This is a genomic window from Streptomyces sp. CC224B (assembly GCF_030010595.1).
Lineage (GTDB): Bacteria > Actinomycetota > Actinomycetes > Streptomycetales > Streptomycetaceae > Streptomyces > Streptomyces longispororuber.
The window spans coordinates 1-57,671 of record NZ_JASCXL010000037.1; the positions used below are offsets into that span (position 1 = coordinate 1).

Genomic DNA, 57,671 nt, shown 5'->3' on the forward strand with positions numbered 1-57,671 from the left:
CCGCGGCCCGCGCGTGGCCGGCGCGCGAGGCCGCGCCGCGCCGCGGGGGGGGGTCGGCGTTCGGCGTCCGCGGCACCAACGCCCACGTTATCATCGCGGAGGCCCCCGCCGCCTAACCCCCGGGCCCGGCGGCGGAGGGCCCCACCTCGGACGCCGCTTCCGATGTCACCTCGGACGCCGGCCCGGACGCAGGCCGGGCCGACGACGCCCCGGCCGCGCGGCCCGTCGCCGGCCCCACGGTCTGGCCGCTGTCCGGCCGCACGGCCGCGGCGCTGCGGGCCCAGGCCGCGCGGCTGCGCGAGCGGCTCCTCGACGACCCCTCCCTCGCCGCCGACGCCGCCGGGACCGCCGACCTCGGCTGGTCCCTGGCCACCGGCCGCTCCGCCTTCGAGCACCGCGCCGTGCTCATCGGCGAGGACCGCGACCGGCTGCTCACCGCCCTGCAATCCCTCGCCACCGACGGGCCCACCGGCCCCGGCACGGTCACCGGTACCGTCACCGAGGGCCGCTTGGGCGTCGTCTTCACCGGCCAGGGCAGCCAGCGCCCGGGGATGGGCCGCGAACTGTACGAGGCGTTCCCCGTGTTCGCGGACGCGCTGGACGAGGTGTGCGTCCACTTCGACGGCTTGATAGAACGTTCGCTCCAGAGCGTGATGTTCGGTAACGACGCCGAGCTGCTCGAACAGACCGGTTACACCCAGCCCGCGCTGTTCGCGATGGAAGTGGCGCTGTTCCGGCTCGCGGAGTCCTTCGGTGTCCGGCCCGAGATCGTCGGCGGGCACTCGATCGGCGAGCTGACCGCCGCCCACGTGGCCGGGCTGTGGTCCCTGGAGGACGCCGCCCGACTCGTCGCGGCCCGCGGCCGGTTGATGCAGGCGCTGCCCCGGGGCGGCGCCATGCTCGCCGTGCAGGCCGCCGAGGCCGACGTCGCCCCGCTCCTGGAGGACGTCGCCGAGTGGGCGGGCCTCGCCGCCGTGAACGGCCCCGCCCAGGTGGTGCTCTCCGGCGACCGCGGCGTCCTGGAGGACCTCGCCGTCCAGCTCCGCGCCGAGGGCCGCAAGACCCGTTGGCTCAAGGTCAGCCACGCCTTCCACTCGCCGCTGATGGCGCCGATGCTCGACGAGTTCCGGCAGGTCGCGCGGACACTGACGTACCAGGACCCGACGCTGCCCGTCGTCTCGAACGTCACCGGCCGCCTCGCCGCCGCGGCCGAGCTGAAGGACCCCGAGTACTGGGTGCGGCACGTGCGCGAGGCCGTCCGCTTCCACGACGGCCTGGGCGCCCTCACCGGCTTCGGCGCCACCACCCTCCTCGAACTGGGCCCGGACGCGATCCTCACCGCGATGGCCCACGACACCCTCACCGACGCCGAGGCCCAGGCCGGCCTCGTCCCGGCGCTGCGCCGCGACCGGCCCGAGGCCGACACCTTCCTCACCGCGCTCGCCCGGCTGCACGTGCGCGGCGCCACCGTCGACTGGACGCCGCGGTACGCGCCCCTGGCGGAGCGCCGCCGCGTCGACCTGCCCACGTACGCCTTCCAGCACCAGCGGTACTGGCTGGACACGGTCACCCAGGGCGCCCAGGACCGGGCCGCGGGCGGCACGGGCGGCGGCGACGGCGCCGAGGACCGCTTCTGGGAGGCTGTCGAGCACGAGGACCTCGCGGAGCTCACCGGTGCCCTCGACGTCCCCGCCGACGCCCCGCTGAGCTCGGTGCTCCCCGCCCTCACGGCCTGGCGGCGCCGCAGCCGCGCCGTGTCCACCCTCGACGGGTGGCGCTACCGCGTCACCTGGAACCCGCTCCCCCCGCAGCCCGCCAACGCCCCCGCCCCGGCGGGCACCTGGGCCCTGCTGCTCCCGAGCGACCACGCCGACCGCGCAGGCCTCGGCGACCCCGCAGGCCCCGCCGACCCCGCAGGCCCCGGCGACCAGCCGTGGAGCGCCGCCGCCGAACGCGCCCTGGCCGCCGGCGGCGCCCGCGTCACCGTGGTCCGCGTCCCGGCCGCCGCCAGCACCGACCGCGCGGCCCTCACGGAGCTGCTGCGGCAGCACGAGGCGGCGCGCTGGGACGGCGCCCTGTCGCTCCTGGCCCTGCCCGGACCCGAGGGGCCCGAACCCGGTCCCGCCGACGCGGCGCAGACCGCCTACGGGACGGAGACCGCCGACGCGGCGGCAACCCCCGCGCTGCGCACGGCCGTCCTGCTCCAGGCCCTCGGCGACGCGGGCAGCACCGCCACCGTCTGGGCCGCCACCCGGGGCGCGGTCTCCACCACGTCGTCGGAGGCCGCCGCCGACCCGGCCCAGGCGGCCGTCTGGGGCCTCGGCCGCGTCGCGGCCCTCGAGTACCCGCAGACCTGGGGCGGCCTCGTCGACCTCCCCGAGACCGCCGACGCCACCGCCGTCACCGGCCTCGCCCGGCTCCTCGGCTCCCCGGACGGCGAGGACCAGGCGGCCGTACGCGGCTCCGGCGTGTACGGGCGCCGCCTGGTGCGCGCCCCGCTGGGGCAGGAGCCGCGGACGGCGTGGACGCCGAGCGGCACCACGCTCGTCACCGGCGGCACCGGCGCGCTCGGCGGGCACGTGGCCCGCTGGCTGGCCCGCGAGGGCGCCGAGCACCTGGTGCTCACCAGCCGCCGCGGGCCCGACGCGCCCGGCGCCGCCGAACTCGTCGCCGAACTGGAGGAGCTGGGCGCCCGCGTCACCCTCGCGGCCTGCGACACCGCCGACCGGGAGGCGCTGGCCCGCCTCCTCGCCACCGTCCCCGGCGACGCGCCGCTCACCGGCGTCTTCCACACCGCGGGCGTGCTCGACGACGGCGTCATCGACGGCCTCACCGAGGACCGGATGGCGGCCGTCTTCCGCGCGAAGGTGACCGCGGCCCGCCACCTCGACGAGCTGACGTCCGGCCTCGACCTGTCGGCGTTCGTGCTGTTCGCCTCCTTCGCCGGTGTCGCCGGCGGCTCGGGCCAGGGCACGTACGCCGCCGCCAACGCGGCCCTGGACGCCCTCGCCGAGACCCGGCGCTCCTCGGGGCGCGTGGCGACGTCGATCGCCTGGGGCCCGTGGGGCGGCGGCGGCATGGCCGCCGAAGGCGCCGCGGCCGAGCGCCTGCGCCACGGCGTGATGCCGCCCATGGACCCGGACCTCGCGATCACCGCCCTGCACCAGGCCCTCGGCCACGACCAGACGCTCACCGCCGTCGTGGACATCGACTGGGCTCAGTACGCGCCCGGCTTCACCGCGACCCGGCCCAGCCGCCTCTTCACGGACATCCCCGAGGCCCGGGCGGCCCTCGCCGCGCCCACGGACCAGGGCGCCGCCACGGGCCCCGCCCCCGCGAACGCGTTCGCCGACCGCCTCGCCGCGCTCGCGCCCGAGGACCGCGAGGCGGCCCTCCTGGACCTGGTGCGCCGCCAGGCCGCCGACGTCCTCGGCTACCCGGGCGTGGACGACATCCAGGTGACCCGCGCCTTCCGCGAGCTGGGCTTCGACTCGCTCACCGCGGTCGAGCTGCGCAATCTGCTCGGCGCGGCCACCGGCCTCAAGCTGCCCACCACGCTGGTCTTCGACCACCCCACCCCGGCCGCGCTCACCACCCACCTGCGCACCGAACTGTTCGGCGCCACCACCGACGGCACCGACGACGGCACCGGGGCCGGGGCGCAGGCCGCCCTGCCCGCCCCCACGACCGGCGCCACCACCGACGAACCCCTCGCCGTCATCGGCATGAGCTGCCGCTTCCCCGGCGGCGTCACCGGCCCCGAGGACCTGTGGCGCCTGGTCGCCGAGGGCGTCGACGCGATCGACGGCTTCCCCGCCGACCGCGGCTGGGACACCGGCGCGCTCTACGACGCCGACGCCGGACAGACCGGCACGTCGTACGTCCGCGAAGGCGGGTTCCTGTACGACGCCGGGCAGTTCGACGCCAAGTTCTTCGGCGTGAACCCGCGCGAGGCCCTGGCCATGGACCCGCAGCAGCGGCTCCTCCTGGAGACCGCGTGGGAGGCCTTCGAACGCGCCGGGATCGACCCGGCGGGCCTGGGCGGCAGCCGGATCGGCGTGTTCGCGGGCACCAACGGCCAGGACTACACCGCCGGCATCGACCACGTCCCCGACGAGGTCGAGGGCTACCTCGGCATCGGCAACGCCGCCAGCGTCGCCTCCGGCCGCATCTCCTACACCTTCGGCCTCGAAGGCCCCGCCGTCACCGTCGACACGGCCTGCTCGTCGTCGCTGGTCGCGCTGCACCTGGCCGCGCAGGCGCTGCGGCAGGGCGAGTGCACCATGGCCCTGGCGGGCGGCGTCTCGGTGATGTCGACCCCGGCCACCTTCGTGGAGTTCAGCCGCCAGCGCGGCCTGGCCACCGACGGCCGCTGCAAGGCGTTCGCCGAGGCGGCCGACGGCACCGGCTGGGGCGAGGGCGTGGGCCTGCTGCTCGTCGAGCGGCTGTCGGACGCCCGCCGCAACGGCCACAAGGTCCTGGCCGTGATCCGGGGTTCGGCCGTCAACCAGGACGGCGCCAGCAACGGCCTCACCGCCCCCAACGGCCCCTCCCAGCAGCGCGTCATCCAGGCCGCCCTCGCCAACGCGGGCCTCACCCCGGCCGACGTCGACGCCGTCGAGGCCCACGGCACCGGGACGACCCTGGGCGACCCCATCGAGGCCCAGGCGCTGCTCGCCACGTACGGCAAGGAGCGCCCGGCCGAGCGGCCCCTGTGGCTCGGGTCCATCAAGTCCAACATCGGCCATACGCAGGCCGCCGCCGGTGTCGCCGGTGTCATCAAGATGGTCATGGCCATGCGCCACGGCGTCCTGCCCAAGACGCTGCACGTCGACGCCCCGACCTCGGAGGTGGACTGGTCGGCGGGCGCCGTCGAACTCCTCACCGACGGACGGGACTGGCCCGAGCACGGCGACGGCACCCCCCGCCGCGCGGGCGTCTCGGCCTTCGGCGTCAGCGGGACGAACGCCCACGTCATCGTGGAACAGGCCCCGGTCGACGAGCCCGTGCGCACCGGCCGGGCCGCCGCCGACGGCGGCGAGCCGCCCCTGGCCGTGGTGCCGCTGGCGCTGTCGGGCAAGTCCCCCGAGGCGCTGCGCGCCCAGGCCGAGCGCGTGCTGGCCCGGCTGCGCGCCGACGCCGCGCTCGCACCGGCCGACCTGGGCTGGTCGCTGGCCGTGACCCGGTCGCGGTTCGAGCACCGCGGCGTCGCCCTCGGCCGGGACCGGGGCGAACTCCTCACCGCCCTCCAGGCGCTGGCCGCCGGGGCGCCCGCCGCCCCGTACTCCGTGTCCGGCCGCGCGCACAGCGGCCCCGTCCGGCCCCTGTACGTCTTCCCGGGCCGGGGCACGCCGTGGACGACGGCGGTCCGCGAACTCCTCGACGGCTCCCCGGTGTTCGCCGCCCGGATGCGCGAGTGCGCCGACGCGCTCGGCGAGTTCGTGGACTGGGACCTCTTCGAGGTGCTGCACGACGACACCGCCGCGGCGGCACACGGCGAGGCCGACGAGCTGGACACCGCCACCGTCGCCGCCGCGGCGGCGACGGACGGCGACGGCGCCGGGCGGGCCGATGTGGCCCGGCCCGCCCTGTTCGCGGTGTCGGTCTCCCTGGCCGCCCTCTGGCAGGCCACCGGCGTGGCACCCGCGGCCGTCGCCGGGCACGGCGCCGGTGAGGTCGCCGCCGCGTGCGTGGCCGGCGCCCTCTCCCTGCGGGACGCGGCCCGGCTCGTGACCCTGGGGCGGGCCGCCGACACCGGTGCCGCGCTCGTCCCCGTGGTGCCGCGCCCGGACGGCGTACCGCTGTACTCCGCCCTCGCCGGGGCGTGGCTCGACGACGCCGCCCTCGCGGACGCCGGGCACTGGCAGCGCGCCCTGCGGCACGACGCCCCCTTCGAGGAGGCCGCCGGCGGGCTGTTGGCCGCGGGGCACCGGCTCGTCGTCGAGGTCGGCCCGCACGCGGTGCACCTCGACGCGCTGCGCGCCGCCGCCGAGGCCGACGGCGGCACCACGGCCGTGCTCGGCTCCCCGCCCCGCGGCGAGGGCGGCGCGCGCGAGCTGGCGGCCGCCGTCGCCGAGGCCCACGTCCACGGCGTGGAACTGGACTGGCGGGCGCTGTTCCCCGGCGCCGCCACCGTCGACCTGCCCACGTACGCCTTCCAGCACGAGCACTTCTGGCTCGTCGACGGCCGCGCGCCCGCCGGGGCCGCACAGCCCGCGGCGGACGAGACCGACGCCCGCTTCTGGGAGGCCGTCGAGCGCGAGGACCTGGAGGAGCTGGCCGCCGAGCTGGAGGTGACCGAGGAGTCCGCCACCGGTCTCGGCGCCGTCCTGCCCGTCCTGTCGTCGTGGCGGCGGCAGCGGCGCGAGCGGTCCACCCTCGAAGGCTGGCGCTACCACGTCACCTGGAAGCCGCTCACGGGCGGCCTCCCGGCCCCGGACCTCACCGGCCGCTGGCTGGTCGTCGTCCCTGAGGAGGCCGCCGCGCACCCGTGGACGTCCGGCGTCACGCAGGCGCTGACCTCCGCCGGAGCCGAAGCCATCGAACTACGCCTGGCGACAGGTGAGTTGACCGTGGGCGCCCTCGCCGGGCGGCTGCGCGAACTCACGGGGGACCCCGGCCTCGCCGGTGTCGTCTCCCTCCTCGCCCTCGACGAGACACCCCTCGCGGACCACCCGGCCGTCCCCGCCGGGCTCGCGGGCACCGTCGCCCTCGTCCGCGCCCTGGCGGACACCGGCACCACGGCACGCCTGTGGGCGGTGACCCAGGGCGCCGTCACCACCGGCCGCAGCGACCGCCCGGCGGGAGCCGCCCAGGCCCTCCTGTGGGGCCTCGGCCGCGTCGCCGCGCTGGAGCACCCCGACCTCTGGGGCGGCCTGATCGACCTGCCGGGGAGCGTCGACGCGCGGGCCCGCGCCCGGCTCGCCACCGCCCTGACCGGCATCCCCGCCGAGGCGGGCACCGGTGTCGAGGACCAGCTCGCCGTGCGCGGCCCGGGCCTCTTCGGCCGCCGCCTCGCCCACGCCCCGCGGCCCGCGCGGCCGACGGGGGAGTGGACGCCGCGCGGCACCGCGCTGATCACCGGCGGCACCGGCGCCCTCGGTGCCCACGTGGCCCGCTGGCTCGCCCGCGAGGGCACCGAGCACCTGGTGCTCACCGGCCGCCGCGGCCTCGACGCGCCCGGCGCCGCCGCGCTCAAGGCGGAGCTGGAGGAGGCGGGGGCCACGGTCACCGTCGCCGCCTGCGACGTGGCGGACCGGGACGCGCTCCGGCGCCTGCTCGACGAACTGGCCGCCGCGGGCCGCACCCCGCGCGCCGTCTTCCACGCCGCCGGGGTCAGCCCGGCTCTCGCCCTCGCCGACACCACCCCCGCGGACCTCGCCGAGGCGCTGGCCGCCAAGGCCGCGGGCGCCGCCCACCTCGACGAACTCCTCGGCGACACCGACCTGGACGCCTTCGTCCTGTTCTCCTCCATCGCCGCCGTCTGGGGCAGCGGCGGGCAGGCCGGGTACGCCGCCGCCAACACCTTCCTCGACGCGCTCGCCGCCGACCGCCGCGCCCGCGGCCTGATCGCGACCTCCGTCGCCTGGGGCGCCTGGGGCGGCAGCGGCATGGCGGCCACCGCCGAGGCCGAGGAGCACCTGCGCCGCCGCGGCGTACGGCTCCTCGACCCGGACCTGGCCGTCGGGGCGCTCGCCCAGGCCCTCGCCACGGGCGAGACGTGCGTGACCGTGGCCGACGTGGACTGGGAGCGGTTCGCGCCCGCGTTCACCGCCGCCCGGCCCAGCGCGCTCCTCGGCGGGCTGCCCGAGCTGCGCCCCGAGCCGCGCCGGACGGCCGCCGCCCCGGCGGGCGAGGGCGCGCCCGACTCCGCGTGGGCGGCCCGGCTCGCCAGCCACCCGGAGGCCGAGCGGCGGCGCCTCGTCCTCGACCTCGTGCGCACCGAGGCGGCCGCCGCGCTCGGCTACGCGGGCGCCGAGGCCGTCGAACCCGCCCGCGCCTTCCGCGAGCTGGGCTTCGACTCGCTCACCGCGGTCGAGCTGCGCAACCGGCTCACCGCCGCCACCGAGGTGCAGCTGCCCGCGACGGCCGTCTTCGACCACCCCTCGCCCGAGGCCCTCGCCCGCCACCTGCTGGCGGAGGTCACCGGCGCCCCGGCCGCGACGGCGGCCCCGGCCCCGGCGGCGGGGCCCGCCGACGTCGCCGACGATCCCGTCGCCATCGTCTCCATGAGCTGCCGCTTCCCCGGCGGCGCCGCCACCCCCGAAGCGCTGTGGCAGCTCCTGGCCGACGGCACCGACGCCGTCTCCGTCTTCCCCGCCGACCGCGGCTGGGACCTCGACGGCGCCGCCCGCTACCGGCCCGAGGGCGGCTTCGTGCACGACGCCACCCAGTTCGACGCCGGCCTCTTCGGCATCTCCCCGCGCGAGGCCCTGGCCATGGACCCGCAGCAGCGGCTCCTCCTGGAGACCTCCTGGGAGCTGTTCGAACGCATCGGCATCGCGCCCCGGTCCCTGCGGGGTACGTCGACCGGCGTGTTCGTCGGCTCCGGCTATCAGGGGTACGCGTCCGGGCTCGACAGCGTGCCCGACGGCGTCGAGGGGCACCTGATGACCGGCACGTCCGGCAGCGTCATCTCCGGCCGCCTCGCCTACTCCTTCGGCCTGGAGGGCCCGGCGGTCACCGTCGACACGGCGTGCTCCTCGTCGCTGGTCGCGCTGCACCTGGCGGCGCAGGCGCTGCGCCAGGGCGAGTGCGACCTGGCCCTCGCGGGCGGTGTCACCGTGATGGCGACCGCGGGCGCCTTCGACGAGTTCAGCCGCCAGGGCGGCCTCGCGGGCGACGGCCGCTGCAAGCCGTACGCGGACGCCGCCGACGGCACCGGCTGGGGCGAGGGCGCGGGCCTGCTGCTCCTGGAGCGCCTGTCCGACGCCCGCCGCAACGGCCACGAAGTCCTCGCCGTGGTCCGGGGATCTGCCGTCAACCAGGACGGCGCAAGCAACGGCCTCACCGCCCCCAACGGGCCGTCCCAGCAGCGCGTCATCACCCAGGCCCTCGCCAACGCCCGCCTCGCCCCCGAGCAGATCGACGCCGTCGAGGGCCACGGCACCGGCACCGCGCTCGGCGACCCCATCGAGGCCCAGGCGCTCCTCGCCACCTACGGCCAGGACCGGCCCGCCGACCGGCCGCTGCTGCTCGGCTCGGTCAAGTCCAACATCGGGCACACCCAGGCCGCCGCCGGTGTCGCCGGGGTCATCAAGATGGTCCTCGCCATGCGCCACGGCGTCCTGCCCAAGACCCTGCACATCGACCGGCCCAGCACCCACGTGGACTGGTCCGCCGGAGCTGTCGAACTCCTCACCGAGACCCGCGCCTGGCCCGACCGGGACGGCGCGCCGCGCCGCGCGGGCGTGTCGTCGTTCGGCGTCAGCGGCACCAACGCGCACGTCGTCGTGGAGCAGGCCCCCCGCCGCGGCAAGCCCGCCCCGGCCGAGGTGGCGCCCGGCCCCGAGGCCGCCCCGGCGGCCGCCGTGCCGTGGCAGGTCTCGGCCCGCGGCGCCGACGCCCTGCGCGCGCAGGCCGCGCGGCTGCGCGAGCGGCTCCTCGCCGACCCCGCCCTGGCTGCCGACGCCGCCGGACTCGCCGACGTGGGCTGGTCCCTGGCCACCGGCCGCTCGCTCCTGGAGCACCGGGCCGTGGTCCTCGGCCGCGACCGCGAGGCCTTCCTCGCCGGGCTCGACGCGGTCGCGTCCGGCGGGCCGGGCGCGGTGACCGGCACGGTCGTCGAGGGCCGCCTCGCCGCCGTGTTCACCGGCCAGGGCAGCCAGCGCCCCGGCATGGGCCGCGAACTGTACGAGGCGTTCCCCGTGTTCGCCGACGCGCTGGACGAGGTGTGCGCCCATGTCGACGGCTTGATAGAACGTTCGCTCCAGAGCGTGATGTTCGGTACCGACGCCGAGCTGCTCGAACAGACCGGTTACACCCAGCCCGCGCTGTTCGCCATGGAAGTGGCGCTGTTCCGGCTCGCGGAGTCCTTCGGCGTCCGGCCCGAGATCGTCGGCGGGCACTCCGTCGGTGAGCTGACCGCCGCGTACGTCGCCGGGCTGTGGTCCCTGGAGGACGCCGCACGGCTCGTCGTGGCCCGCGGCCACCTGATGCAGGCCCTGCCCGAGGGCGGCGCCATGCTCGCCGTGCAGGCCACGGAGGCCGACGTCCTGCCGCTCCTCACGGAGGCGGACGTCACGGACCGCGTCGGTCTCGCCGCCGTCAACGGCCCCACGCAGGTGGTGCTGTCCGGCGACCGGGCCGCCCTCGAAGGCCTGGAGGCGACGCTGCGTGGCCAGGAGCGCAAGACGCGGTGGCTGAAGGTGTCGCACGCCTTCCACTCACCGCTCATGGCCCCCGTCCTGGACGACTTCCGCACGGTCGCGGAGAGCCTGGCGTACCAGGAGCCGCTCCTGCCCGTCGTGTCGAACCTGACCGGACGGCTCGCGGCCCCCGGCGAACTCACCGACCCCGGCTACTGGGTACGGCACGTACGCGAGGCCGTCCGCTTCCACGACGGCCTGCGCACCCTCGCCGACCAGGGCGCCGCGACCGTCCTCGAACTGGGCCCCGACGCGGTCCTGACCGCGATGGCGCACGACACCCTCACCGAACCGGCCGCGCAGGCCGGGCTGATCGCCGCCGTCCGCAAGGGCCGCCCCGAGCCCGACACCTTCCTCACCGCCCTCGCCGCGGCCCAGGTGCGGGGCGCCGACGTCGACTGGACGCCGCTGTACGCGCCCGTCGCCTCCCGGCGCCGCGTCGACCTGCCGACGTACGCCTTCCAGCACGAGCACTACTGGCTGCAGGCCGCCGCGGACCAGGCGGGGACGGGCTCCGGCACGGCGGACGAGGTGGAGTCGCGGTTCTGGGAGACCGTGGAGAGCGAGGACCTGGCCGAGCTCGCCAAGACCCTGTCCGTGCCCGACGACGCGCCGCTCACCGAGGTGCTGCCCGCGCTCACGGCCTGGCGCAGGCAGCGGCGCGAGAGCTCCGCGCTCGACCGGTGGATCTACCGCGAGTCGTGGACGCCCCTCGCCGAGACGGACACCGGGGAGCCCTCGGGCACCTGGCTCGTCGTCGTCCCCGAAGGCCCCGAAGGCCCCGAGGGATCCGAGGGGTCCGAGGATCCCGACGGCCCCGGCGGCCGTACGGACACCCCGTGGAGCGCGGCCGTCGCCACGCTCCTCACCGAGCGCGGCGCGGGCCACGTCACCGTGCGGGTGCCCGCGCACACCACCGGCCGGGACGCCCTCGTCGGCCTGCTGCGCGCGGCCGTCGCCGACGCGGCGAAGGACATCACCGGCGTCCTCTCCCTGCTCGCCACCGCCGACCCGGCCGGGACCGGGGGCCACGCCACCACGCCGGCCAACGCCACCCCGGCGGAGGTCGCCCTCACCCTGGCGCTGATCCAGGCCCTGGGCGACACCGGCGTCGACGCGCCCCTGTGGTGCGCCACCCGCGACGCCGTCACCGTCGGCCGCGAGGGGCCGACCGTGCCCGGGCGGACGGCCCTGTGGGGCCTGGGCCGCGTCGCGGCCCTGGAGCACCCCGAGCGCTGGGGCGGCCTCGTCGACCTGCCCGCCGCGGCGGACACGGCGGCCGTCACCCGCCTCGCCCGCCTGCTGGGCGGCGCCTGGGCCGGCGAGGACCAGGTCGCCGTCCGCGGCTCCGGCGCCTTCGGACGCCGTGTCGTACGGGCCCCCCTCAACGGTGGCGACGGCGACGGCGACACCCTGGCGTGGACGCCGCGCGGCACCGTCCTGGTGACCGGCGGCACCGGCGCCCTCGGCACCCACCTGGCGCGCTGGCTGGCCCGCGAGGGCGCCGAGCACCTGGTGCTCACCAGCCGCCGCGGCCCCGACGCCCCCGGCGCGGCGGAACTCCGCGCCGAACTGGAGGAGTACGGCGTCCGCGTCACCGTGGCGGCCTGCGACGCGGCCGACCGCGACGCCCTGGCGGACGTCCTCGGCGCGATCCCCGACGAGACGCCGCTGACCGCGGTATTCCACGCCGCGGGCGTCCTCGACGACGGCGTCCTCGACGCGCTGACGGCCGACCGGCTCGCCACCGTCTTCCGCGCCAAGGCCCGCGCGGCCCGCAACCTCGACGAGCTGACGGCCGGGCACGACCTGTCGGCGTTCGTGCTCTTCTCGTCCTTCGCGGGCGTCGCGGGCGGCGCCGGACAGGGCAGCTACGCCGCCGCCAACGCCTACCTCGACGGCCTCGCACACGCCCGCCGGGCCCGGGGCCTGACCGCCACCTCCGTGGCCTGGGGCCCCTGGGCGGGCAGCGGCATGGCCGCCGAAGGCGCCGCCGCCGAGCGGCTGCGCGGCGGCATGCTCCCGCCGCTCGCGCCGGACCAGGCGATCACCGCCCTCCAGCGGCTGCTCGCCCACGACCGCACCGCCGCCCTCGTCGCCGACATCGACTGGCCGCAGTACGCGCCCGCGTTCACCGCGGTCCGCCCGAGCCGCCTGTACGCCGAACTGCCGGAGGTACGGGCCCTGGCCGCCGACGGCGGCTCCGCCGCGGGGCCCGCCGCCGGGCAGGGCCCCGCCCTGACCGAGCGGCTCGCGTCCCTGGCACGGCCCGAGCAGGAGCGGCTGCTGCTCGACCTCGTCCGCGAGCAGGTCGCCGTCGTCCTCGGCTACAGCGGCGCGGCGGCCGTCGAACCCGCCCGCGCCTTCCGCGAGCTGGGCTTCGACTCCCTCACCGCGGTCGAGCTGCGCAACCGCGTCAACGCCCTCACCGGCCTGGTCCTGCCCGCCACGGTGGTCTTCGACCATCCGACGCCCACGGCCCTGGCCGACTGCCTGCGCACCGAACTCGCCCCCGACGCCGCCGACCCGGCCACGCTGCTGCTCGGCGACCTGGAGCGGCTCGAAGGCAGCCTCGCCGCCGCCGGGACGGCCGACGGGATCACCCGGACCAAGGTGGCGGTCCGGCTCCAGGCCGCGCTCGACCGCTGGAAGAACGGCGACTCCCGGCAGCCCGGGAGCGCCGCCCCGGACGGCGACGGCGACGCCGGCGACATCCGCGACCGGCTCGCCGCCGCGGACGACGACGAGATGCTCGCCTTCATCAAGAAGCAGCTCGGCCGGGAGTGAGGGAACGAGAAATGGACAACTGACGTACGTCAGCGGTAATTAATTGACCCGGCAGCCCCTGTCCACCCCTTTTTACGCGCACCCGCCCCGGCCGTATTCCACGGAAATCCGGTAGGGGCGGGTAGGGGGAGGGTAGGGGTTGTTGGTCTTATAGCGCCCTCATAGCGTCATCGAGAAAACGGCTGCGGACAGGTCCGTTGTATGCCAGCAGGTGCGGCACACGTCCTGAACAGGTGACATTTGATGGCGAATGAAGAGACGCTGCGCGACTATCTCAAGTGGGTTTCGGCGGACCTGCATCAGACGCAGCAACGTCTGAAGGACGTCGAGGCCGCCGCGCAGGAGCCCATCGCGATCACGGCGATGAGCTGCCGCTTCCCCGGCGGCGTGAGCGGCCCCGAAGACCTGTGGCGGCTGCTCGCGGAGGGCCGCGACGCCATGACGGGGCTCCCCACCGACCGCAACTGGGACCTTGAGTCGCTCTACGACCCCGACGCCGCCGGAAAGCAGGGCACCAGCTCCACGGCCCACGGCGGATTCCTCGACCAGGTCGCCGAATTCGACGCGGCTTTCTTCGGGATCTCCCCCCGCGAGGCCCTGGCGATGGACCCGCAGCAGCGGCTCCTCCTGGAGACCGCCTGGGAGGCCTTCGAACGCGCGGGCATCGACCCCGCGACGGTACGCGGCAGCCGCACCGGCGTGTTCGTCGGCACCAACGGCCAGGACTACGCCCCGCTCCTCTTCGAGGCCGAGGAGGACGTCGAGGGCTACGTCAGCACGGGCAACGCGGCCGCGGTCGAGTCCGGCCGCATCGCCTACACCCTCGGCCTCGAAGGCCCCGCCCTCACCGTCGACACGGCCTGCTCCTCGTCGCTGGTCGCCCTGCACCTGGCCGTGCAGGCGCTGCGCCAGGGCGAGTGCGGCATGGCCCTCGTCGCGGGCGTCACCGTCATCTCCACGCCCGGCGTCTTCACCGAGTTCAGCCGCCAGCAGGGCCTCGCCGCCGACGGCCGCTGCAAGGCCTTCGCCGCCGCCGCGGACGGCACCGGCTGGGGCGAGGGCGTCGGCATGCTCCTCGTGGAGCGCCTGTCCGACGCCCGCCGCAACGGCCGCCCGGTCCTCGCGGTGGTGCGGGGTTCGGCCGTCAACCAGGACGGCGCCAGCAACGGCCTGACCGCCCCCAACGGCCCGTCCCAGCAGCGCGTCATCATGCAGGCCCTCGCCAACGCCCGCCTGACCGCCGCCGACGTCGACGCGGTCGAGGCCCACGGCACCGGCACGACCCTCGGCGACCCCATCGAGGCCCAGGCGCTCATCGCCACGTACGGCCAGGAGCGCCCCGAGACCGGCGAACCCCTGTGGCTGGGCTCCATCAAGTCCAACATCGGCCACACCCAGGCGGCGGCCGGCGTCGCGGGCCTCATGAAGATGGTCCTCGCCATGCGCCACGGGCTGCTGCCCCGCACGCTGCACGTGGACGAGCCGACACCCGAGGTCAACTGGTCCGCCGGTGCGGTCGAACTGCTCACCGAGGCCCGGGAGTGGGCCGCGCGGGACGGCGGCGCGCCGCGCCGCGCGGGCATCTCCTCCTTCGGCGTCAGCGGCACCAACGCCCACGTGATCGTGGAAGAGGCCCCGGTGCCCGAGGAGCCCACCGCCCCCGAGGACGGCACGGAAGGCCCCGCCCGCGTCGTGACCGGCGTGGTCCCGCTGGCCCTCTCGGCCAGGACCCCCGAGGCCCTGCGCGACCAGGCGGACCGCCTCCGCACCCATCTGCTGACCCACCCCGAGCTGGGCGTCGGCGACGTGGCCTGGTCGCTGGCGGTGGCGCGGTCGCGGTTCGAGCACCGGGGTGTCGTCCTCGGGCAGGACCGGGAGGAGCTTCTCGCCGGTCTTGAGCGGCTGGCCGAGGGCGACGGCGCGGCGGCGGCCGGTGGCGTGGTCACCGGCCGTGCGGTGAGCGGGGCCGGTCGTGCGGTGTTCGTGTTCCCGGGGCAGGGGTCGCAGTGGGCCGGGATGGCGGTCCAACTGCTGGATGATTCGCCGGTGTTTGCGGCTCGGATGCGGGAGTGTGCGGATGCGCTGGGCGCGTTCGTGGACTGGGATCTGTTCGAGGAGCTGAGTGGCGAGCGGTTCGACCGGGTTGATGTGGTCCAGCCGGTCCTCTTCGCCGTGATGGTGTCGCTGGCTGCGGTCTGGCAGGCGGCGGGTGTGCAGCCTGCTGCTGTGGTGGGTCACAGTCAGGGTGAGATCGCTGCCGCGTGTGTGGCCGGTGTCCTGTCGCTGGAGGACGCCGCCCGGGTGGTGGCCCTGCGCAGCCTGGCCATCCGGGAGTTGTCGGGCAAGGGCGGCATGGTGTCCGTGCCGCTGCCCGAGGCCGAGGTCCGTGAGCTGATCGCTGGTTGGGAGGGCCGCATCGAGGTCGCGGCCGTCAACGGCCCCGCCCAGGTCGTCGTATCCGGTGAGCCGGAGGCCCTGGAGGAACTCGTCGCGCAGTGCGCAGCCGAGGACATCCGCGCCCGCACGATCCCGGTGGACTACGCCTCGCACTCCTCGTACGTCGAGCAGATCGAGGCACAGATAGCCGACGCGCTGGTGGACGTGTCGCCGCGGCAGGCCGAGGTGCCGCTGTACTCGACGCTGACCGGGGCCTGGCTGGACGCGGACACGCCCATGGATGCCGGGTACTGGTACCGCAACCTGCGCCAGACCGTGCTGTTCGAGCACGCCACCCGTGGCCTGCTCGCCGAGGGGCACGGCCTGTTCCTGGAGATGAGCCCGCACCCGGTCCTCACCGTCCCGGTGCAGGCCACCATCGACGCCACCGAGAGCCCGGCCGCCACACTGGGCTCGCTGCGCCGCGACGAGGGCGGCGCCGACCGGCTCGCGGCCTCGCTCGCCGAAGCCCACGTGCACGGTGCCGAGCTGGACTGGAAGGCCCTCTTCCCCGGCGCCCGTACCACCGTCGACCTGCCCACGTACCCCTTCCAGCGCGAGCGCTACTGGCCGAAGGCCGTGCCCGCGGGCGCCGGGGACGTGGTGTTCGCGGGCCTGCGCGCCGCCGGGCACCCGCTGCTCGGGGCCGCCGTGGCCCTCGCGGACGCGGACGGTTACCTCTTCACCGGGCGGCTCGCGACCCAGACCCACCCCTGGCTCTCCGACCACGCCGTGGACGGCGCGATCCTGCTGCCCGGCACGGCGTACGTCGAACTCGCCCTGCGCGCGGGCGACGAGGTCGGCTGCGGCTTCCTCGAAGAGCTGACCCTGGAGGCCCCGCTCGTCGTCCCCGAGCAGGGCGCCGTCCAGCTCCAGATCTCGGTGAGCGGACCCGACGGCTCCGGGCGGCGCGAGCTGAGCCTCTTCGCGCGCCCGCAGGACGACACCGACGACACCCCCTGGACGCGGCACTTCACCGGCAGCCTGCTGCCCGCCGACCCGGCCGGAGAGCAGGTGGACACCACCGCCCTGGCCGCGTGGCCGCCCGCGCGCGCCGAGCGGATCGACGTGTCCGACCTGTACGAGCGCCTCACCGCCAACGGCCACGGCTACGGCCCGCTCTTCCAGGGCTTGCGCGCCGCCTGGCGGCAGGGCGACGACATCTACGCGGAGGTCGAACTCCCGCGGGATTCGGGCGCCGACACGGACTCCTTCGGCCTGCACCCGGCGCTGTTCGACGCCGCGCTGCACGCGATCGGCCTCGGCGACTTCATCGCCCGCACGGACCGTGCGCACCTGCCGTTCGCCTGGTCCGACGTCACCCTGCACGCCACCGGGGCCACCACGCTCCGGGTCCGCGTCACCGCCGCCGGCCCGGACACCGTGTCCGTGCTGGCCGCCGACGCCGACGGGCAGCCCGTCGTCTCCGTCGGCTCCCTCGCGCTGCGCCCCCTGTCCGAGGAGCACCTGACCGGGGCGCCGCGCCTCGACGCGCTGTTCCAGGTGGAGTGGACACCGGTCGACGCCCCGGCGACGACGGCCGCGGACCTCGCCTCCGCGGCGCTGCTCGGGGCTGACGGCCCCGGCACCCTGGCCCCCGTCCTCGCCTCCGTCCGGCGGACGTACGCGGACCTGGAGGCCCTCACCACCGCGCTGGACGCGGGCGCCGAACTGCCCGCGACCGTGCTCCTGCCGCTCGTGACGCCCGAACCGCCCTCCGGGGACGCGGCGTCGCCCCGGCCGGTCGACCTCGGCGCCGTACGGCCCCTGTTGGAGCGGGCCCTGGACGCGGTGCAGGGCTGGCTCGGCGACGAGCGGTTCGAGGCGTCCCGCCTCGCCGTGGTGACGCGCGGCGCGGTCGCCGCAGGCACCACCACCGCCCCCGACCCGGTGGCCGCCGCCGTCCGGGGCCTGCTGCGCTCGGCGCAGTCCGAGCACCCGGACCGCTTCGTCCTCCTCGACCTGGACCCGGCCGCTAGCGACGACACCGACTCCGACCTTGGCTCCCACGCTCCTTCCGGCGGAGCCACCTCGTCCCTGGTCGCCGCCGCCCTCGCCACCGACGAGCCCGAACTCGCCCTCCGCGACGGCGGATTGCGGGCCCCGCGCCTGACCCGCGTACCGCACCCGGCGACGGAAACCGGTGGCACGCCGGACACCGAGGGCACGCGGACCGCCGCTCGAACGCAGACCGCCGCTCGAACGCCGAGCACCACGGGAACGCCGAGCACCGAGGGAACGCCGGTCGCGGAGGAGGCCCCCGGCTTCTGGGGAGGCGGCACCGTCCTGATCACCGGCGGTACCGGCACCCTCGGTGGCCTGGTGGCCCGCCACCTGGTGGACCGGCACGGTGTCCGCGACCTGCTCCTCGTGTCGCGCCGCGGCGACGCCGCCCCCGGGGCCGCCGACCTGCGCGCGGACCTGGAGGAGTCGGGCGCCCGCGTACGGCTCGCCGCCTGCGACACCGCCGACCGTGCCGCGCTCGCCGCCCTCCTGGACGACGTCCGCGCCGAGTTGTCCGCGGTCGTGCACGTGGCCGGGGCCCTCGACGACGGCGTGGTCACCGCCCTGACCCCCGAGCGGCTGGACACGGTGCTGCGCCCCAAGGCGGACGCGGCGCTCCACCTGCACGAACTGACGGCGGGCCTGGACCTCTCCGCGTTCGTGCTGTTCTCCTCGGCCGCCGGTGTGCTCGGCACCCCCGGCCAGGCCAACTACGCGGCCGCCAACGCCTTCCTCGACGCCCTCGCCGAGTACCGCCGCGCCCAGGGCCTCCCGGCGGCCTCCCTGGCGTGGGGCCTGTGGGCCCAGGCCAGCGAGATGACCGCCCACCTCGGCGCGGGCGACCTCGACCGCCGCGCCCGCGCCGGCGCCGCCCCGCTCACCAGCGACGAGGGGCTGGAGCTGTTCGACGCCGCCCACGCCGCGGGCCGGGCCGTGACCGTGCCGGTCCGCCTGGACCTCGGCGGGCTGCGCGCCCGGGCCGCCACCGACGGCGTCCCGCCGCTGCTGCGCACCCTGGTCCGCGTACCCCGGCGGCGCACGGCTGCCACCGGGGACCGGCAGGAGGGCTCCGCCCTCGCCCGGCGCATCGTCGCGCTGCCCGCGGAGGACCGCGAGCAGGAGGTCCTCACGCTGGTACGGGGCCACGCCGCCGCCGTCCTCGGCTACCCGTCGGCCGACGCCGTCGCGCCCGACCGGGCCTTCCGCGAGATCGGCTTCGACTCGCTCACCGCCGTCGAACTGCGCAACCGGCTCACCACCGCGACCGGCCTGCGGCTGCCCGCGACGCTCGCCTTCGACTACCCGGCCACCACCGTCCTCGCCCGGCACCTCCTCGACGAACTCCTCGGCAGCGACGCGGCCGCCCTGCCGGCGACCCGGACGACGGCGGGCCCGGCCCCCGAGGACGACGACCCCGTCGTCATCGTGTCGATGAGCTGCCGCTACCCCGGCGGCGTCACCACCCCCGAGGACCTGTGGCGCCTGACCGCCGACGGCGTCGACGCCATCGGCGACCTGCCCGGCGACCGCGGCTGGGACGTCGACGCCCTCTACGACCCCGACCCGGACAGCCCCGGCTCGTTCTACACGCGCGAGGGCGGCTTCCTCTACGACGCCGCCGAGTTCGACCCGGCGTTCTTCGGCATCTCCCCGCGCGAGGGACTGTCCATCGACCCCCAGCAACGGCTCCTCCTGGAGACCACCTGGGAGGCGTTCGAGCGGGCGGGCATCGACCCGGCGACCGCGCGCTCCAGCTCCACCGGCGTGTTCGTCGGCATCATGTACAACGACTACGCCACCCACCTCCTCAGCGCCCCCGGCGGCCTCGACGACCTGGAGGGCTACGTCGGCAACGGCAGCGCGGCGAGCGTCGCCTCCGGCCGCGTCTCCTACACCTTCGGCCTCGAAGGCCCCGCGGTCACCGTCGACACCGCCTGCTCGTCGTCCCTCGTGGCCCTGCACCTGGCCGCGCAGGCGCTCCGGCAGGGCGAGTGCGACATGGCCCTCGCGGGCGGCGTCGCCGTCATGTCGACCCCCGGTACGTTCATCGAGTTCAGCCGCCAGCGCGGGCTGGCCGCCGACGGCCGCTGCAAGTCCTTCGCGGCCGCGGCCGACGGCACCGGCTGGGGCGAGGGCGTGGGCCTGCTCCTGCTCGAGCGCCTGTCCGACGCCCGCCGCAAGGGTCACCGCGTCCTCGCGGTCCTCCGCGGCTCGGCCGTCAACCAGGACGGCGCCAGCAACGGCCTGACCGCCCCGAACGGCCCCTCCCAGCAGCGCGTCATCCGCGCCGCCCTCGCCAACGCGGGGCTGTCCGCCGCCGACGTGGACGCCGTGGAGGCCCACGGCACGGGGACGACCCTGGGCGACCCGATCGAGGCGCAGGCGCTGCTTGCCACGTACGGCAAGGAGCGCCCGGCCGACCGGCCCTTGTGGCTGGGCTCCCTGAAGTCGAACATCGGCCACACCCAGGCCGCCGCCGGTGTCGCCGGTGTCATCAAGATGGTCATGGCGATGCGCGAGGGCGTCCTGCCGCCGACCCTGCACGTGGACGAGCCGACGCCGCAGGTGGACTGGACCGCGGGCGCGGTCGAACTCCTCACGGAGGCCCGGGAGTGGGCCGAGCGGGACGGCGGCGGGCCGCGCCGCGCGGGCGTCTCCTCCTTCGGCGTCAGCGGGACGAACGCCCACGTCATCGTGGAACAGGCCCCGGCCGACGAGCCCGCGCGCACCGACCGGGCCGCCGCCGACGGCGGCGAGCCGCTCGTGCCCGTGGTGCCTTTGGCGCTCTCGGCGAAGACCCCCGAGGCCCTGCGCGGCCAGGCGGCCCGGCTCCGCGACGCCTTGCGCGCGGACGCGGACCTCGGCCCGCGCGACGTAGCCTGGACGCTGGCCGTCGCCCGGTCGCGGTTCGAGCACCGGGGCGTCGCCCTCGGCCGGGACCGGGACGAGCTGGTCGCCGCCCTCGGGCGCCTGGCGGAAGGGGACACGACCGCCGGCGGTGCGATCACCGGTCGTGCGGTGAGTGGGGCCGGTCGTGCGGTGTTCGTGTTCCCGGGGCAGGGGTCGCAGTGGGCCGGGATGGCGGTTCAACTGTTGGACGATTCGCCGGTGTTCGCTGCCCGGATGCGGGAGTGTGCGGATGCGCTGGGCGCGTTCGTGGACTGGGATCTGTTCGAGGAGCTGGGTGGCGAGCGGTTCGACCGGGTGGATGTGGTCCAGCCGGTGTTGTTCGCGGTGATGGTGTCGTTGGCTGCTGTGTGGCAGGCGGCGGGTGTGAAGCCTGCGGCGGTCGTCGGGCACAGCCAGGGTGAGATCGCTGCCGCGTGCGTTGCGGGTGCGCTGTCGCTGGAGGACGCCGCCCGGGTCGTGGCCTTGCGCAGCCTGGCCATTCGGGAGCTGTCGGGCAAGGGCGGCATGGTGTCGGTGCCGCTGCCGGAGGCGGACGTACGCGAGCTGATCAGCGGTTGGGAGGGCCGGATCGAGGTCGCGGCCGTCAACGGCCCCGCCCAGGTCGTCGTATCCGGTGAGCCGGAGGCGCTGCAGGAACTTGTCGCCCAGTGTGTGGCGCAGGACATCCGTGCCCGCACCATCCCCGTGGACTACGCCTCGCACTCGTCGTACGTCGAGCAGATCGAGGCGCGGATCCTGGACGCCCTGTCTGGCGTGTCCCCGCAGGCCGCACAGATGCCGCTGTACTCCACGCTCACGGGGACCTGGCTGGACGTTCCGATGGACGCCGGGTACTGGTACCGCAACCTGCGCCGGACCGTGCTGTTCGAGCACGCCACCCGTGGCCTGCTCGCCGAGGGGCACGGGCTGTTCGTGGAGATGAGCCCGCACCCGGTCCTCACTGTGCCGGTGCAGGCCACCATCGACGCCACCGACAGCCCGGCCGCGACCCTCGGCTCGCTGCGCCGTGACGAGGGCGGCGCCGACCGCCTGGCGGCGTCGCTCGCCGAAGCCCACGCGCACGGTGCCGAGCTGGACTGGAAGGCCCTCTTCCCCGGCGCCCGCGTGGTCCCCGACCTGCCCACGTACGCCTTCCAGCGCCAGCACTACTGGCCCGACTTCGCGGCACCGGAAGACGCGGCGCCGCTCGGCACGGACGAGGTGGAGTCGCGCTTCTGGGAGGCCGTGGAGCGCGAGGACCTGGAGCAGTTGTCCGCCACGCTCGTGGACGTCGACGAGAGCACGCTGGGAGCGGTCCTGCCGAGCCTCGCGTCGTGGCGGCGGCAGCGGCGCGAGCAGTCGGCCCTCGACGGCTGGCGCTACCAGGTGTCCTGGAAGCCGCTCCCGGCCACCGCCCTCTCGACGACCGGCCTCACCGGCCGCTGGCTGGTGGTGGTGCCGGAGGGCGCGGGGGAGCACCCCTGGGCTTCCGGTGTCGTGGAGTCCTTGACCCGGGCAGGTGCAGAGGTCGCTGAACTCCGCATACAGGCGGATGAGTTGACGCGGGAGGCGTTGGCGGTCCGGCTGCGGGATGTGGCCGGTGCGGGTGTGCTCTCCGGTGTGGTGTCGCTGCTCGGGTTGGAGGAGGCGGCGCACGCGGAGTTCGCGGGTGTGCCGGTGGGTGTCGCGGGGACCGTGGCGCTGGTGCAGGCCCTGGGTGACACGGGGATCGGCGCGCGGCTGTGGGTGGCGACGCGGGGCGCGGTCTCCACCGGGCGCAGCGACCGGGTGGAGAGCCCGGCGCAGGCGCAGCTCTGGGGCCTCGGGCGCGTCGCCGCGCTGGAGTACCCCGACCGGTGGGGCGGCCTGATCGACCTCCCGTCGTCGTACGACACCCGTACGGGCGCGCGCTTCACGGCCGCCCTCGCGGGCGTCGCGGACGAGGACCAGCTCGCCGTGCGCGGCTCCGGCGTCGTCGTGCGCCGCCTCGTACGAGCCGCGGCGCCCGGCCGAGCCGCGCGGGAGTGGACGCCGCGCGGTACGGCGCTGGTCACGGGTGGTACGGGTGCGATCGGCGGGCATGTGGCGCGCTGGCTGGCGCGGGAGGGTGCCGAGCACCTGGTGCTGACCAGCCGGCGCGGCCTGGAGGCACCCGGGGCCGCGGAGCTGAAGGCGGAGCTGGAGGAGCTGGGCGCCGAGGTCACGGTGGCCGCCTGCGACGTGGCCGACCGGGACGCGCTCGAACGCCTCCTCGACGGACTGACCGCGGACGGACACACCCTGCGAGCCGTCTTCCACGCGGCGGGCGTCGGACAGACACAGCCGCTGGACGGCATGTCCGTGGCCGACATCGCCCAGGTGTACGGCGCGAAGACGGCCGGTGCCGCGCACCTGGACGCGCTCCTCGACAGCGGGGAGGGCCTGGACGCCTTCGTGCTGTTCTCGTCGAACTCCGGCGTCTGGGGCGGCGGCGGTCAGGGTGCCTACGCGGCCGCCAACGCCTACCTCGACGCGCTCGCCGAGCACCGCCGAGCCCGCGGCCTCACCGCGACCTCCGTCGCCTGGGGTCTGTGGGACGGCGGCGGCATGGCCGGTGACGAGGGCACGGAGCACCTGCGGCGCCGTGGTCTCGCGGCGATGGCGCCGGAGCGCGCGGTCGCGGCCCTGGCGCAGGCGGTGGCGTACGACGAGACGTTCGTGGCCGTGGCGGACGTGGACTGGGGGCGGTTCGCGCCCTCGTTCACGTCGGCGCGGCCCAGTGCTCTCATCGGGGACCTGCCCGAGGTGCGGCGCGCCCTCGCGGGCAGCGAGGAGGCCGGTACGGGCAAGCAGGGCGCGCCCGGCTCCGCGTGGGCCGAGCGGCTCGCGGGCCGCTCGGCGGCCGAGCAGGAGCGGCAGCTCCTGGAACTGGTGCGCGGGCAGGCCGCCGCGGTCCTCGGCTACGCGGGCGCCGAGGCCGTCGAGCCGACGCGCGCCTTCCGCGAACTGGGCTTCGACTCGCTGACCGCCGTCGAGGTCCGCAACCGCCTGGCGACCGCCACCGGCCTGAAGCTGCCCACGACCCTCGTCTTCGACTACCCGACGTCCGTCGTCCTCGCGGGTTACCTGCGCGCGCAGTTGACGGGTGACGACGGGCACGGGACGACGACGGGCGAGGCGGCGGCTGCGGCCCGCGCCACGGGCGGGGCCGACGACGACCCCATCGCGATCGTGTCCATGAGCTGCCGCTACCCCGGCGGCGCCACCAGCCCCGAAGCCCTGTGGCGGCTCCTCGCCGAGGGCGCGGACGCCATGTCCGCCTTCCCGGGCGGCCGCGGCTGGGACCTCGACGCCCTCTACGACGCGGACCCCGAACAGCGCGGCACCAGCTACGCCCGCCAGGGCGGCTTCCTCTACGACGCCGACCAGTTCGACCCCGTCTTCTTCGGCATCTCGCCACGCGAGGCCCTGGCCATGGACCCGCAGCAGCGGCTGCTCCTGGAAACCTCCTGGGAGCTGTTCGAGCGCGCGGGCATCGACCCGGCGACCCTGCACGGCAGCCAGGCCGGCGTGTTCGTCGGCGCGTCGTCGCAGGGCTACGGCTCCGGCCTGCGGGAGACCCCCGAGGGCGTCGAGGGGTACCTGCTGGCGGGCGGCGCGACCAGCGTCATCTCCGGCCGCCTCGCCTACTCCTTCGGCCTGGAGGGTCCGGCGGTCACGGTCGACACGGCCTGCTCGTCGTCCCTGGTGGCCCTGCACCTGGCGGCGCAGGCGCTGCGGCAGGGCGAGTGCTCGCTCGCCCTCGCGGGCGGCGTGACGGTCATGTCCAACCCTGGTGCCTTCATCGAGTTCAGCCGCCAGCGCGGTCTGGCCGCCGACGGCCGCTGCAAGGCGTTCGCCGAGGCCGCCGACGGCACGGGCTGGGGCGAGGGCGTGGGCCTGCTCCTGCTTGAGCGCCTGTCGGACGCCCGGCGCAACGGCCACGAGGTGCTGGCGGTCGTGCGGGGCTCCGCCGTCAACCAGGACGGTGCCAGCAACGGCCTGACCGCCCCCAACGGCCCGTCCCAGCAACGGGTGATCCGCGCCGCGCTCGCGGGTGCGGGCCTGACGGCGGCCGAGGTGGACGCGGTGGAGGCCCACGGCACGGGCACGACGCTCGGCGACCCGATCGAGGCGCAGGCGCTGCTCGCCACCTACGGCCAGGAGCGGCCGGAGGACCGGCCGCTGTGGCTCGGCTCGATCAAGTCCAACATCGGCCATACGCAGTCCGCCGCCGGTGTCGCCGGTGTCATCAAGATGGTCATGGCCATGCGCGCGGGCATGCTGCCGCAGTCCCTGCACGTGGACCGGCCCAGCACCCACGTCGACTGGTCGGCCGGTGCCGTCGAGCTGCTGACCGAGGCCAAGCAGTGGCCGCACCGGCAGGACGGCGCCCCGCGCCGCGCGGGTGTCTCCTCCTTCGGCGTGAGCGGCACCAACGCCCACGTGATCGTGGAGCAGGCCCCGGCGGCCGACCCCTCGGACGCGGTCACCCCTGTGGCTCCGGCGACGGCGGTGCCGTGGCTGGTCTCGGCCCGCAGCGCCGACGCCTTGCAGGACCAGATCGACCGGCTGCGCGAGCACGTGACGGGCGACGAGCACCTGGACGCCGTCGACGTGGGCTGGTCCCTGCTGACGGGCCGGGCGCGACACGAGCACCGGGCCGTGGTGTTCGGCCGGGACCGGGAGGAGTTCCTGGCCGGGCTCGAAGCGCCGTTGAGCGGTTCGGTGGTCGAGGGCCGCTTGGGTGTGGTCTTCACCGGTCAGGGCAGCCAGCGGCTCGGGATGGGCCGGGAGTTGTACGAAACCTTCCCGGTGTTCGCGGACGCGCTGGACGAGGTGTGCGTCCACTTCGACGGGTGGATAGAACGTTCGCTCCAGAGCGTGATGTTCGGTGCGGACGCCGACCTGCTTGAGCAGACCGGATACGCGCAACCCGCGCTGTTCGCCTTCGAGGTGGCGCTGTTCCGCTTGGCGGAGTCCTTGGGCGTGCGCCCGGAGGTTGTCGGTGGGCATTCGATCGGTGAGCTGGCTGCCGCGTACGTGGCGGGGCTGTGGTCCCTGGAGGACGCGACGCGACTGGTCGCGGCCCGTGGTCGGTTGATGCAGGCGCTGCCCGAGGGCGGGGCGATGCTCGCGGTCCAGGCGGCGGAGGCCGAAGTGCTGCCGCTGCTGGACGGCCTGGCGGACCGGGTGGGTGTGGCGGCGGTCAACGGGCCCTCGCAGGTCGTGCTCTCCGGTGAGCGTGCGGCTCTTGAGGGGCTGGAGCAGACGCTGCGGGGCCAGGGGCGCAAGGTGCGGTGGCTGAAGGTGTCGCACGCCTTCCACTCGCCGCTGATGGAGCCCGCGCTGGACGATTTCCGGCGCGTGGCACAGGAGTTGACGTACCAGGAGCCGATGCTTCCGGTGGTCTCCAACCTCACGGGTGCACTGGCCGATGCTGCCGATCTGATGGAGCCCGAGTACTGGGTGCGGCACATCCGCGAGGCGGTCCGTTTCCATGACGGGCTGGGCGCGCTGACCGGCTTCGGTGTCACGACACTGCTGGAGCTGGGCCCGGACTCGGTGCTGACCGCGATGGCGCACGACACGCTCACCGAACCTGCCGCGCAGGCCGGGCTGGTGGCCGCCGTACGCAAGGACCGCCCCGAGGCGGACACGTTCCTGGCGGCCCTCGCGCAGTTGCACGTACGCGGGGTCGACGTCGACTGGGCACCGCTGTACGCGCCCGTCGAGACCCGGCGCCGCGTGGACCTCCCGACGTACGCCTTCCAGCACCAGGGCTACTGGCTCAAGCAGACCGGCGGTGCCGCCGACGTCGAGTCGGCCGGGCTCGTCCCCGCGGGGCATCCGCTGCTGGGTGCGGGGATGCCGTTGGCGGACGCGGACGGCTACCTGTTCACGGGTCGGCTGTCCCTGGCCACGCACCCGTGGCTCGCCGACCACGCCGTGGCCGGACGGGTACTGCTGCCGGGTACCGCCTTCGTGGAGCTGGCGGTCCACGCGGGCGGGCAGATCGGGTACGGCGTCCTCGACGAGCTGACGCTGGGCGCGCCGCTGGTACTGCCCGAACACGGCAGCGTCCAGGTGCAGTTGCGCGTCGAGGCTCCCGATGCCTCCGGGCGTCGCCCCGTCAGCCTGCACTCGCGCCCCGAACCGGGCGACGGTGCCGAGGGCCTGTCGGCCGACGCCTGGACCAGGAACGCCACCGGCACCCTGGCCGAGTCCGCGGCGGAGGCGCCCGCCGCCTCCGCCGACCTCACCGCGTGGCCGCCGCGCGACGCGGAGCCGCTCGCTGTCGACGGCCTCTACGACGAGCTGTCCGCGGCGGGCTTCGACTACGGCCCCGTGTTCCAGGGGCTGCGGGCCGCCTGGCGGCGCGGCGACGAGGTGTTCGCCGAGATCGCCCTGGAGCAGGACGAGCACACGGATGCCGGTGCCTTCGGCCTGCACCCGGCGATCCTCGACGCCGCCCTGCACGCCCGCGCCCTCGCCGCCGCCCCGGAGGCGACAGCCGGCGCGGAGCCCGCGTCCGGAGGGCTGCCCTTCACCTGGACCGGCGTCACGCTGCACGCCGAGGGCGCCGCGGCGGTCCGCGTCCGGCTGGTTCCGAACGGCACCGACAGCGTCACGCTGGAGGTCGCCGACACCACCGGAACGCCGGTGGCCTCGGTCGAAGCGCTCGTCTTCCGGCCCATGTCGAAGGACCTCATCGAGCAGGCGAGCGGTACGCACCCGCACGCCGACTCCCTCTTCCACGTCGAGTGGCGGGAGCAGTCGGGGGTCTCCGGTGATCCGGTGTCCTGGGTGTCGTACGAGGAGCGGGGCGTCGAGGGTGAGGTTCCGGCGGTCGTGGTGTGGCAGGCGCCTGGTGGTGCTGGTGGTGTGGTCGGTCCGGAGGTGGTTGCGGAGCGGGTGGCCCAGGCGCTGGCTGTGGTGCAGGGCTGGCTGGCCGATGAGCGGTTCGCGGACGCGCGGCTTGTTGTGGTGACGCGGGGTGCGGTGGCGGCCGGTGGGGTCGTGCCGGATCCGGTGGGCGCCGCGGTGTGGGGTCTGGTGCGTTCGGCGCGCTCGGAACACCCGGGCCGCTTTGTCCTGGTCGACGCTGACACGGCCGTTGACAGGGAACTGCTGGGGGCCGTGGTTGGCTCGGGTGAGCCGGAGGTGGCGGTCCGGGGCGGCTCGATATGGGTATCGCGTCTGTCTCGTGTCGCTGCTGACGCCAGTGCGGACACGGTCTCGCCGTGGGGTGAGGGTTCCGTGCTGGTGACGGGTGCCTTCGGTGGTCTGGGCCGGGTGGTCGTACGGCATCTGGTGGAGCGGCACGGCGTACGGGATCTGCTGCTGGTCTCCCGGCGTGGCCTGGAGGCTGATGGTGCGGCTGAGCTTCAAGCGCAGCTTGCGGCCTTGGGTGCGCGGGTGACTGTGGCTTCCTGCGATGTGGCTGACCGGGAAGCCGTGGCCGCGCTCGTCGGTGAGCACGGCGCAAGCCTGTCGGCGGTCGTGCATGTGGCGGGCGTACTGGATGACGGTGTGGTCACTTCACTGACGCCGGAGCGGCTGAGGGCGGTGTTGCGGCCGAAGGTGGACGCGGCCTGGCATCTGCACGAGCTGACCGCGGGTCTGGGTCTGTCGGCGTTCGTGTTGTTCTCCTCGGCTTCGGGTGTCTTCGGTGGTCCGGGGCAGGCGAACTATGCGGCGGCGAACAGTTTCCTGGACGCGTTGGCGCTCGCGCGCCGGGCGCAGGGGCTGCCGGGGACCTCATTGGCGTGGGGTCTGTGGGCGCAGGCCAGTGACATGACCGGGGACCTGGCCGAAGCCGACCTCCAGCGCATGGCACGCGGTGGCGTCCTCGCGCTCGGCACCGAAGAGGCACTGGCCCTGTTCGACCTCGCCCCGGCGAGCGCGCACCCGGCCCTCGTGCCCCTCCGCATCGACGCCGCCGCGCTGCGCACCCAGCAGCCGGAGACCCTGCCCGCGCTGCTCCGCGGCCTGGTCCGGCCGGTCGTCCGGCGCGCGCGGAGCGGTGGCGCGGACACCGCCGCCGTACGCACCGAGACGCTGGCGGAGCGCCTGGCGGGAGTCCGCGGTGCCGACCGCGACCGGGTCCTGCTCGACCTCGTCCGTACGCACGTCGCGGGCGTGCTCGGCTACGCGTCGCCGAACGCCGTCGAGCTGGGTCGCGGCTTCCTGGAGCTCGGCTTCGACTCCCTGACGGCCGTCGAACTGCGCAACCGCCTCACCGCGGAGACCGAGCTGCGGCTGCCCAGCACGCTGATCTTCGACTACCCGAACCCGGCGGCGCTGGCCGAGTACCTCTCCGAGGAACTGCCCACGACGGCCGCCGTACCACTCGGCGGACCGGTCGACCCAGGTGACCTGGACGCGGAGCTCGACCGCCTGGAGAGCGTCCTCAAGGCCGTGGGCGACGACGCCGACGGCACCGAGCGGGACCGCGTCGCGGACAGGCTGCGCTCCCTGCTCACCGCCTGGGACACCCCGCGCGACACCGCGACGGACGCCGTCGCGGACCGGCACAAGGAACTCGAGGACCTCGAAGGCGCGACCGCCGACGAACTCTTCGACCTGCTCGACAGCGAACTCCGGACACCGTCGGACCCCCACATGAACACCAGCACGGACACCAGCTCCCACACCGGTTCAGAGACCGGCACAGACACCGGCACAGACACCGGCACAGACCCAGGCTCGGACACGGACCGGCCCGACCGCTTCGAGGAGGCGCTGTAAATGGCGGACGAGGGGAAGTACCTCGATTACCTGAAGCGGGCGACGGCTGATCTGCGCGACGCCCGCCGCCGGGTGCGCGAACTGGAGGAGAACCGGCAGGAGCCCGCCGCGATCGTCGGCATGAGCTGCCGCTACCCGGGCGGCGTCAGCACGCCCGAGGACCTGTGGCGGCTCGTGGCCGACGGCACGGACGCCATCTCCGCGTTCCCCACCGACCGCGGCTGGGACACGGACGAGCTGTTCGACCCGGACCCGGACAAGCGGGGCACCAGCTACACCGCCGAAGGCGGGTTCCTCTACGACGCCCCCCAGTTCGACGCCTCCTTCTTCGGCGTCTCCCCGCGCGAGGCCCTGGCGATGGACCCGCAGCAGCGGCTCCTCCTGGAGACCGCGTGGGAGGCGATCGAACGGGCGGGCATCGACCCCGTCTCCCTGCGCCGCAGCCGCACCGGTGTCTTCGCGGGTGTCATGTACTACGACTACGCGACCCGCCTGCACGCCCTGCCGGAGGGCGTCGAGGGCTACATCGGCACCGGCAACGCGGGCTCGGTCGTCTCCGGCCGCGTCGCCTACACCCTCGGCCTCGAAGGCCCCGCCGTCACCGTCGACACGGCCTGCTCCTCGTCCCTGGTCGCCCTGCACCTGGCGGCGCAGGCCCTGCGCCAGGGCGAGTGCACCCTCGCCCTCGCGGGCGGCGTGACCGTCATGCCCACGGCAGGCACCTTCATCGACTTCAGCCGCCAGCGCGGCCTGTCGACGGACGGCCGCTGCAAGTCCTTCGCGGCCTCGGCGGACGGCACCGGCTGGGGCGAGGGCGCGGGCCTGCTGCTCCTGGAGCGCCTGTCCGACGCCCGCCGCAACGGCCACAAGGTCCTCGCCGTCATCCGTGGCTCGGCCGTCAACCAGGACGGCGCCAGCAGCGGCCTCACCGCCCCGAACGGCCCCTCCCAGCAGCGCGTCATCCGCGACGCCCTGGCCGGCGCCGGCCTCAAGCCGGGCGACGTCGACGCCGTGGAGGCCCACGGCACGGGGACGACCCTGGGCGACCCCATCGAGGCCCAGGCCCTCATCGCCACGTACGGCAAGGAGCACTCCGGTGAGCGCCCGCTGTGGCTGGGCTCGCTGAAGTCGAACATCGGGCACACCCAGGCCGCCGCCGGTGTCGCGGGCGTCATCAAGATGGTGATGGCGATGCGCGAGGGCGTCCTGCCCCGCACCCTGCACGTGGACGAGCCGACGCCCCAGGTGGACTGGTCGGCCGGAACCGTCGCGCTGCTCACGGAGGCCCGGGAGTGGGCCGAGCGGGAGGACGGCGGGCCGCGCCGCGCGGGCGTCTCCTCCTTCGGCGTCAGCGGGACGAACGCCCACGTCATCGTGGAGCAGGCCCCGGCGGCCGACGAGCCCGGCCACGGGGACGCCGACGGTGATCAGGAGCCCCGGTCGTCGGTACTCCCGGGGGTGACCCCGTTCATCCTCTCCGGGCGGACCCCCGAGGCACTGCGGGCCCAGGCGGACCGGCTGCGGGAACACCTCGCCGTGCACGCCGAGCTGGGCGTCGGCGACGTCGCCTGGTCGCTGGCGGTGGCGCGGTCGCGGTTCGAGCACCGGGGCGTCGCCCTCGGCCGGGACCGGGAGCAGCTTCTCGCCGCCCTGGGCCGCCTGGCCGAAGGGGACACGACCGCCGGTGGTGTGGTCACTGGCCGTGCGGTGAACGGGGCCGGTCGTGCGGTGTTCGTGTTCCCGGGGCAGGGGTCGCAGTGGGCCGGGATGGCGGTCCAACTGCTGGACGATTCCCCGGTGTTCGCTGCCCGGATGCGGGAGTGTGCGGATGCGCTGTCGCAGTTTGTGGACTGGGACCTGTTCGAGGAGCTGGGCGGCGAGCGGTTCGACCGCGTCGATGTGGTCCAGCCGGTTCTCTTCGCGGTGATGGTGTCGTTGGCTGCTGTGTGGCAGGCGGCGGGTGTGCAGCCTGCTGCGGTCGTCGGGCACAGTCAGGGTGAGATCGCTGCCGCGTGCGTTGCGGGTGCGCTGTCGCTGGAGGACGCGGCCCGGGTCGTTGCTTTGCGCAGCCTGGCTATTCGCGAGCTGTCCGGTAAGGGCGGCATGGTGTCGGTGCCGCTGCCCGAGGCCGAAGTGCGCGAGCTGGTCTCCGGCTGGGGAGGCCGCATCGAGGTCGCGGCCGTCAACGGCCCGGCTCAGGTGGTGGTCTCCGGTGAGCCGGAGGCGTTGGAGGAGCTGGTCGCGCAGTGTGTGGCGCGGGACGTCCGTGCCCGCACGATCCCGGTCGACTACGCCTCGCACTCGTCGTACGTCGAGCAGATCGAGGCACAGATAGCCGAGGCACTGGCTGGAGTGTCCCCGCAGGACGCTCAGATCCCGCTGTACTCGACCCTCACGGGCGCCTGGCTGGACGGCAACACGCCCATGGATGCCGGGTACTGGTACCGCAACCTGCGCCAGACGGTCCTGTTCGAGCACGCCACGCGTGGCCTGCTCGCCGAGGGCCATGGCCTGTTCGTGGAGATGAGCCCGCACCCGGTCCTCACCGTCCCCGTCCAGGCCACCATCGACGCCACCGACAGCCCGGCCACCACCCTGGGCTCGCTGCGCCGTGACGAGGGCGGCGCCGACCGGCTCGCGGCCTCGCTCGCCGAGGCCCACGCGCACGGCGCCGAGCTGGACTGGAAGGCCCTCTTCCCCGGCGCCCGTACCACCGTCGACCTGCCCACGTACGCCTTCCAGCGCGACCACTACTGGATGCTGGCCCCGGACCAGGACGCGGACGGCGATGCCGCGCTGACCGGGGACGAGGTGGAGTCGCGCTTCTGGGAGGCGGTGGAGCGCGAGGATCTGGAGCAGTTGTCCGCCACGCTCGTGGACGTCGACGAGAGCACGCTGGGAGCGGTCCTGCCCGGTCTCGCGTCCTGGCGGCGGCAGCGGCGCGAGCGGTCCACCATCGACGGCTGGCGCTACCGCGTGGCGTGGAAGCCGGTGGCGGGCGGCCTGCCCGTACCCGCTCTCTCCGGCCGCTGGCTGGTGGTGGTGCCGGAGGGTGCGGAGGAGCACCCGTGGGCTTCCGGTGTCGTCGAGTCCTTGGCCCGGGCAGGTGCCGAGGTCGCTGAACTTCGCGTACGTGCGGATGAGTTGACGCGGGAGGCATTGGCGGTCCGGCTGCGGGAGGTGGCCGGTGCGGGTGCGGTCTCCGGTGTGGTGTCGCTGCTCGGGTTCGAGGAGTCGGCGCACGCGGAGTTCGCGGGTGTGCCGGTGGGTGTCGCGGGGACCGTGGCGCTGGTGCAGGCCCTGGCGGACGCCGGGATCGGCGCGCGGCTGTGGGCGCTGAGCCGGGGTGCCGTCTCGACGGGGCGCAGCGACCGGGTGGAGAGCCCGGTGCAGGCGCAGCTCTGGGGCCTCGGGCGCGTCGCCGCGCTGGAGCACCCGGACCGGTGGGGCGGCCTCATCGACCTGCCGGGCACGTACGACTCCCGGGCCGCGTCCCGGTTCACCGCGATCCTGACCGGCCTCGGCGACGAGGACCAGCTCGCGGTGCGGGACACCGGCGTCTTCGTCCGCCGCTTCGCGCACGCCCCGCTGGAGTCGGCAGGCCAGGGGCCCGCGCGGGAGTGGGCGCCGCGCGGTACGGCGCTGGTCACGGGTGGTACGGGTGCGATCGGCGGGCATGTGGCGCGCTGGCTGGCGCGGGAGGGTGCCGAGCACCTGGTGCTGACCAGTCGGCGTGGCCTGGAGGCGCCCGGAGCCGCGGAGCTGAAGGCGGAGCTGGAGGAGCTGGGCGCCGAGGTCACCATCGCGGCGTGCGACGTGGCCGACCGGGACGCGGTCGAACGCCTCCTCGTCGGGCTGCGGGCGGACGGGCACACCGTCCGGTCCGTGTTCCACGCCGCCGGAGTCAGCCCCTCGTACCCGATCGCCGACCTGTCCGTGGCCGGGATCGCGGAGGTGTACGGCGCGAAGACGGCCGGTGCCGCGCACCTGGACGCGCTCCTCGACAGCGACAGCGACAGCGACAGCGATGAGGATCTGGACGCCTTCGTGCTGTTCTCGTCGAACTCCGGCGTGTGGGGCGGCGGCGGCCAGGGCGCCTACGCCGCCGCCAACGCCTACCTCGACGCGCTCGCCGAGCACCGCCGCGCCCGCGGCCTCACCGCGACCTCCGTCGCCTGGGGCGCCTGGGGCGGCAGCGGCATGGCGGCGGCCGAGGAGGCCGAGAAGCACCTGCGGCGCCGCGGGGTGACGGCGATGGCGCCGGAGCGCGCGGTCGCGGCCCTGGCGCAGGCGGTGGCGTACGACGAGACGTTCGTGGCCGTCGCGGATGTGGACTGGGAGCGGTTCGCGCCCGCCTTCACCTCGGTGCGGCCGAGCCCGTTCCTCGGGGACCTGCCGGAGGTGCGGCGCGCCCTCGCCGAGCCCGAGTCCGCCCCGGGTGGCGCGGGTGCCCGGAGCTCCGGTTCCGGTTCCGGCTCCGCGTGGGCCGACCGGCTCGCGGGTCTCGCGGAACGCGAGCAGGAGCGGCAGCTCCTGGAGCTGGTGCGCGGGCAGGCCGCCGCGGTCCTGGGCTACGCGGGCGCCGAGGCCGTCGAGCCGACGCGCGCCTTCCGCGAACTGGGCTTCGACTCCCTCACGGCCGTCGAGGTCCGCAACCGCCTGGCGACCGCCACCGGCCTGAAGCTGCCCACGACCCTCGTCTTCGACTACCCGACCTCGGCGGCCCTCGCGGCCCACCTGCGGACGCGGCTCCTGGGCGACACCGAGCCCGCCACGGCCCTCGCCGGAGCTGCCGCCCCGGCCCGGCCGGCGACGGACGCCGAGGACGACCCGATCGCCATCGTGTCGATGAGCTGCCGCTACCCCGGCGGCGCCACCAGCCCCGAAACCCTGTGGCGGCTGGTCGCCGACGGTACCGACGCCATCTCGGTCTTCCCCACCGACCGCGGCTGGGGCCCCGACGGGCTCTTCCAGCCCGAGCGGAACGGCACCGCCGACACGAGCTTCGCCGCGCAGGGCGGGTTCCTGTACGACGTGTCCGAGTTCGACGCCGGGCTCTTCGGCATCTCGCCGCGCGAGGCCCTGGCCATGGACCCGCAGCAGCGGCTGCTTCTGGAGACCTCTTGGGAGCTGTTCGAGCGCGCGGGCATCGCGCCCTCGGCCCTGCACGGCAGCAGCACCGGCGTGTTCGTCGGCGCCTGCTCACAAGGGTGGTCGGCGGGGCTGGCCCACGCCCCCGAGGGCGTCGAGGGCTACCTCATGACCGGCGACGCGACGAGCGTCATCTCCGGCCGCCTCTCGTACAGCTTCGGCCTCGAAGGCCCGGCGGTCACGGTGGACACGGCCTGCTCGTCGTCGCTGGTGGCCCTGCACCTGGCGGCGCAGGCGCTGCGGCAGGGCGAGTGCGACATGGCCCTCGCGGGCGGCGTGACCGTCATGGTCAGCCCCGCCGCCTTCCTGGAGTTCAGCCGCCAGCGCGGTCTGGCCGCCGACGGCCGCTGCAAGCCCTTCGCCGAGGCCGCCGACGGCACCGGCTGGGGCGAGGGAGTGGGCCTGCTGCTCCTTGAGCGGTTGTCGGACGCCCGCCGCAACGGCCACGAGGTCCTCGGTGTCGTACGCGGCTCCGCCGTCAACCAGGACGGCGCCAGCAACGGGCTCACCGCCCCCAACGGCCCCTCCCAGCAGCGCGTCATCCGTGCCGCCCTGGCGAACGCCGGGCTCACACCCGCCGACGTGGACGCCGTCGAGGCCCACGGCACCGGCACCACGCTCGGCGACCCCATCGAGGCCCAGGCGCTGCTCGCCACGTACGGCCAGGAGCGTCCCGAGGACCGGCCGCTGTGGCTCGGCTCCATCAAGTCCAACATCGGCCACACGCAGTCCGCCGCCGGCGTCGCCGGTGTCATCAAGATGGTCATGGCCATGCGCGAAGGGGTCCTGCCGCAGTCCCTGCACGTGGACCGGCCCAGCACCCACGTGGACTGGTCCGCCGGGGCCGTCGAACTCCTCGCGGAGCCCCGGGAGTGGAGGGAGCGACAGGACGGGGCCCCGCGCCGCGCGGGTGTCTCCTCCTTCGGCGTGAGCGGCACCAACGCCCACGTGATCGTGGAGCAGGCCCCGATCCCCGAACCCACGGCCGCCGTCGAGCCCGTCGCCCCCGTCACGGCGGTGCCGTGGCTCCTCTCGGGCCGGAGCGCGGACGCGCTGCGCGCCCAGGCGGACCGGCTGCGCGAACACGTCGTCACGCACACCGCCCTGGACCCCGTGGACGCGGGCTGGTCCCTGCTCTCGGGCCGCTCCCCGCTCGACCACCGGGCCGTCGTGGTCGGCCGCACCCGGGAACAGTTCCTGGCCGGGCTGGAAGCCCTGGCGTCCGGCGGTCCTGGTGTGGTGTCCGGTTCGGTGGTCGAGGGCCGTCTGGGTGTTGTCTTCACCGGTCAGGGCAGTCAGCGGCTCGGGATGGGCCGAGAGTTGTATGAAACCTTCCCGGTGTTCGCGGATGCGCTGGACGAGGTGTGTGCGTACTTCGACGGGTGGATAGAACGTTCGCTCCAGAGTGTGATGTTCGGTGCGGATGCCGACCTGCTTGAGCAGACCGGTTACGCGCAGCCCGCCCTTTTCGCGATGGAAGTGGCGCTGTTCCGGCTCGCGGAGTCCTTGGGCGTACGCCCGGAGGTTGTCGGCGGGCATTCGATCGGTGAGCTGGCTGCCGCGTATGTGGCCGGGCTGTGGTCGCTTGAGGATGCGACGCGACTCGTAGCGGCTCGTGGTCGGTTGATGCAGGCGCTGCCCGAGGGCGGGGCGATGCTGGCGGTGCAGGCGGCGGAGGCCGAGGTGCTGCCGCTGGTCAGCGACCTTGCCGACCGAGTGGGTGTGGCGGCGGTCAACGGCCCCTCGCAGGTCGTGCTCTCCGGTGAGCGTGCGGCTCTGGAGGGGCTGGAGGAGACGCTGCGCGGGCAGGGGCGCAAGGTGCGCTGGCTGAAGGTCAGCCACGCCTTCCACTCGCCGTTGATGGAGCCTGCGCTGGAGGAGTTCCGGCGTGTTGCGCAGGAGTTGGCGTACCAGGAGCCGATGCTTCCGGTGGTCTCCAATCTCACCGGTGCACTGGCGGATGCTGACGAGCTTCGAGACCCCGAGTACTGGGTGCAGCACATCCGCGAGGCGGTCCGTTTCCATGACGGGCTGGGCGCGCTGACCGGTTTCGGCGTCTCCACACTGCTGGAGCTGGGCCCGGACTCGGTGCTGACCGCGATGGCGCACGACACGCTCACCGAACCTGCCGCGCAGGCCGGTCTGGTCGCGGCCGTCCGGAAGGACCGCCCCGAGGCGGACACGTTCCTGGCGGCGCTCGCGCAGGTGCACGTACGCGGGGTCGAGGTCGATTGGGCGCCGCTGTACGCGCCCGTCGAGTCCCGGCGCCGCGTGGACCTGCCCACGTACGCGTTCCAGCGGCGGCGGTACTGGCCGAGTGCGACCGCCGGTGCTGTCGGTGATGTGTCGGCGACCGGCCTGGTGTCGGCCGGGCACCCGTTGCTGGGGGCCGCCGTGCCGCTCGCGGGCGGGGACGGCTACGTCTTCACCGGGCGGTTGTCGCTGGCCACGCACCCGTGGCTGGCGGATCACGCGGTGGCGGGGAGGGTACTGCTTCCCGGCACGGCGTTCGTGGAGCTGGCGGTGCGGGCCGGTGACGAGGTGGGCTGCGGGGTGCTGGAGGAGCTGACGCTCGCGGCACCGCTGGTGCTGCCCGAGCGCGGCGCCGTACAGCTCCAGGTCAGCGTCGGCGCCGAGGGCCAGGACGGGCGGCGCGACGTGGTCCTGCACTCCCGCGAGGAGCGCGACGAGTACGCGGGCGACGGCGGCGGGTGGACCACGCACGCCACTGGTGTGCTCGCCCAGGGCGGGCAGCGGCAGCCGGAGTTCCGGCTCGCCGAGTGGCCGCCGCGTGACGCCGCCGAGGTCGACGTCGAGGGCCTGTACCGGCACTTGACCGAGCTGGGCTTCTCGTACGGGGAGGCGTTCCAGGGGCTGCGGGCCGCCTGGCGGCGCGGCGACGAGGTGTTCGCCGAGGTGGCCCTGGGGCAGGAGCAGGCCGACAGCGCGGAGGCCTTCCGGCTGCACCCGGCCTTGCTGGACGCGGCCCTGCACGTCCTCGGCCTCGGTGTGCTCCGCGGCGGGACCGGGGCCGAGGAGGACGGCGGCGCACGGCTGCCGTTCGCCTGGGGCGGTGTCTCGCTGTACGCGACCGGCGCCTCCGCGCTGCGCGTCAAGCTGGCCCCGGCGGGCGACGACGCCGTGTCGCTCACCGTCGCGGACAGCCTCGGCGACCCGGTGGCCACCGTCGACTCACTGGTCTTCCGGCCGGTCGCGGTGGACCAGCTCGGCGACACGACGGCGGCCGACTCCCTTTTCCACGTCGAGTGGCGGGAGCAGCCGGGGGTGTCCGGTGCTGCGGTGTCCTGGGTGTCGTACGAGGAGCGGGACGTCGAGGGTGAGGTTCCGGCGGCCGTGGTGTGGCAGGCGGCCGGTGGTGTGGTGAGCCCGGAGGTGGTTGCGGAGCGGGTGGCTGAGGCGCTGGGTGTGGTGCAGGGCTGGCTGGCCGATGAGCGGTTTGCGGACTCCCGTCTGGTGGTGGTGACGCGGGGTGCGGTGGCGGCCGGTGGGGTCGTGCCGGATCCGGTGGGTGCCGCGGTGTGGGGTCTGGTGCGTTCGGCGCGCTCGGAACACCCTGGCCGTTTCGTCCTGGTCGACGCCGAGGCCGACACGGACCTTGCTGGTGAGCTGCTGGCGGCCGTGGTCAGCTCGGATGAGCCGGAGGTGGCGTTGCGGGCTGGTGCGGTGTGGGTGCCGCGTCTGTCTCGTGTCGCTGCTGGGACCGGCGAGGGCACCGTCTCCTGGGGTGAGGGTTCCGTGCTGGTGACGGGCGCCTTCGGTGGTCTGGGCCGGGTGGTCGTACGGCATCTGGTGGAGCGGCACGGCGTACGGGATCTGCTGCTGGTCTCCCGGCGTGGCCTGAAGGCTGATGGTGCGGCCGAAGTCCAGGCGCAGCTGGCGGCCTTGGGTGCTCGGGTGACTGTGGCGTCCTGCGATGTGGCTGACCGGGAGGCGGTGGCCGCGCTCGTCGGCGAGCATGGCGCAAGCCTGTCGGCGGTCGTGCATGTCGCGGGTGTGCTGGATGACGGTGTGGTCACTTCGCTGACGCCGGAGCGGCTGAGGGCGGTGTTGCGGCCGAAGGTGGACGCGGCCTGGCATCTGCACGAGTTGACCGCGGATTTGGGTCTGTCGGCGTTTGTGTTGTTCTCCTCGGCTTCGGGTGTCTTCGGTGGTCCGGGGCAGGCGAACTACGCGGCGGCGAACAGTTTCCTGGACGCGTTGGCGCTCGCGCGCCGGGCGCAGGGCCTTCCGGGGACCTCGTTGGCGTGGGGTCTGTGGGCGCAGGCCAGTGACATGACCGGGGACCTGGCCGAAGCCGACCTCCAGCGCATGACACGCGGCGGTGTCGCCCCGCTGTCCACGGAGGAGGGCCTGGCCCTGCTGGACACCGCCGTCGCCCTGTCCGCCTCGGAGGCCCCCGCGGCCGTCGTCCCCCTCCGCCTGGACACCGCGTCGCTGCGGGCGTCCGCGCAGACGGACGCCGACGCGGTACCGGCGCTGCTGCGCGGCCTGGTTCGTACTCCGGCACGCCGTACCGCCGCCGCGGCCGGGGCGACGGCCGCGGCGAGCGGCAGCACTCCTTTGCTCGCCCAACTGGCCGGGCTCGACGCCGCCGAGCGCGACAAGGTGCTCACGGAGCTGGTCTGCACGCACGTCGCGGCTGTCCTGGGCTACGAGTCGGCGGCGGCCGTGGAGGCCCACCGGGCCTTCCGCGAACTGGGCTTCGACTCGCTGACCGCCGTCGAACTGCGCAACGCCGTCAACGGCGCGACCGGCCTGCGGCTCCCCGCCACGTTGATCTTCGACTACCCGAACCCGGCCGCCCTGGCGGCGCACCTCGCCACCGCGCTGCCGCTGGACGGCGCCGGTGACGGCGGCCTCTCGGTGCTCGACGAGCTGGATCGGCTCGAGTCGGCCCTGCTGGCCATGGAAGCCGACAGCATCGCCCAAGCGAAGATCACCATCCGGCTCCAGACGCTGCTGTCGCGGTGGAGCGCCCCGCAGGGCCAGACGGCCACGGCCGCCGGGCCGGCGGACGACGACGAGCTGGACCTGGACTCGGTCTCGGACGAGGAACTCTTCGACGCGCTCGACGACGAGCTCGGCCTGAGCTGACGGAACCGACGTGACCGCGGACCCCCCGAGCCACCACCCGGACCACCCGGACCACCCGGACCACCCCGGCCCCCCGGAACACAGAGAGCCCCTGGAACGCGCAGTGCCCGACGCAGCACCCGCAACACCGGCAGCACCGGCAGCACCGGCAGCACCGGCAGAGCCCGTAGGACCCGACGTACCCGCAGGACCGGACGTACCCGCAGGACCCGACGTACCCGCAGGACCCGACGTACCCGAAGTGAACCGCACGACCACCGCGACCAGCGCGGCCTTCACCAACACCACGAGGAGCGGACGAAAGATGTCGAACGAGGAGAAGCTTCGGGACTACCTCAAGCGGACGACATCCGACTTGCGCCAGGCCCGCCGCCGTCTGCGCGAGGTGGAGGAGCGGGACCAGGAGCCCATCGCGATCGTCGCGATGAGCTGCCGCTACCCCGGCGGCGTCCGTACCCCGGAGGAGCTGTGGCAGCTCGTCGCCCAGGGCACCGACGCCCTGACGCCGTTCCCCGCCAACCGCGGCTGGGACGCCGACGCGCTCTACGACCCGGACCCCGACAGCTCCGGCACCAGCTACGCCCGTGAGGGCGGCTTCCTGCACGACGCCGACCAGTTCGACGCCGCGTTCTTCGGGATCTCCCCGCGCGAGGCGCTGGCCACCGACCCGCAGCAGCGGCTGCTCCTGGAGACGTCCTGGGAGGTGTTCGAGCGCGCGGGCATCGATCCGGCGTCGCTGCGCGGCAGCCGTACTGGCGTCTTCGCGGGCGTCATGTACCACGACTACGCCTCCCGTCTGCACTCGGTGCCCGAGGACGTCGAGGGGTACCTCGGCACCGGGGCGTCCAGCAGCATCGTCTCCGGCCGCGTCGCCTACACCTTCGGCCTGGAGGGGCCCGCCGTCACCATCGACACGGCGTGCTCGTCGTCCCTGGTCGCCCTGCACCTCGCCGTGCAGGCGCTGCGCCAGGGCGAGTGCACCCTCGCCCTCGCGGGCGGCGTGACCGTGATGTTCACGCCGGGCACCTTCGTCGACTTCAGCAAGCAGCGCGGCCTCGCCCTCGACGGCCGCTGCAAGCCGTACGCGGACGCCGCCGACGGCACGGGCTGGGGCGAGGGCGCGGGCCTGCTGCTCCTGGAGCGCCTGTCGGACGCCCGGCGCAACGGCCACGAGGTCCTGGCGGTCGTGCGCGGCTCCGCCGTCAACCAGGACGGCGCCAGCAACGGCCTCACCGCTCCCAACGGGCCCTCGCAACAGCGCGTCATCCTCCAGGCCCTCGCCAACGCGCGCCTCGCCCCCGAGCAGATCGACGCCGTCGAGGGCCACGGGACCGGCACCACCCTGGGCGACCCGATCGAGGCGCAGGCGCTGCTCGCCACGTACGGCCAGGAGCGCCCGGAGGACCGGCCCCTGTGGCTGGGCTCGATCAAGTCCAACATCGGCCACACCCAGGCCGCGGCCGGCGTCGCGGGCGTCATGAAGATGGTCATGGCGATGCGCGCGGGTGTCCTGCCGCGGACGCTGCACGTGGACCGGCCCAGCACGCACGTCGACTGGTCCGCCGGGGCCGTCGAACTGCTCACCGACGCGCGACCCTGGGACGAGCGCGAGGACGGTGTCCCGCGCCGCGCGGGTGTGTCGTCGTTCGGGGTGAGCGGCACCAACGCGCATGTGATCGTGGAGCAGGCGCCGGTCGAGGAGCCCGCCGAAGCGGCCGAGGTCGTGGAGCCGGTCGCTCCGGTGACGGCGGTGCCGTGGCTGGTGTCGGCGCGCAGCCCGGAGGCGCTGCGGGCGCAGGCCGCGCGGCTGCGCGAGCACGTCGCGGGCGACGAGGGCCTGGACGCCGTGGACGTCGGCTGGTCGCTCCTTTCGAGCCGTGCCGTGCACGAGCACCGGGCCGTCGTCCTCGGCCGCCACCGCGAGGACTTCTTCACCGGCCTCCGGACGCTCGCGGACGGCGGGCCGGGCCCCGTCTCCGGCGCCGTGGCCGAGGGCCGCCTCGGTGTCGTCTTCACCGGGCAGGGCAGTCAGCGCCCGGGTATGGGCCGCGAACTGTACGAGACGTTCCCGGTGTTCGCCGAGGCGTTGGACGAGGTGTGTGACCTCTTCGACGGCTTGATAGAACGTTCGCTCCAGAGCGTGATGTTCGGTACGGACGCCGAGCTGCTCGCCCGGACCGAGTACGCGCAGCCCGCGCTGTTCGCCATGGAAGTGGCGCTGTTCCGGCTCGCGGAGTCCTTCGGTGTACGTCCCGAGATCGTCGGCGGGCACTCGATCGGTGAGCTGGCCGCCGCGCACGTGGCCGGGCTGTGGTCGCTTGAGGACGCGGTGCGACTGGTGGCTGCGCGGGGCCGGTTGATGCAGGCGCTGCCCGAGGGTGGCGGCATGCTGGCGGTCCAGGCGACGGAGGCCGAGGTGCTGCCGCTGCTGGACGGGCTTGCGGACAGGGTCGGTGTGGCGGCCGTCAACGGTCCCGCGCAGATTGTCCTGTCCGGTGACCGTGCGGCCCTCGAAGCCATTGAGGACTCGCTGCGTGGTGAGGGGCGCAAGGTGCGGCGGCTGAAGGTGTCGCACGCGTTCCACTCGCCGCTCATGGATCCGATGCTCGACGACTTCCGCCAGGTCGCGCGGGGTCTGACGTATCAGGATCCGAAGCTGCCGGTCGTCTCCAACCTCACCGGCCGCCTCGCCACCGCGGACGAGCTGAAGGACCCCGAGTACTGGGTGCGGCACATCCGCGAGGCCGTCCGCTTCCACGACGGCCTGGGCGCCCTCACCGGCTTCGGCGTCTCCACGCTCCTCGAACTCGGCCCCGACTCCGTGCTCACGGCCATGGCGCACGAGGCGCTCACCGAGCCCGAGAGCCAGGCCGGGCTCGTCGCGGCCGTCCGCAAGGACCGGCCCGAGACCGACACCTTCCTGACCGCCCTCGCGCACCTCCACGTGCGCGGCGCCACCGTCGACTGGGCGCCGCTGTACGCCCCGGTCGAGTCCCGCCGCCGCGTCGACCTGCCGACCTACGCCTTCCAGCGGCAGAGCTACTGGCTGCACGCCCCCGCCCTCACCGGCGACGTGACCGCCGCCGGGCTCGCCGCCGCCGACCACCCGCTGCTCGGCGCGGCCGTGCAGGTCGCCGGGGGCGAGGCACGCCTGTTCACGGGCCTGCTGTCGCTCGACGCGCAGCCCTGGCTGGCCGACCACGTCGTCGCGGGCCGGGCGCTGCTGCCCGGCACGGCCTTCGTCGAACTGGCCGTGCGGGCCGGTGACGAGGTCGGCTGCGACCTGCTCGACGAGCTGGTCCTGGAGGCGCCGCTGGTGCTGCCCGACGACGGCGCCGTCCAGCTCCAGCTCTGGGTGGAGGAGCCCGACGAGTCCGGGCGCCGCACCTTCACGCTGCACTCGCGGCGCCACAACGACGTGCCCGACGAGCCGTGGACCCGGCACGCGGCGGGCGTCCTCGCCGCCGCCGACCCGGCCGCCGCCGCGCACCCCGCCGACACCGGCCTGGCCCAGTGGCCCCCGGCCGGCGCCACCGCCGTGGACACGGACGAGCTGTACGCGGGCTTCGCCGCCGCGGGCCTCGGCTACGGCCCGGCCTTCCAGGGCGTACGAGCGGCCTGGCGGCGCGGCGACGAGGTCTTCGCCGAGGTCGCGCTGGCGGAGGGCGAACGCGACGAGGCCGGTGCCTACGGCCTGCACCCGGCGCTCCTCGACGCGAGCCTCCACGGCATCGCCCTGACCACGCTGGGAACGGACGGCACCGAAGGGGCGCGGCTGCCGTTCTCCTGGACCGGTGTGACGCTGTACGCGACCGGTGCCGCCACCCTGCGCGTCCGCATCGCGCCGACCGCGTCCGGAGCCGTGACGCTGACCGCCGCGGACGAGACGGGCCGGCCCGTCGCCACCGTGGACGAGCTGCTGCTGCGTGCCCTCGCCACCGACGAGCTGGCGGCCGCGTCCGACGCCCACGACGACGCGCTCTTCCAGGTCGACTGGACCGTCGTGTCGGCCCCCGCCCCGGCGGACCCTGTCGGCTACGCCGTCCTGGGCGCGGACGAGTGGGGGCTACGGGCCGCGCTGGAGGGTGCCGGTGCGTCCGTGGCGGCGTACGCGGACGTGGCGGCGCTGGCCGACGCGGTCGGCGGCGGCGCTCCCGCTCCCGAGGCCGTGTTCGTGACCTGTGCGGGTGCGGAGGGCGGCGGCGACACCGCCGCGGCGGTGCGCGCCTCGCTGCACCGCACTCTCGCCACGGTGGGGGAGTGGCTGTCGTACGAGGGCGGCGAGGACGCGCGGCTGGTCGTGGTGACGCGGGGTGCCGTGGGTGTGGGCTCCGGTGACGTGGTCTCGGCGTCCGGCCTGATCGACGCCCCGGTGTGGGGTCTGCTCCGCTCGGCGCAGTCGGAGAACCCCGGTCGCCTCGTCCTCGCCGACGTCGACGGCACGGACGCCGCGCTCGCACTGCTGCCGGGCGCCCTGGGCCTCGACGAGCCGCAGGTGGCCGTGCGCGGCGACGTGGTCTGGGTGCCGCGCCTGGCCCGGGCCGGCGGCGGCGCCCTCGACGTCCCGGCCGCCGACGTCTGGCAGCTCGGCGTCACCGACCGCGGCACGCTGGAGAACCTGGCCCTGCTGCCGGTCGCCGAGGACGCCCCGGAGTGGGCGGGCAGGCCGCTCGGCGCGGGCGAGGTCCGCGTCGAGGTCCGCGCGGCGGGCGTCAACTTCCGTGACGCGCTCATCGCGTTGGGCATGTACCCGGGGGACGCGGTGATGGGCACCGAGGGCGCCGGTGTCGTCGTCGAGGTCGGCGCCGACGTGACGGACCTCGCCGTCGGCGACCGCGTCCTCGGCCTCGTCGACGGCGGCTTCGGCCCGCTGGCGGTCGCCGACGCCCGGATGGTCGCGCGCATCCCCGAGGGCTGGTCGTTCGCGCAGGCGGCGTCGGTGCCGACGGTGTTCCTGACGGCGTACTACGCGCTGCGGGACCTGGCGGACCTCCAGGCGGGGGAGTCGGTGCTGGTGCACGCGGCGGCCGGTGGTGTGGGTATGGCGGCGGTGCAGCTCGCCCGGCACTTCGGGGCCGAGGTGTACGGCACCGCCAGCGCCGGGAAGTGGCACGTGCTCCGCGACCTGGGCCTCGACGACGCCCGCATCGCCTCCTCCCGCACCCTCGACTTCGAGGCGTCCGTGCTCGCGGCCAGCGACGGCCGGGGCGTGGACGTGGTCCTGAACTCCCTGGCACGGGAGTTCGTGGACGCGTCGCTGCGGCTGCTGCCGCGCGGCGGACGGTTCGTGGAGATGGGCAAGACCGACCTCCGCGACCCCGCGACCGTGGCCGACGCCCACCCCGGCGTGGCCTACCAGAGCTTCGACCTCGCCGAGATGTCGCCCGACCGGATCAAGGAGATGCTGGCGGAGGTGCTCTCGCTGTTCGAGCGGGGTGTGCTGGAGCCGCTGCCGGTCAGGGCCTGGGACGTGCGCCGGGCGCCGGAGGCCTTCCGCTACCTGAGCCAGGCCCGGCACGTGGGCAAGGTGGTCCTGACGCTGCCGCCGCGCTTCGACGGCCAGGGCACCGTCCTGGTCACGGGTGCGCTTGGCGGTCTGGGCCGGGTCGTGGCCCGGCACCTGGCCGGTGAGCACGGCGTACGGGACCTGCTGCTGGCCTCGCGCCGGGGCGAGCAGACCCCGGGCGCGGACCAGGCGCGCGCCGAGCTGGAGGAGCTGGGCGCGCGGGTGACCATCGCCGCGTGCGACGTCTCCGACCGCGAAGCCGTGGCCGCGCTGATCGACGGCGTACGGACCGAACTGCGGGCCGTGGTGCATGTCGCGGGCGTCGTCGACGACGGCGTGCTCACCTCGCTCACCCCCGAGCGTCTGGACACGGTCCTGCGCCCGAAGGTCGACGCGGCCGTCAACCTGCACGAGCTGACCGCGGACCTGGACCTGTCGGCCTTCGTGCTGTTCTCCTCGGCTGCCGGTGTGCTGGGCAGTGCCGGGCAGGCCAACTACGCCGCCGCCAACGCGTTCCTGGACGCGCTGGCCCAGTACCGGCGCGCGCGGGGCCTGGCCGCGACCTCGCTGGCGTGGGGGCTGTGGGCCGACCAGGGCGGCATGGCCGGAGCCCTCGCCGACGACGACCTGGAGCGGATGGCCCGCGCCGGTGTCGCCGCGCTGACCGCCGAGGAAGGCCTCGACCTCCTCGACACCTCCCTCGCCCGGCCCGACGCGGCCCTGGTGCCGCTGAAGCTCGACACCGACGCCCTGCGCCGGCAGTTCGGCGCGGAGGTGCCCCCGCTCTTCCGCGGCCTCGTCCGCGGCGGGACCCGTACCCGGCGCGTCGTCGAGTCCGGGCCCTCGGCGGCCGGGACCACGCTCGCCGACCAGCTCGCGGCGCTGCCGCCGGAGAACCGCGAACGCGCCCTGCTCGACCTCGTCCGCGCCCAGGTGGCCGCCGTCCTCGGCTACGCCTCGGGCGAGGACGTCACGCCCACCAAGGCGTTCAAGGAGCTGGGCTTCGACTCGCTCACCTCCGTCGAACTGCGCAACCGCCTCAACGCCGCCACCGCCCTGCGCCTGCCCGCGGGCCTCGTCTTCGACTACCCCACGCCGAAGGCCCTCGCCCAGTACCTGGGCGGCGAACTCCTCGGCGACGCGCCCGAGGCCGCGGCGGCCGGGACGACCGCCGCCGTCGCCACGCAGGACGAGCCCATCGCCATCGTCTCGATGAGCTGCCGCTTCCCCGGCGGCGTCGGCAGCCCCGAGGACCTGTGGCGGCTGCTCACCGCCGGTGAGGAGGCCATCACCGAGTTCCCGGAGGGCCGCGGCTGGGACACCGCGTCCCTCTACGACCCCGACCCCGACCGCGTCGGCACCAGCTACGCCCGCGAGGGCGGATTCCTGCACGACGCGGGCGACTTCGACCCGGCCTTCTTCGGCATCTCGCCGCGCGAAGCCCTCGCCATGGACCCGCAGCAGCGGCTCCTGCTCGAAACCTCCTGGGAGGCGTTCGAGCGCGCCGGGATCGACCCGGCCACGCTGCACGGCAGCGCCACGGGCGTCTTCGCCGGCCTCATCTACCACGAGTACGGCTCCCAGCTCAGCAGCGTCCCCGAGGACCTCGGCGGCTACCTCGGCACCGGCAGCTCCGGCGCCATCGCCTCCGGCCGCATCTCGTACTCCTTCGGCCTCGAAGGCCCGGCGGTCACCGTCGACACGGCGTGCTCGTCGTCGCTGGTGGCGCTGCACCTGGCCGCGCAGGCGCTGCGGCAGGGCGAGTGCACCATGGCCCTCGCGGGCGGCGTGACGGTCATGCCCACCGCGGGGACCTTCCTGGAGTTCAGCCGCCAGCGCGGCCTGGCCCCCGACGGCCGCTGCAAGCCGTTCGCGGCGGCCGCCGACGGCACGAGCTGGGGCGAGGGCGTCGGCATGCTCGTCCTGGAGCGGCTGTCCGACGCCCGCCGCAACGGCCACCCGGTCCTCGCCGTCGTGCGCGGCTCCGCCGTCAACCAGGACGGCGCAAGCAACGGCCTCACCGCCCCCAACGGCCCCTCCCAGCAGCGCGTCATCACCCAGGCCCTCGCCAACGCCCGCCTGACGCCCGCCGACGTCGACGCCGTCGAGGCCCACGGCACCGGTACACCGCTCGGCGACCCCATCGAGGCCCAGGCGCTCATCGCCACGTACGGCAAGCAGCGCCCGGCCGACCGGCCGCTGCTGCTCGGCTCGGTGAAGTCGAACATCGGGCACACCCAGGCCGCCGCCGGTGTCGCCGGTGTCATCAAGATGGTCATGGCGATGCGGCACGGCCTCCTGCCGCGCACGCTGAACATGGACGCGCCGACGCCCGAAGTCGACTGGTCGGCCGGGACCGTCGAGCTCCTCGCCGAGGCCCGTACGTGGCCCGAGCGGGACGGCACGACGCCGCGCCGCGCCGGTGTCTCGTCGTTCGGCGTCAGCGGCACCAACGCCCACGTGATCATCGAGGAGGCGCGGGAGGCCGAGCGGCCCGCCCCCGCCGCGGCCCCCGAGCCGCCGGTGCTCTCCGGAGTGGTCCCGCTGACCCTGTCGGCGAAGACGCCCGAGGCGCTGCGGGCCCAGGCGGACCGCCTGCGCGAGCACCTGCTGGCGCACACCGGGCTCGGGCTCGGCGACGTCGGCTGGTCGCTGGGGGTGGCACGGTCGCGGTTCGAGCACCGGGGTGTCGTCCTCGGCCGGGACCGCGACGCACTCCTCGCCGGACTCGAACGGCTCGCGCAGGACGACGCCACCACGCAGGGCCTGGTCGTGGGCCGCGCCCAGGGGGACCCGGTCCGCCCGGTGTTCGTGTTCCCGGGGCAGGGGTCGCAGTGGGCCGGGATGGCGGTTCAACTGCTGGACGACTCGCCGGTGTTCGCGGAGCGGATGCGGGAGTGTGCGGATGCGCTGTCGGAGTTCGTGGACTGGGACCTGTTCGAGGAGCTGGGCGGGGAGCGGTTCGACCGCGTCGATGTGGTCCAGCCGGTGTTGTTCGCCGTGATGGTGTCCCTTGCCGCGGTGTGGCAGGCGGCGGGTGTGCAGCCTGCTGCGGTTGTCGGGCACAGCCAGGGTGAGATCGCCGCCGCGTGTGTGGCCGGTGCCCTGTCCTTGCAGGACGCGGCCCGGGTCGTTGCTTTGCGCAGCCTGGCTATTCGCGAGCTGTCGGGCAAGGGCGGCATGGTGTCCGTGCCGCTGCCCGAGGCCGAGGTGCGCGAGCTGATCACCACGTGGGGCGAGCGCGTCTCGGTCGCGGCCGTCAACGGCCCCGCTCAGGTGGTCGTCTCCGGTGATCCGGGCGCGCTGGAGGAGCTGGTGGCCCGGTGCGTCGCCCGTGACGTCCGCGCCCGCACCATCCCCGTCGACTACGCCTCGCACTCCGCCCAGGTGGAGGCGATCGAGTCCCACCTCGCGGAGGTCCTGGCCCCGGTGGCCCCGCGCGCCGCCGACGTACCGCTGTACTCCACGCTCACCGGCCAGTGGCTGGACGCGGACACGCCGATGGACGCCGGGTACTGGTACCGCAACCTGCGCCGGACCGTGCTGTTCGAGCACGCCACGCGGGGGCTCCTCGCCGAGGGGCACGGGCTGTTCCTGGAGATGAGCCCGCACCCGGTCCTCACCGTCCCGGTCCAGGCCACCATCGAGGCCGCCGGGCGCGAGGGGGCGGCGACCGCTCTCGGGTCGCTGCGGCGGGACGAGGGCGGCGCCGAGCGGCTGCTCGCCTCGGTCGCCGAGGCCCACGTCCACGGCGCCGAGCTGGACTGGACGGCCCTGTTCCCCGGCGCCGCCACCGTCGACCTGCCCACGTACGCCTTCCAGCACCAGCACTACTGGCTGCTCCCGCCGCAGGACGAGCCGGGCGCCGAGCCCGCCGCCGCCGTGGACGAGGTCGAGGCCCGCTTCTGGGAGGCCGTGGAGCGCGAGGACCTGGAGCAGCTCGCCGCCGAACTCGACGTGGCCGACGGCTCCGCCGCCGAGCTGGGCGCCGTCCTGCCCGTCCTGTCGTCGTGGCGGCGGCAGCGGCGCGAGCAGTCCACCGTCGACGGCTGGCGCTACCGCGTCACCTGGAAGCCGCTCAAGGGCGGCCTGCCCGGGCCGGTCCTCACGGGCCGCTGGCTGGTCGTCGTCCCCGAGGAGGCGGCGGAGCACCCGTGGACGTCCGGTGTCACGCAGGCGCTGACGTCCGCCGGGGCGGACACCGTCGAACTGCGCGTCGACGAAACGGAGTTGGGCCGGGAGGAGCTGGCCGGGCGGCTGCGCGCGCACGGGCCGGACGGCCTCGCCGGTGTCGTCTCCCTGCTCGCCCTCGCCGAGCGGCCCCACCCGGAGTACCCGGTGCTGCCCGCCGGGCTCGCTGGCACCGTCGCGCTGGTGCAGGCCCTCGGCGACGCGGGCGTCGGCGCGCGGCTGTGGGCGGTCTCCAGCGGAGCCGTCTCCACCGGGCGCGACGACCGCGTCACCAGCCCCGCCCAGGCGCAGACCTGGGGCCTCGGCCGCGTCGTGGCCCTGGAGCACCCCGACCGCTGGGGCGGCCTGATCGACCTGCCGGAGACCGCCGACAGCCGTACCGGGGCCCGCCTCGCCGGGATCCTCGCGGGCGCCGGCGACGAGGACCAGCTCGCCGTGCGCGGCTCCGGCGTCGTCGTACGCCGCCTCGTCCGGGCCGAGCCCGCCGACACCACCGCCCCGGCCCGGGAGGGCTCGTGGACACCGCGCGGCACCGTCCTGGTGACCGGTGGCACCGGCGCCCTCGGCCCGCACATCGCCCGCCGGCTGGCCGGCGAGGGCGCCGAGCACCTGGTGCTCACCAGCCGCCGCGGCCCCGCCGCGCCCGGCGCCGACGAGCTCCGCGCCGAACTGGAGGGCATGGGCGTCCAGGTGACGATCGCCGCCTGCGACGTCGCCGACCGCGACGCCGTCGCCGCGCTCCTCGACCGGCTGGCCGCCGACGGGCACACCCTGCGCGCCGTCGTCCACGCCGCCGCGCTCATCGAGCTGGCGCCGATCGCCACCACCACGCTCGCCGAGTTCGCCGACATCGTCGCCGCCAAGGTCGCGGGCGCGGTCGTCCTGGACGAACTCCTGGACGGCGAACGGGCCGAGCAGCTCGACGCGTTCGTCCTCTTCTCCTCCATCGCGGGCGTCTGGGGCAGCGGCGACCACGCCGCGTACGCCGCCGCCAACGCCTACCTCGACGCCCTCGCCGAGCACCGCAGGGCCCGCGGCCTGACCGCCACCTCCCTCGCCTGGGGCGTGTGGAACGTCGTCAACCCCCACGAGAGCGGCAGCGCGCCCGTCGACGTCGACCCCGAGCAACTGCGCCGCCAGGGCCTGCCGTTCCTCGACCCGGGCCTGGCGTTCACGGGCATGCGGCAGGCCCTCGACGCCGACGAGACGTTCCTGGCGCTCGCCGACGTGGACTGGGACCAGTTCGTGCCCGTGTTCACCTCCCGGCGCGCCCGCCCGCTCCTCGCGGACCTGCCCGACGCCCAGCGCGTCCTCGCCGCCCAGGGCGGCGAGGACGGCGACGCGGCCACCGGGGAGACCGCCACCAAGGCGTCGGCGCTGCGCGAGCGCCTGACCGGCCTCACCGCGCCCGAACAGGACCGCGCCCTGGTCGACCTCGTGCTCACCCACGCCGCTGGCGTCCTCGGCTACGAGTCCGCGGCGGCCCTCGACCCCGAGCGCGCGTTCCGCGAGTTCGGCTTCGACTCGCTCACCGCCGTCGACCTGCGCAACCGCCTCGGCGCCGCCACCGGTCTGAAGCTGCCCACCACGGTCGTCTTCGACCACCCCAACGGCACCGCCCTGGCCGCCTACCTGCGCACCCAGGTCCTCGGCGCGGGCACGGCCGCGGCGCCCGCCCCGGCCGTGCCGGTCGCGGCCGCCACCGACGAGCCCATCGCCATCGTCGCCATGAGCTGCCGCTACCCGGGCGGCATCAGCAGCCCCGAGCAGATGTGGCAGGTCCTCCAGGACCGCGCCGACGTCGTCGGCGGCTACCCGGCCGGCCGCGGCTGGGACACCGCCCACCTGTACGACCCGGACCCGGAGACCCCCGGCACCACCACGACCCGCGGCGGCGGCTTCCTGCACGACGCGGGCGCCTTCGACCCGGCCTTCTTCGGCATCTCGCCGCGCGAGGCCCTGGCCATGGACCCGCAGCAGCGGCTCCTCCTCGAAACCTCCTGGGAGGCCTTCGAGCGCGCCGGGATCGACCCGAAGACCGTCCGCGGCCAGGCCGCCGGAGTGTTCGTCGGCACCAACTACCAGGACTACGGCACCGCCCCCGGCCAGCTCTCCGCGGGCGCCGAGGGGCACATCCTCACCGGCAGCGCGCCCAGCGTCGTCTCCGGCCGCATCGCCTACACCTTCGGCCTCGAAGGCCCGGCGGTCACCGTCGACACGGCCTGCTCGTCGTCGCTGGTCGCGATGCACCTGGCCGCGCAGGCGCTGCGCCAGGGCGAGTGCTCGCTGGCCCTCGCGGGCGGCGTCGCCGTGATGTCGTCACCGGGCGCCCTGATCGCCTTCAGCCAGCAGCGCGGCCTCGCCGCCGACGGCCGCTGCAAGGCCTTCGCGGCCGCCGCCGACGGCATGGGCATGGCCGAGGGCGTCGGCATGGTGCTCCTGGAGCGCCTCTCCGACGCCCGCCGCAACGGCCACAAGGTCCTGGCGGTGGTGCGGGGTTCGGCCGTCAACCAGGACGGCGCCAGCAACGGGCTCACCGCCCCGAACGGCCCCTCCCAGCAGCGCGTCATCCGCGCCGCCCTCGCCAACGCCCGCCTGACCGGCGCCGACGTCGACGCGGTCGAGGCGCACGGCACCGGTACGACGCTGGGCGACCCGATCGAGGCGCAGGCGCTGCTCGCCACCTACGGCCAGGAGCGCCCCGAGTCCGGCGAACCCCTGTGGCTGGGCTCCATCAAGTCCAACATCGGCCACAGCCAGGCCGCCTCCGGCGTCGCGGGCGTGATGAAGATGGTCCTCGCCATGCGGTACGGCGTCCTGCCGCAGACGCTGCACATCGACGAGCCGACCCCCGAGGTCGACTGGACCGAGGGCGCCGTCGCGCTGCTGACCGAGCCGCGCGACTGGCCCGAGCGCGAGCCCGGCGCACCCCGCCGCGCGGGCGTCTCCTCCTTCGGCATGAGCGGCACCAACGCCCACGTCATCCTGGAGCAGGCCCCGCCGGCCGAGGAACCGGCCCCCGACGCCGACACCGACGCCCCCGTGCCGGTCGTCGAGGGCGTGCTGCCGCTGGCCCTGTCCGCGAAGGGCGAGGGCGCGCTGCGGGACCAGGCCGCCCGGCTGCGCGAGCGGCTGCTCGCCGACCCCGGCCTCGACCTCGCCGACGTCGGCTGGACACTGGCCGCGACCCGCTCGCGCTTCGAACACCGGGGCGTCGTCCTGGGCCGCGACCGGGACACCCTCCTCACCGCCCTGGAGCACCTGGCGCGGGACACCGCGGCTCCGGGCGTGGTGACCGGGCGTGCGGTGAGCGGGGCCGGTCATGCGGTGTTCGTGTTCCCGGGGCAGGGGTCGCAGTGGGCCGGGATGGCGGTGCAACTGCTGGACGAGTCGCCGGTGTTCGCGGAGCGGATGCGGGAGTGTGCGGAAGCGCTGGGCGCGTTCGTGGACTGGGACCTGTTCGAGGAGCTGGGCGGCGCCGACTTCGACCGCGTCGATGTGGTGCAGCCGGTCCTCTTCGCGGTGATGGTGTCGCTTGCTGCTGTGTGGCAGGCGGCGGGCGTGAAGCCTGCGGCCGTCGTCGGGCACAGCCAGGGTGAGATCGCCGCCGCGTGCGTGGCCGGTGCCCTGTCGCTGGAGGACGCGGCCCGGGTGGTGGCCCTGCGCAGCCTGGCCATTCGCGAGCTGTCGGGCAAGGGCGGCATGGTCTCCGTGCCGCTGCCCGAGGCCGACGTCCGTGAGCTGATCGCCGGTTGGGAGGGCCGCATCGAGGTCGCGGCCGTCAACGGCCCCGCCCAGGTGGTGGTCTCCGGTGAGCCTGAGGCGTTGGAGGAACTGGTCGCCCAGTGTGTGGCCCGGGACGTCCGTGCCCGCACGATTCCGGTGGACTACGCCTCGCACTCGTCGTACGTCGAGCAGATCGAGGCACAGATAGCCGAGGCGCTGGCCGGAGTGTCCCCGCAGGACGCTCAGATCCCGCTGTACTCGACCCTCACGGGCGCCTGGCTGGACGGCAACACGCCCATGGACGCGGGCTACTGGTACCGCAACCTGCGCCAGACGGTCCTGTTCGAGCACGCCACCCGCGGCCTGCTCGCCGAGGGACATGGTCTGTTCCTGGAAATGAGCCCGCACCCCGTCCTCACCGTCCCGGTCCAGGCCACCATCGACGCCACCGACAGCCAGGCCGCGACCCTCGGCTCGCTGCGCCGCGACGAGGGCGGCGCCGACCGCCTGGCGGCGTCGTTCGCCGAGGCCCACGCGCACGGTGCCGAGCTGGACTGGAAGGCCCTCTTCCCCGGCGCCCGTACCACCGTCGACCTGCCCACGTACGCCTTCCAGCGCCAGCACTACTGGCTGCTCGCCGCCCCGCAGGAGGAGCAGGCCGACGACGCGCCGCTCGCCACGGACGAGGTCGAGGCCCGGTTCTGGGACGCGGTGGAGCGCGAGGACCTGGAGCGGCTCGCCGCCGAGCTGGAGGTGGAGGACGGCTCCGCCGCCGGCCTGGGTGCCGTGCTGCCGGTGCTGTCCTCGTGGCGGCGGCAGCGGCGCGAGCGGTCCACCGTGGACAGTTGGCGCTACCGGGTGGACTGGCAGCCCCTTGAGGGCGGCCTCCCGGCGGCCGGGCTCACCGGCCGCTGGCTGGTCGTCATTCCCGAGGCCCTGGCGGAATCCGGTGCCGGAGGCGCTTCCGGCGCGGTGCCGGCCGCCGACGTCGTTGCCGCCCTGGCACAGGCGGGCGCTCGGGTGGGCGAAGTACGGGTCACCGCCGCCGAGTTGACGCGCGAGGGCCTGGCCGGGCGGCTGCGGGAGTACGCCGCCGCGCCGGACGGGAAGCCCGCCGGTGTCCTCAGCCTGCTCGCGCTCGACGAGTCCGCCCTCGCGGACCACCCGGGCGTCTCCACCGGTCTCGCCGGCACCGTGGCGCTGGTGCAGGCCCTCGGCGACGCGGGCATCGGGGCGCGGCTGTGGGCCGTCACCCGGGGCGCCGTCGCCACCGGGCCCGCCGACGCCCCCGCCCGCCCGGGCCAGGCCGAGGTGTGGGGCCTGGGACGGGTCGCCGCCCTGGAGCACCCGGACCGGTGGGGCGGCCTCGTGGACCTGCCCAGGGTCGCCGACGGCCGGGCCGCGGACCGGCTCGCCGCGGTCCTCGCGGGCGCCGGTGACGAGGACCAGCTCGCGGTCCGCGCGGCCGGGGTGCTCGTACGCCGGTTCGTGCGGGCTCCGCTCCCGGCGGGCGCCCCGCGCGCGTGGACGCCGAGCGGCACCGCGCTGATCACCGGCGGCACCGGCGCGCTCGGCGGGCACGTGGCCCGCTGGCTGGCCCGCGAGGGCGCCGAGCACCTGGTGCTCACCAGCCGTCGCGGACCCGACGCCCCCGGCGCCGCCGCGCTCCAGGCCGAACTGGAGGAGCTGGGCGCCAAGGTCACCGTCGCCGCGTGCGACGTGGCCGACCGGGACGCCGTCGCCGCCCTGCTCGGCCGGCTCGCCGAGGACGGGCACACCCTGCGCTCGGTGTTCCACGCGGCCGGTGTCGGCCAGGGCAGGCCGCTGGCCGACATGACCCCCGCCGACGTCGCGGGTGTCCTGGACGGCAAGGTCGCGGGCGCCCGGCACCTCGACGACCTCCTGGGCACGGCCGCCCTGGACGCGTTCGTGCTGTTCTCCTCCAACGCGGGCGTGTGGGGCAGCGGCAGCCAGGGCGCGTACGCGGCCGCCAACGCCCACCTCGACGCGCTCGCCGAGCAGCGCCGGGCGCGCGGCCTGACCGCCACGTCCGTGGCGTGGGGGCTGTGGGCCGGGGGCGGCATGGCCGGCGACGACGGCGAGGAGCAGTTCCGGCGCCGCGGCCTGCGGCCGATGGCGCCGGACCTCGCGGTCGCCGCGCTCGCCCAGGCGGTGGCGTACGACGAGACCTTCCTCGCCGTCGCCGACCTCGACTGGGAGCGGTTCGCGCCCGCCTTCACCTCGGCCCGGCCCAGCCCCTTCATCGGCACCGTCCCCGAGGCGCGCCGGTACGAGCGGTCCGTGGCCGCCGAGACGGCCGCCGACGGCGCGGCGGGCGACGACGCGGCGGCCGAACTGCGCCGCAGGCTCACCCCGCTCACCGAGCCCGAGCGCGAGATGATCCTGCTCGACCTGGTGCGCACCCACGCGGCCGCCGTGCTCGGCTACACCGGCGCGGAGTCCGTGGACGCCCACCTGGCCTTCCGCGAGCTCGGCTTCGACTCGCTGACGGCCGTGGAGGTCCGCAACCGCCTGAACAGGGCCACGGGGCTGCGGCTGCCCGCCACCCTCGTGTTCGACCACCCCACGTCCGCCGTCCTGGCCCGGTACCTGCGGACGGAACTGATCCAGGACGACGCCGACGGGGTCGACTCCACGCTGCGCGAGCTGGACCGGCTGGAGGCGGGCCTCGGCGCCATCGCGCCCGACGACGGCGCCCGGATGCGCATCACGATGCGGCTGGAGGCGCTGATGGCGAAGTGGAAGGGCGCGGACGCCGAGGTGCCCGCCGGCGAGACGGTGTCCTCGCAGCTCGAGTCGGCCTCCGCCGACGAGGTCTTCGACTTCATCGACAAAGAACTCGGCATCTGAGCCGGCCGGCCGGACCCGCCGGCCACACCCCGCCGACCGGGCCGGTCACCGGCCCGGTCGGCCCCGACCGACCGGTGCGGTCTTCCCGTTACGACGCGATTTTTCTGTGACTACGCGAACAGGTGAGTTTCCGATGGCGGACCAGCAAAAGCTCCTCGACTACCTCAAGCGGGTGACCGCCGACCTCCACGAGACGCGCCAGCGGTTGCGCGAAGCGGAGGCGGAGGAGCCCGAGCCCGTCGCCATCGTCGGAATGAGCTGCCGCTACCCGGGCGACGTCCGCGGCCCCGAGGACCTGTGGCGGCTCGTGGCCGACGGCACGGACGCGCTGTCCGCCTTCCCCGTCGACCGCGGCTGGGACGTCGACGCGCTCGCCGGCCGCACCGACGGCGCACCCGGCGACACGGCCGCCAAGGAGCGCGGCGGCGGCTTCGTGTACGACGCGGGCGACTTCGACGCGGCGTTCTTCGGGATCTCCCCGCGCGAGGCCATGGCCATGGACCCGCAGCAGCGGCTCCTCCTGGAAGCCACCTGGGAGACCTTCGAGCGGGCCGGGATACCGCCGGCCTCGCTGCGCGGCAGCCGCACCGGCGTGTTCGTCGGCGCCACCGCCCAGGGCTACGGCCCCGCCCTCATGGCCTCGCCGGACAGCGTCGACGGCTATCTGCTCACCGGCGACGTCTCCAGCGTCATCTCCGGCCGCGTGTCGTACGTGTTCGGCCTGGAGGGCCCGGCGGTCACCGTCGACACGGCCTGCTCGTCGTCGCTGGTGGCCCTGCACCTGGCGGCTCAGGCGCTGCGCCAGGGGGAGTGCGACCTCGCGGTCGCCGGTGGCGTCGCCGTCATGGTCACGTCGGGGGCGTTCGCGGAGTTCAGCCGCCAGGGCGGCCTCGCGGGCGACGGCCGCTGCAAGCCGTACGCCGACGCCGCCGACGGCACCGGCTGGGGCGAGGGCGTCGGCGTCCTCGCCCTGGAGCGCCTCTCTGACGCCCGCCGCAACGGCCACGAGGTCCTGGCGGTCGTACGGGGCTCCGCCGTCAACCAGGACGGTGCCAGCAACGGCCTGACCGCCCCCAACGGGCCCTCGCAGCAGCGCGTCATCCGCCAGGCCCTCGCCAACGCCCGCCTCAGCACCGGCGACATCGACGCCGTCGAGGGCCACGGCACCGGCACGGTCCTCGGCGACCCCATCGAGGCCCAGGCGCTCCTCGCCACCTACGGCCAGGACCGGCCCGCCGACCGGCCGCTGCTGCTCGGCTCGGTCAAGTCCAACATCGGCCACACCCAGGCCGCTTCGGGCGTCGCGGGCGTCATCAAGATGGTCATGGCCATGCGCCACGGCGTCCTGCCCGAGAACCTGCACACCGACCGGCCCAGCACCCACGTGGACTGGTCCGCAGGGGCCGTCGAACTGCTCACGGAGGCCCGCGAGTGGCCGCAGCGCGACGGCGTCCCGCGTCGCGCGGGTGTGTCGTCGTTCGGGGTGAGCGGCACCAACGCGCATGTGATCGTGGAGCAGGCGCCGGTCGAGGAGCCCGCCGAAGCGGCCGAGGTCGTGGAGCCGGTCGCTCCGGTGACGGCGGTGCCGTGGCTGGTGTCGGGCCGCAGTCCGGAGGCGCTGCGGGCGCAGGCCGAGCGGCTGCGCGAGCACGTCGCGGGCGACGAGGGCCTGGACGCCGTGGACGTCGGCTGGTCCCTGCTGTCCGGCCGCTCGCCGCTGGAGCACCGGGCGGTGCTGTTCGGGCGCGAGCGGACGGACCTCCTGGCGGGCCTCGACGCGGTCGCCTCCGGCACCGACCGCCCCGACCTGGTGACCGGCACGGTGGCCGAGGGCCGCCTGGGCGTCGTCTTCACCGGGC

The 57,671-nt window shown here is 75.3% G+C and carries 5 protein-coding genes (1 of these 5 running past the window's edge); all 5 read left to right on the forward strand.

Features of this window, described 5'->3' with window-relative positions; all coding sequences use genetic code 11:
- The first annotated feature begins 401 nt into the window (after positions 1-401).
- Positions 402-13,154 (forward strand): type I polyketide synthase, encoded by a 12,753-nt coding sequence (locus tag QK440_RS17030; protein ID WP_282793955.1) that lies wholly within the window; start codon positions 402-404, stop codon positions 13,152-13,154.
- A gap of 243 nt (positions 13,155-13,397) precedes the next feature.
- Entirely contained in the window at positions 13,398-29,252 is a 15,855-nt protein-coding gene (locus tag QK440_RS17035; protein WP_282793956.1) for a type I polyketide synthase, read from the forward strand.
- Positions 29,253-39,518, forward strand: coding sequence for a type I polyketide synthase (locus QK440_RS17040; protein ID WP_282793957.1), 10,266 nt, complete (start codon positions 29,253-29,255; stop codon positions 39,516-39,518).
- A 304-nt stretch (positions 39,519-39,822) separates the two neighbouring features.
- Complete coding sequence (locus QK440_RS17045) at positions 39,823-55,812, forward strand: type I polyketide synthase (protein ID WP_282793966.1); 15,990 nt, start codon at positions 39,823-39,825, stop codon at positions 55,810-55,812.
- Positions 55,813-55,945: 133 nt separating this feature from the next.
- A protein-coding gene (locus QK440_RS17050; protein ID WP_282793958.1) for a type I polyketide synthase crosses the window boundary here: on the forward strand, positions 55,946-57,671 show its 5' end (the start). 11,135 nt of this gene lie beyond the right edge of the window; 1,726 of the gene's 12,861 nt are visible here — the first part of the coding sequence; its start codon is at positions 55,946-55,948; its stop codon lies beyond the right edge, outside the window.

What these genes read in the sequence shown, in the direction of transcription:
- QK440_RS17035 (WP_282793956.1), top strand. Translation starts at nt 13,398, where the DNA reads ATGGCGAATGAAGAGACGCTGCGCGACTATCTCAAGTGGGTTTCGGCG.
- QK440_RS17040 (WP_282793957.1), top strand. Translation starts at nt 29,253, where the DNA reads ATGGCGGACGAGGGGAAGTACCTCGATTACCTGAAGCGGGCGACGGCT.
- QK440_RS17045 (WP_282793966.1), top strand. Translation starts at nt 39,823, where the DNA reads ATGTCGAACGAGGAGAAGCTTCGGGACTACCTCAAGCGGACGACATCC.